The following is a 56,604-nucleotide window of genomic DNA, read 5'->3' on the forward strand; positions in this document are numbered from 1 at the left end:
CCCCCGTCCAGCGGTCGTCCGCCGCCGCGCCCGCGGCACCGGCCGTGGCGCCCGCGTACGCTGCTCCGTCCGCCTCCCAGGTGCCTGCGCAGCCCGCCGCCAGCGGGGGCTACCTCACGCCCGCGCAGGCCTATGGCGGGTATGCGGCGGCACCCCAGCCGCTGCAGCGCGGCGGTGCGCCTGCCGCGGCGGCTCCCTCGGCCTGGGCCACGGCCGGGATGGGCAACGTGCCGGACCCTGCGCGGCCCCGTACGGCCCGCGACGAGCTGCGGGAAGTCCAGCAAAGCCAGATATCCAGCTTCTCGGTCGGTGCCACGGCGCGTGCCCGGCAGGGCGAGGCGGGCATGAGCCAGCATTCCGAGATCGAAGCCCCCGTCCAGCTGAAGATGAGCGTGGGCGACGGGCACCTGCTCCTGGGCGTGACCCCCACGGGCGCCAGCGCGGGATCGCCCGGGTCTCCGTACGGCACCGTCAGCCGCTTTGGCGGCGGCCCGGTCACCGCGCTGGACATGCCCGAGCGCGCGGCGGGGTCGCAGAGCGACAGCGGCATCGGGCTGAGCGTGGGCTATGAAAACGGCGGCTTCCGGGCCGACATCGGCAGCACGCCGCTGGGCTTCGGCCAGTCGGACGTCACGGCCGGCGTGCGATACCGCACGGCCCTCACCGACAACCTCACCGTGGCGGGAGACCTGTCGCGCCGCCCGGTGACCGACAGCCTGCTGTCGTTCGCCGGTGCCCGCGATGCGCGCACGGGAGACCGCTGGGGGGGGGTGTCGGCCACGGGCGGGCGCCTGGACCTCACCTGGGACGATGGCGAACTGGGCGTGTACGGCTACGGCTCGCTGCACGGCCTGACCGGCACCCGTGTGCGCAGCAATGCGCGGGCCGAACTGGGCGGCGGCATGTACTGGCATGTGCACCGCACCTCCAACGAGGACCTCACGGCCGGCCTGAGTTTCACGGGCCTGTCGTACCAGCGCAACCTGCGCTACTTCACCGTGGGCCACGGCGGGTACTTCAGCCCGCAGCAATTCGTGTCCTTCGGCATTCCGGTCGAATGGGCGCAGCGCAATGGCCGCCTGTCCTACCAGCTCAAGGGCTCGGTGGGCGTGCAGTACTTCAAGGAAGACGCGGCACCGTACTTCCCCAACAGCCCGTCGCGGCAGGCCAGTGCCGTCCAGGCGGCCAGCGACGCGCTGGCCTTCGGCGAAACCGGCGCCACGGCCATCTACCCCGGCCAGTCCCGCACGGGCCTGGGCTACAACCTGGGCGCCGCCATGGAGTACCAGATGCACCCGCAGGTGTTCCTGGGCGGGCACCTGTCGCTCAACAACGCGCGCAACTACCGCGAATTCGCGGGGGGCCTGTATGTGCGGTACGCGTTCCAGCCCTACAGCGGCCTGCAGGCCTTCCCGGTCAACCCGCTGCGGTCGCCCTATAGCTACTGAGGCCACAGAACTTCCCAGAGGGCCCACCAGCTTTCTGCAGGCAACAAAAAGGCCCGCCGCACATGAAGTGCGGCGGGCCTTTTTTTGCTGGCGGCCACGCGTGGCCTGCTTGCCAGCCTACCTACCTGTGTGCCTCAGCCTGCCTGCACGCACGCAAGGCATCGCATGCACAAGCCGTCGAGGGGCCGGAGCCAGGCCATCGGCCGGGCTGCATGGCCATCCCGCGAGGGGCCGACGGGTGGCACCCCGCCTTGCTGCAGGGTGCCACCCCCTTGCCTTCAGGGCGTGGCCTGCTTGGCGCCCACAAACACCGTGTGGGCGCGCGATCCCGCGACGGACAGCCCGGCGGTCAGGATGCGCAGGCCGACCACGTTGCCGTTGGCGTCGAACTGCGCAGCCGCTGAACCGGACTGCGGCGGGCCGGACGACAGGCCGCAGGTGATGGGGGCATTCGGGCTGTTGAGGTAGCCGAACGCCTCCACGCGGTACAGGTTCAGGCCGCTGCCGAGTTCGCCCAGGAGCTTGCCCGCGACCTCGCAGCCGCTGGTGGTCAGGCCCGTGATCGCGCCATCGGCGAAGACCGTGAGCGTCGTGGTGTCACCGCCAAAGCCGGTGCCTGCCATCTTGTAGGTGCCGACGATCAGGGCCGTGGTGGGCACCTTGCCGGCGGGCAGCGCATACAGGGGGTCGGGCTGGACGCTGAAGCGGGTCGGGGCGCCGCCGGGCTGGGTGGGGTAGCTGAAGGTGCCGTTGAACAGGCTGGCGGTGCTGGAGCCCGTGGCGCTTTGCAGCGTGCCGTCGATCAGCACGGACTCGTTGTAGGCGCCCGTGTTGGCCAGCAGCCGGTTGAAGAACACCCCGTCGTTCGCGGTCACGAAGCGGTTGTTCGTCGCGTTGTTCGCGTAGCGGATGAGCCGGCCGTACAGCGCATTGTGGTCCAGGCTGCTGTTGGTGTAGAAGAACAGGCCGCCATCCGGGAGCACGCTGCCCCAGACGGACGTGTCGCCAATCACGCCTGTGGGCAGCGTGAAGGCGCCCTGCCAGTTGCCCGCCACGGACAGCGGCGTGGCCGAGGGCGGCGTCGTGGTGCGCGGGTCGGCGATGCCGTTGAGGGTGTAGGTGTTGTCGGGGCCCGTTGCGTTGCGCGTGAACGCCCAGATGCCGTTGGGTACGCCCGCCGCGTCGAAGCGCAGCACGGCGATGCCGGACTGCTGGGTGCCGCTGGCCCCGCAGGAGGTCGTGTCGCCGGAGAGGTTCAGCGTGAGCGAGTACAAGGGCGAGCCCGCGGCGCGGGGCGTTGCCGAGCCCGTGACCAGGCAGCCGCCAATGCGGCCCGAGAGCTGGCCCTGGGGAGTGACGGTGAGCACCCATCCGCCGCCAAACAGGCCCGTGCCCCGGTAGGTGCCCTCGATCAGCGTGGCGGTCGCGGTGTGGAAATTGAGGCTGCTGTACGAGAGCTTCAACGGCACCACGGCGCCGGAGGCGGCCGCCGTCTGCACCGGATCGCTGTAGTTGCCGCTGATGCCGTCGGTGCGGCCGATCTTGCCGCTGTTCGATGCCGTGCCGCGCAGCGTCAGGCCGGTGGCGAATTTGCCGTCCTGCACCGAGAAATACGTCACGCCGGTGGCCAGCACCGCGGTGACGTTGACATTCAGGCGCCCGTAGAGCGCATCGAAGCCCGCCGCGCCGGGAGCTTCGCGCGCCAGGTAGAACTCCCCGCCGGTGCCCATCGGGCCCGGATCGATGTAGCCCACGACCTGGCGCTGCGCCGCGCCCGTGCCCACCGTGCCTTCCCACACGCCGCCAGGGAACTGCTGAACCCCCGGGGCGGGGCCCACATCCGCTCCATCGGAGGAGCCGCCGCCGCAACTGGCGAGCAAGGCCGTACAGGACAAAGAAAGCCAAAGAGATTTGCGCATGATGGACAGAAAGAAAGATCAGTGGGTGGCAGGTGGGTGGCGCGGGTGCGCAAGCACGGCACCTGCCGCAGTGCTGGAGGCCTCCGCACCGGGGCGTGGCGCAAGGCGCACTCGGCGCGCCAGCCGGCGCGCATGCGCGGCATGCAGGCTGGCTGGCGGTGTCCAATTGTGCCAGCAGCAGGCCCAAAGGACGATGGGAAATGGGGCACCGCAAGGGGCTGCGGGCTTGCTGGGCGGGGCGCGGCGGCCCGGCGCATCCCGCGGCCGGCAGGGCGCACGGCGTGGCGTGTACTGGTTTGCTATTGTTTTTGTAGCTTCTGGCGCTTTGCCAGCAAGGGGTGAGGCGGTTTTCTTGCCTCCATCTGTGGCCACTCAACAAAAAAGGCCGGACTCCGGGCGGGAGTCCGGCCTTGCGGGCCGCGCGGGCGGCTCGGCTCAGTCGTCGTTGGTCGCCAGGCTGATCAGGATGCGCAGCACGTACCAGAGCATCAGCGCGATCGAGGCGAACAGGTGCAGCGCGGCGCCCGCAGGGCGGTCGGCGGGGTAGTCGTGGATGATGCGCGAGGTGTCGTACAGCACGCAGGCGCCCGCGAACAGCACCATGATCCCGGAGAACCAGATGCCCAGCTTGAAGCCGAAGATGGCGCCGGCAATGATGGTGCCCAGGGCCACCAGGCCCCCCACCTTCAGGATGCCGCCCAGGAACGAGAAGTCGGTCTTGGTGGTGAACGCCGTCCAGGTGAGCGCGCCCACCAGCAGCAGCGTGATGAAGGCCGCCGCCCCGATGGCGCCGGGGGCCACGATCTGCGCGATGCCGAACATCGGCGCGAAGATCAGGCCTTCGGCCAGCACGTACAGGCCCAGGCCCATCAGCTGTGTTTGCGGGTTTTCAGAGTTGTCGGCCATGTACGAGGCCAGCCAGCCCACGAGCATGAACGCGCCCATGACGCCCAGCCACAGGAACTTGTTGCCGCTGCCCAGCAGCATCTTGGCCGTTGCGCCGGAAAAGCCGGTCGCCATCAGCACGGCGGAAAGCACCACGAAGGCCAGCATGGCGGCGCCCAGGTGCTTGTAGGTGGAGACGATGAAGTCGCGCCGTTCAAACGGCGCGCCCTCGGGCGTCGAAGGGGTCAGTGCATTGGGGTTCATGGCGCATTCCTCCATTGGATCGTTGTGAAAACAGGGGAAGGGCATGGCCACAGCGCCCCTCCCTCCCTCTCTGTGAAAAATTCTCAGGCAGCGCTGAGCTGCTGCTCCTGGTCGGCGGCGCGCAGTTTGCGGTTGCACCACACGCCCAAGGCGCCCAGCAGGGTGAGCACAATCGCGAAGATCCAGGTGCCCGCGCCGCTGAAGGACCGTGCGGAGGAGGCCGCCTCGGCCTGCAGGCGCTGCCGGGTCGCCTCGTAGCTGATCACGGGCTTGCCATCGACCGCCACTTCGTACACCAGGTCGCTGTCGCTCTTGTCCACCAGGGCGGTGATCTTCTCGTCAATGAGGTTGCCAACCAGCTGCTGGGGCGTGCTGTAGTCGATGCGCAGCTTGCGCTCCTCGGCGCCCGCGGCATCGGGCTTCACGCTGATTTCGTAGTACTTCTTGGTGGAGCGGCGCTTGCGCTTGACCGTCACCTCGGACGCCTGCGTCACGGTGCCTGCCACGGACTGCAGGCTCTCGCGCGCCGCGTAGGCATGGTCGCCCTCGGCCTTCCAGCCGCTGTACAGCGACAGGCCGATCAGGCCCGGGCCGGCCAGCAGCAGCAGCCATGCGTAGCCGGTGATGAAAATCAGAATCTTGCGGACGAATCCTGGCATGACGTTCCCTCTCTCTCGTTCTTGCTTGAATGTTGTGGATACAGGCTGAAATTGCCGCCGCTGCTGGATGCAGCGGCCGGCAAGGACGAGATGATCTTCGAGTTGGGCGCGCCGGATGTAAAAAAGTGTTGGCCCCGTTGCGGCGGTGCCGCACTGGACAAAGTGGCGGGGTGGGCGGCGCCGCGGCCGGTGTAAAAGCGCCGCGCGGCGCCCGCCGGGGCAAAAAAAAAGGGCCCGCAGCGTCCGTGCTGCGGGCCCCTGGCCGGGTCATTGCAAGAGGGGTGGGTCCATCAGAACGGGATGTCGTCATCCATGTCGTCAAAGCCCGAGGCCGCGCGCGGTGCCTGGGCCGCGGGTGCGGGGGCGGGGGCGGGGCGCTGGGCGGGTGCCGCCATGGGGCGCGGCGCGGGCGCGGCGCGGCGGGGGGCCTGGTCATAGCCGCCGCCCTGGTCGCCGCCGCCGTAGCCGCCATCGTCATAGCCGCCGCCCTGCTGGCCACCACCACCCTGGCCGCCCATGCCCTGGCGGCTGCCCAGCATCTGCATCTGGTCGGCGCGGATTTCGGTGCTGTACTTTTCCACGCCGCTCTGGTCGGTCCACTTGCGCGTGCGCAGGGAGCCTTCGACGTACACCTGCGAGCCCTTGCGCAGGTACTGGCCGGCGATCTCGGCGAGGCGGCCGTTGAAGACCACGCGGTGCCATTCCGTGGCTTCCCGCATTTCGCCAGACTGCTTGTCTTTCCACTTGTCGGTGGTGGCGATCGTCACGTTGGCCACCTGGTCGCCACTGGGGAAAGTGCGCATTTCAGGGTCGCGGCCCAGGTTGCCGACGATGATGACTTTGTTTACGGATGCCATGGTGCTGTCTTTGCCTTAAGGAAGTAACAAAGCGCCGGATTTGGAGAGAGTTTCCGGGCGCCAAACGCGCCATTGTGCCGCAAGCGGGGGGCAATGGAAGCCCCCACCCGGCAGCGCCCGGCCGTGCCCAGGCCCGCCGCCGCTTGTTGTGCTCAATGGCCGCCGCGGCCCACGGGCCGCAGCGGCCAGGTCAGCGCCAGCCACAGGGCCGTGAGTGCGGCGGTCGCCGCGAACAGGCCCGGAGCCCCGGCCCATTTCACCAGCGCGCCGCCCAGCGCGCCGCCGGCGAACAGCCCCAGCGACTGCAGCGTGTTGTAGCTGCCCAGCGCGGCGCCACGCAGCTGGGGCGGCGCCATGCGCGAGACCAGGCTGGGCTGGCTGGCCTCCAGCGCGTTGAACCCGCAGAAGAAGACGAACAGCAGCGGCCCCAGCACCCACAGCGTCGGCGGCGCGGCGCTGGACGCCAGCGTGCCCAGGCCCACCTGCACGAGCAGCACCAGCGCGATGGCGCCCAGCAGCGCCGCGCGCAGCCTGCCGGCGCGTTCCAGCGCGAAGAGCCCGCCCATGGCCCCGAACGACAGCACCACGGCGGGCAGGTAGACCTGCCAGTGGTGGTCCTTGGCGAGGCCGGCCTGCACCAGCAGGGCCGGCACGGCCACCCACATCGATAGCTGCACGGTGTGCAGAACGAACACGCCCAGGTTCAGGCGCAGCAGATCCGGGTGGCTCCACACGTCGGCCAGGCGGCCCCGTGCGGCATCGCCGTGCCGCGCGGGCTCCGCAGGCACCCACCAGATCACCACCGCCACCCCGGCCAGTGCGAGGGCGCAGGTCAGGCCGAACAGGCCCGCCAGCCCGATGTGGGCCGCCAGCACGGGGGCCGCCACCAGCGCCACGGCGAACATCAGGCCGATGCTGCCGCCCACCAGCGCCATGGCCTTGGTGCGCACGGCGTCGCGCGTCTGGTCGGCCAGCAGGGCGGTCACGGCGGCCGACACGGCCCCCGCGCCCTGGAGCGCGCGGCCCGCGAGCAGGCCCGTGAGCGAATCGGCCAGCGCCGCCAGCAGGCTGCCGGCGGCGAACACCAAAAGCCCCAGCACGATCACGCGCTTGCGCCCGAACCGGTCGGAGGCCATGCCCAGCGGCAGCTGCAGCAGCGCCTGCGTGAGACCGTAGATGCCCATGGCCAGTCCCACCAGCGCCGGATCGTCCCCGCCGGGGTACTTGCGTGCCTCCAGCGCGAAAACCGGCAGGACCAGGAACAGGCCCAGCATGCGCAGCGCGAAGATCAGCGCCAGACTCACGCTGGAGCGGCGCTCCAGCGGTGTCATTGCGTTGTCGGAAGGCGGCGGGGACGGGGGCTGCGGGGCGGCGCCCAAAAAAGAAGGGGAAGAGGATTCCGGCACGGTGGTGCCCTATGGGGCGGGTAAAGCGGGGATTTTCGCCCATTGCGCGCAAGCGCCTGTCCGCGGGGGCGAGCGAAGGGGGCCGAAGGCCTCTGCGGGGGCGGCGCCTGGCGGCAGGCCCCTGCCGGTGCGCGGGCGGCGCGGTGCCGGTTCAGCGGACCATGGCGGTGCCCTGCCGGACGGCGGCGGCAGGCTCACAGCAGGCCGCAGATCCGCTGCACGCACTCGCGGGGCGTGAGCTCGGCGGTGGGCAGCACCAGCTCCGGGGCCAGCGGCGCCTCGTACGGGGAATCAATGCCGGTGAACTGGCGCAGCTCGCCCGTGCGGGCCTTCCGGTACAGGCCTTTGGGGTCCCGCTGCTCCGCGAGCGCGAGTGGAACGTCGACGAAGATCTCCACGAAATCCCCCGCCGCGAACAGGTCCCGGGCCGCCTGGCGTTCGGCGCGAAAGGGCGAGATGAAGGCCACCACGACGATCACCCCCGCATCCACGAACAGCCGGGCCACCTGCGCGATGCGGCGGATGTTCTCCGCCCGGTCCGCGTCGGAGAAGCCCAGGTCCCGGTTCAGGCCCTGCCGGATGTTGTCGCCATCCAGGATGTAGGTGCGTTTGCCCTGGCGATGGAGTTCGCCTTCCAGCGCGTTGGCGATGGTCGACTTGCCGGCCCCGGACAGGCCGGTGAGCCAGATGACCCGTCCGGGGTGGCCGCCGAGCTGTTCGCGCTCCTTGCGGGTGACGGTGAGCGCCTGGGCATGGATATGGGGGGTGGGATCGGACACTGGGGTGGAATGTGCGGATGAACTTGGCGCCATGTTAATGGCATGACGGCCGCCACCCACCGGCGCGGCGTGCCTGGCCTATCATGGTGGGTTTCCCTGCACAGAGCCGCGCCCACCGTGAACCCCCCTTCCGCCCCGCTCCCCGAGCCCGCTGCCCCGTCCGACGCTGGCCGTTACCTCGCCCATGCCCTGCGCGAGCAGCGCATCAGCATCCGCGGCGCGCGCACGCACAACCTCAAGAACATCGACCTGGACATCCCGCGCAACCAGCTCGTGGTGATCACGGGGCTGTCGGGCTCGGGCAAGTCGAGCCTGGCGTTCGACACGCTGTATGCAGAGGGCCAGCGGCGGTATGTGGAGAGCCTGTCGGCCTATGCGCGGCAGTTCCTCGGGCGGCTGGACAAGCCCGACGTGGACCTGATCGAGGGCCTGTCGCCCGCCATCAGCATCGAGCAGAAGGCCACCAGCCACAACCCGCGCTCCACCGTGGGCACGGTGACCGAGATCCACGACTACCTGCGCCTTCTGTACGCCCGCGCGGGCACGCCCTACTGCCCCGACCACGGCCTGCCGCTGGCCGCGCAGACCGTGAGCCAGATGGTGGACGCCGTGCTGGCGCTGCCCGAGGACACGCGCCTCATGCTGCTGGCCCCCGTGGCACGCGAGAAGAAGGGCGAGTTCACCGAGCTCTTCACGCAGATGCAGGCGCTGGGCTACATCCGCTTTCGCGTGGACGGCACCATCTACGAATACGAGAGCCTGCCCGCGCTCAAGAAGACCGAGAAGCACAGCATCGACGTGGTGATCGACCGCCTGAAGGTGCGCCCCGAGATGCAGCAGCGCCTGGCCGAGAGCATCGAGGCCGTGCTGCGCGTGGGCGGCAACGACGGCAACGGCCGCGTGCTCGCGCTGGAGATGGACACGGGCCGGGAGCACCTGTTCAGCAGCAAGTTCGCCTGCCCGGTGTGCAGCTACTCGCTGGCCGAGCTGGAGCCGCGCCTGTTCTCGTTCAACTCGCCCATGGGCGCCTGCCCGGCGTGCGACGGCATCGGCCAGCGCGAGGTGTTCGATGCGGCGCGCGTGGTGGCCTTCCCCGGCTTGAGCCTGGCCAGCGGCGCCATCAAGGGCTGGGACCGGCGCAACGGCTACTACTTCGCGATGCTGGAGAGCCTGGGGCGGCACTACGGTTTCGACGTGGAGGCGCCGTTCGAGTCGCTGCCCGCCGCCGTGCAGCATGCCGTGCTGCACGGCTCGGGCGAGGACGAGATCGCGTTCAGCTACATCCTGGACAGTGGCGCCAACAAGGGCAAGGTCTACACCAAGAAGCACCCGTTCGAAGGCATCCTGCCCAACATGGCGCGGCGCTACCGCGAGACCGATTCGGTCGTGGTGCGCGAGGACCTGGCCCGCTACCGCAGCAGCCAGCCCTGCCCCGAATGCCACGGCACCCGCCTGCGCCGCGAGGCGCGCCACGTGAAGGTGGGCGAGGGCGCGCAGGCCCGCGCGATCTTCGAGGTGAGCCACGCCACGCTCAGCGCCGCGCACGGCTGGTTCCAGGCGCTCACGCTCACGGGCGCCAAGGCCGAGATCGCCGACAAGGTGGTGCGCGAGATCACCACGCGGCTGCAGTTCCTCAACGACGTGGGCTTGAACTACCTGAGCCTGGACCGCAGCGCCGAGACGCTGTCGGGCGGCGAGGCGCAGCGCATCCGCCTCGCGTCGCAGATCGGCTCGGGCCTCACCGGCGTGATGTACGTGCTCGACGAGCCCAGCATCGGCCTGCACCAGCGCGACAACGACCGGCTCATCGCCACCTTGCAGCACCTGCGCGACATCGGCAACAGCGTGATCGTGGTCGAGCACGACGAGGACATGATGCGCGCGGCCGACCACGTGATCGACATGGGCCCGGGCGCCGGCGTGCACGGAGGCCGCGTGATGGCGCAGGGCACGTACGACGCGGTGCGCAGCCACCCTGAATCGCTGACCGGCAAGTACCTGTCGGGCACGTTGTCCATCGCCGTGCCGAAGCGGCGCACGCCCTGGCTGCCGGTGGTGGAGCAGGCGGCGCCGGTGGTGGAGGTCAAGGGCAAGTCGCGCTTTCCGCAGACCGAGGCCAGCAAGCGCCGCGCCGAGCGCATGGCCGAACACCACGCGCGCCAGGGCGCGGTGCAGGCGCTGCGCGTGGCGGGCGCCACGGGCAACAACCTCCAGAACGTGACCGTGGACTTCCCCGTGGGCCTGCTCACCTGCGTGACGGGCGTCTCGGGCTCGGGCAAGAGCACCCTGGTCAACGACACGCTGTACGCCGCCGTGGCGCGCCAGATCTACCGCGCCCACGAAGAGCCCGCCGCGCACGAAGAGATCGTGGGCATCGAGTACTTCGACAAGGTCATCAACGTCGACCAGAGCCCCATCGGCCGCACGCCGCGCAGCAACCCGGCCACCTACACTGGCCTGTTCACCCCCATCCGCGAGCTGATGGCCGAGGTGAACACCGCCAAGGAGCGCGGCTATGGCCCCGGGCGTTTCAGCTTCAACGTGGCCGGGGGCCGCTGCGAGGCCTGCCAGGGCGACGGCGTGGTGAAGGTGGAGATGCACTTCCTGCCCGACGTGTACGTGCCCTGCGACGTGTGCCACGGCCAGCGCTACAACCGCGAGACGCTGGAAGTTCTGTGGAAGGGCAAGAACATCGCGCAGATCCTGGAGCTCACCGTGGAGGACGCGCACGCGTTCTTCAAGGACGTGCCGGCCATCGCGCGCAAGCTGCAGACGCTGCTGGACGTGGGGCTCTCCTACATCCGCCTGGGCCAGGCCGCCACCACGCTCTCGGGCGGCGAGGCGCAGCGCGTGAAGCTGGCGCAGGAACTCTCCAAGCGCGACACCGGCCGCACGCTCTACATCCTGGACGAACCGACCACCGGCCTGCACTTCGCGGACATCGACCTGCTGCTCAAGGTGCTGCACCAGCTGCGCGACGCGGGCAACACCATCGTCATCATCGAGCACAACCTGGACGTCATCAAGACCGCCGACTGGCTCATCGACATGGGGCCTGAAGGTGGCGCCGGCGGCGGCACCGTGGTGGGGGTGGGCACGCCCGAGGACCTGGCGGCCAACCCGGCAAGCCATACGGGGCGGTACCTGGCGCCTTACCTGCGAACGAAATCTGAATGAAAATGGCTGCTAGCGCTTATCTATCAAGCGTTATAAGCTATTGATTTGGTAGCAAATTGCCGCTACATCACTGCAGGCGGCGGGCCACCTCGGCGTCCAGCGATCCCATGAAGGTCTCCACGGCCCGGGTGTAGTCGCTGTCCAGGCCCAGTTGGGCGTTGATTTCGCCATGGTCCAGGTCCTGCGGCAGCACCTCGGCGCGGCCGCCCTGGTGGCGCACATGGCGGGCCATGGCATCGGATTGCCGGCAGGGGTCGTCAGCCCGCTGGGCCGAGCACACCATCTGCATCGGCGGGGCGCCCGCCGTCCATTGGTGCAAGGGCGACATGGCCACCCAATACGCAGGGTCAGCGCCGAATGCGTCGTCATACAGCGGCAGGTGCGGGGCGCGCATGCGGGCGGGCACGTTCATCATGGCGCTGTCGAGTGACACCGTGCCCAGCCACGGCCAGGCGCCTTCGCGCAGTGCCTGCGGGGCGCGGGCATTGAGCAGGGCAACCAAGTGCGCCCCGGCCGAGTGGCCCATGAGGATGAAGCGGCTCGGGTCTCCGCCCCAGGTGCCCGCGCGCTGCTGCGCGGCCGTGAGGGCGGCCTGCACATCGCGCTCCTGCACGGCCACGGGGGCATCGGGCAGCATGCGGTAGTTGATGGAGATGAGGATGAAGCCCTTGGGCACCCAGCGGTTCACCTTCTCCTGCACCACGCGGCCCATGGCCTTGTCGCCATGCCGCCAGCCGCCGCCGTGCACCATGAAGATGACCGGCGCGCGCACCGCGCTGGCCACCAGGCTGTTGGTTCCTGTGGTGGGGCTGGTGGGTACATACACGTCCATGCGCTGCGCCGGGTCGGCGCCGTAGGGCACATCGGCGATGCGCTGCACGCCGGTGGCCAGCGTGGCCGGTGCGGCGGCGGCCTGCTTCTGCGCGATGAGGGCGCGCAGGCGGCCGCCGTTCTGCGCGGTGGTCTGGGCCTGCACGCTGGCGGTGGCCAGCGTGAGGGCAGCCAGGGCGGTCATGGTCAGAAGATGGCGCGGGGACATGGCAAGGCTCCTGAGGTCAGAGGGGGCAAGCGGTAGCTGGGTCCAGAGGGCGTCAAGGCCGCGTTGGACAAGCCAAGGCCGTGCCGCTCGCGTCGTAGCAGGTGGCGCTGCGGCTCCAGCCGTTGTCCTTGCTGTAGCTGCTTTGCGCCTGCACGCTGTTGCCGGTCGTCGCGTTGGTGGCGGTGGTGCTGCGGGCCTGCGTCACGGTGCCGTCGGCGTTGCGGCTCGCCCCGCCGCTGCTCTGCAGGCTGCCCTGGGCATTCTGGGCGGACACGGTGCCGCTGTGGCTGGCGCTGCTGTCTGCACTGCGGGTGGTGCTGCCCTGGCGCTCGGCCACTCCGCCCTGCGCACCCACAGCGGCGCCCCGGCCCGTCACGCTCGCGTTGCCCTGCCCATCGGTGGTGGCTGTGCGCCCGCGCAGCACCGCGCCATTCGGGCCGCTGCGGGCCACACCGGTGCGGGCGGTGGTGCTGCCATCGGCGTTGTGTTCCACGCTGCGGCGGGTGCGGGCCTGCGCTTCGGTGGGGGCGGCCAGCGCCAGCACGGCGCTCAGCCCCAGGGTGGCGAGGGTGGAGAACACCAACACACCCGCTGCCAGTGCGGGGCGTTGCAGCAGGTCGTTGTCAGCGGGGCGTGTCGGCAAAGGCATGGTGGTCAACTCCTTGGGGTTTGCCTGGGGGTGTGGCATGGCTGTACTGTGGGTCCCAGGTGTGAGCCATTGATGGCAGGAATCCGCCGATGTATGACAAACCATGACAAACGCCTGCGGCCCCGTCATCCCTTGTCATGGCTGGGGGTGCATGGCCCGCGCCAGCGCCTACCATTGCCACCACGCCGCCTTCACCTGCCACGTTGCTCCCTGCCCATGACCGACACCCTGGCCAAGATCCTGGTCGCCGATGACGAGCCCGACCTGCGCGCCCTGCTGCAGCGCTACCTGAGCGACCAGGGCTACGCCGTGCGCACGGTGGAGGGCGCGGGCCCGCTCGACGTGCTGCTGCAGCGCGAGAGGTTTGATGTGCTGGTGCTGGACGTGATGATGCCGGGCGAAGACGGCCTGGCCATCTGCCGCCGCCTGCGTGCGCAGGGCGAGACCATTCCCATCCTGATGCTCACCGCGCGTGGCGACCCGGTGGACCGCATCGTGGGCCTGGAAATGGGGGCGGACGACTACCTGCCCAAGCCCTTCAACCCGCGCGAGCTCCTGGCCCGCATCCAGGCCATGGTGCGACGCCAGCGCATGCTGGGCGCGCACACCGGGCCGCAGGGAATGCACGGACGCCTGACGTTCGGCGACTTCGTGTTGCTGCCGACTGAACGGCGGCTGGAGCGGGCGGGCGCGAGGGCCGGCGAGGACGTGCCCCTCACCACCGGTGAATTCGCCCTGCTGCTGGCCCTGGCCCAGAACCCTCAGCGCCCGCTGGGCCGCGACCGGCTCATGGCCCTGGCCTATGGCCCCGACCACACGGCCACCGACCGCAGCATTGACGTGCAGATCATGCGGCTGCGCAAACTCATCGAGGCCGACCCGGCCCAGCCGCGCCACATCCGCACCGTGTGGGGCGTGGGCTATGTGTTCGTGCCCGATGGCGCCGCGCCCGCCGGAGGGCGGCAGCCATGACGGCACCCGCAACCCCCGCCCGCCGCCACGGGGGGCTCTGGCCGCGCAGCCTGCTCGGGCGCAACCTGCTGCTGATGGCCGTGCTCATCGTGCTGGGCCAGCTGGTGGCGGCGGTGCTGGTGCGGCAGATGATCTTCCAGCCCCGCGTGGCGCAGGTGGCCGATGGCGTGGCGCGCAATGTGGCCGCGCTGCGGGCGGGGCTGCAGGCGCTGCCCCCGGCGCAGCGTGTGGCGTTTGTGGAGGCGTTCAACCGGCAGGCCGCATTGGCCACGCCGCCCGTTGCGCCGGAAAGCGCAGCGCGGCGCGCGCTGCTGTCGCCGTTGGAGCGGCAGTTTGTGCAGGCGGTGGCCCGCCGCCTGGGTGTGGGTGATGCGCCTGCGCAGAGCCCGCAGCCCCTGTGGCGCCGCGACAGCACCGGCGTGCTGGCCCTGCGCATGGTGCACGAGGGCGCTGACTACTGGCTCAACCTGCCCAGCGTGTTCCCCACGCGCGAGTTCACCGGGGCCTGGCTGGTGGCCACGCTGGCCAGCATGCTGCTGGCGCTGCTGGGCGCGTGGTGGCTGCAGCGCCACATCCACCAGCCGCTGGCCCAGGTGGTGGCGGCGGCGCGGCAGCTCGCGCGGGGCCAGACACCCGCGGTGCTGCCCGAGGCCGGGCCCGAAGAAATCGCCACCGTGGGCCGCAGTTTCAACCAGATGGCGCAGAGCCTGGCCGCCGCCGACCACGAGCGCGCGCTGATGCTGGCCGGTGTGTCGCACGACCTGCGCACGCCGCTGACCAAGCTGCGCCTGGGCGTGGAGATCGCCGGGGCACAGGTGGATGCGCCGCTGGCGGCCAGCATGGCGCGCAGCATCGACGAGATGGATGCGATCGTGGGCCAGTTCCTGGACTTTGCGCGGGTGGGCGCTGACGCGGGCGAGGCCGAGGCGCCCGCCACCGCATCGCTCAACGACCTGGCCCAGGCCGTGGCCGAAGCGCAGGCCGACCACGGCCGTGTGCTGGCGCTGGAACTGGGCGGCCTGCCCAACCTGCCCGTGCGCCCGCAGGCGCTGCGCCGTGCGCTGGACAACCTCGTGGAAAACGCCTGGCGCCACGGCGCCGCCCCGGTGGTGCTGCGCACGGGCGGCAGCGCGCAGCAGGCGTGGATCGAGGTGGCCGACCACGGCACCGGCATGGACGCCAAAGAGCTGGACCACATGCGCCAGCCTTTCGCGCGTGGCGGCGGCGCGGCGCGCGCGGGTGTTCCCGGGGCCGGGCTGGGCCTGGCGATTGCCGAGCGCGTGGCGCGCGCCCATGGGGGAGCGCTGGAGCTGCACAGCGCTCCCGGCCAGGGCCTGCGCGCGCGGCTGGTGCTGCCGCTGGCGGGGCCGGCCGCTGCGGCTCAGCCCCCAGGGGAATAGGGGCGCAGAATCTGAATGAAATTGGCCGCCAGCGATAGATGGATAAGCGCCAATAGCTACTGAATTTGTAGCGATTTTGCCGGGCGCAGCGCCCTGTGCTGGCCCTGGCCTTCGTCGCCCAGCCGGAACACCGACACCACGTGCACCAGGTCTTCGGCCTGCACCTTGAGGCTGCCGGCGGCGGCGGCCATTTCTTCCACCAGCGCGGCGTTCTGCTGCGTGACCTGGTCCATCTGCGTCACGGCCTCGCCCACCTGGGCCACGCCCAGCGACTGTTCATGGCTGGCAGTGCTGATTTCGCCCACGATGTCCGTCACGCGGCGGATGGCGGTCACCACCTCGTTCATCGTGGTGCCCGCGCGGTCCACCAGGGCCGTGCCCTGCTCCACGCGCTCCACGCTGGCGCTGATGAGGGCCTTGATCTCGCGCGCCGCCTCGGCGCTGCGCCCGGCCAGCGAGCGCACCTCCGACGCGACCACCGCGAAGCCCCGGCCCTGTTCGCCCGCGCGGGCCGCCTCGACGGCGGCGTTGAGCGCGAGGATATTGGTCTGGAACGCGATGGAGTCGATCACGCCGATGATGTCCGAGATCTTCTGCGACGAGGCGTTGATGCCCTGCATGGTGTCCACCACCTGGGCCACCACCTCGCCGCCCTGCACGGCCACGGTGCTCGCGCTGTGGGCCAGCGTGCTGGCCTGGCGCGCGCTGTCGGCGTTCTGGCGCACGGTGGAGCTGAGCTGCTCCATCGACGCGGCGGTTTCCTCCAGCGCGCTGGCCTGGCTTTCGGTGCGGGCCGACAGGTCGCTGTTGCCCTGCGCGATCTGCACGCTGGCCGTGGCCACGCTCTCCGATCCGTTGCGCACCTGGCGCACCACCTGCGTGAGCTGGGCGCGCATCTGCATCAGGGCCTCCAGCAGCTGGCCGACCTCGTTGGTGCCGTGGGCCAGCGCGCTGCCGCTCAGGTCGCCCTGGGCCACGGCGCGCGACAGCGCCACGGCCTGCGAAAGCGGCCCCGTCATGGAGCGCACGAACACCAGGGCCATGGCGCTGGTGGCCGAGAGCGTGACGGCGAGGGCGAGCGCCATCCACAGCAGCCGGCGCTGCAGGTCGGACACCCGGGCCTGCAGGGCCTGGTCCAGGCTGGCCATGGACAGGTTGTTGAGTGCGTTCAGCGCTTCGATGGTGCGGGTGAACGCGTCGAAATAGTCCTTGGAGGGCAGCTGGAGTTCGCTGGCGTTGATCACGTCGCGCTCGGCCATCTGCAGCGACTGCTGGATCTGGCCCTGCACCGCCTGCGCGTTGCTGCCCAGGGCGCGTTGCAGATCGGGGTTGCCCTGCAGGGCGCGGTCCAGTCCCCGGAAAGTGTCAGCCTGCAGCTCGGCCACACGCTGCTGCAGCACCAGCAGCTGGCCCTTGCCCTGGGGCGTCAGCTCGTGCTTGCCCAGTGCGCTGGCGCCTTGGGCGCGCAGCATGCCCAGCTTTTCGCCCAGCATGGGCGCCTGCACCAGCGAGGCCTGGATCAGCGCATGGGTGTCGGCGTCAGGGTCGATCTGCAGGCCATAGGCATGCAGCAAGGATTCGTTGAGCTGCAGCAGCGATGCGATGAGCTGCGTGTGCTGCGCCGTGCTCTGGGCCTGCTCGATGCTGCGTGCGGCAACGGCCTGCTCTAGCGTGCGCCAGGTCTGCTGGGCCTGGGTCCAGGTGGCCATCTGGGGGGCGGGCACCTTGGCAGCCGCAAAGCGGGCGGTGACATCGTCCAGGGCCGTGTTGACGGCATCGCGCGCGGCGGGGCGGCGCGCTGCCAGGGCTTCGTCGCCACCGAGCATGCCCACGGACAGGCCCCGGTGCACCTGCATCTGCTGCACCAGCCGGGTCAGCGCCTGTGCGGGGACCACGCCCTGCGCCTCGTGGCGCGCGTGGCCAATGGCGTGCAGCGAATCGCGCACCGTCAGGTAGGTGGGCAGCGCGCTCATCATGAGCCCGAGTGTTCCCAGGATGAGGAATTTTTCGAGCAGGTTTAACCGGTGCAGAAGTGACATGGCAGTAGGCGCACGTCAATGTGTGCGCAAAAAGATAGACCTCAGGGGCGGGGTGTCGGCACCCGCCGACTGGGATGCGGCCCTCCATCAGACCGCGCGGAATGTAACGCAATGTAGGGGTCTGTCTTCAGTAGGGTTTTGACTCAGGTCAATTTTTTGCGGCACGGCGTGTGTGCCCGCTGGGCGTCCCGCACCGCCCCTCGGTCGGCTGGAGCAGGGCCGCAGCAAATGGTGCGCTGGAGAATAATGAACTCCTCCCGTCCTTTGGAGCACCCCGGCATGCAATCCCTCACCCTGCGTTTCCTGGCGTCTCAAAGCACCTTGCCTCAGGCGGGGCGGGTGCCCGGCGGCACCGTGCTGCGCTGGGTGGACGAGGCGGGTTTTGCCTGTGCGAGCGCCTGGGCCAAGGGCCCCTGCATCACCGAGTTCGTGGGCGGCGCGCACTTCGTGCGCCCCATCCGGCCCGGAGACCTGGTGGAAGTGCATGCGCGCCTGGCCTTCACCACCGAGACCGGCATGCACCTGGCCGTGGAGGTGCGCAGCGGCGGCATCCATGGCGAGCCGCAGCACGAGGTGCTGCATTGCGTGGCGGTGTACACCGCCGTGGACGCCGATGAACAGCCCCGCGCCATCGACAGGTGGAGCCCCGAAACCCCGGGCGACATGGCCCTGGCGCAGCGGGTGAAGGCGCATGTGGAGGCCGCGCGCGCGGCGCAGTGACGGGGGCGGGCGGCGTTGTTCCGCCCGCCGGTGGCCTTCGGGCCCTGGCAACGCGCGGCAGGCCCCTGCCCCTGGAGGGCGGCGGGTGGGGACACGGCGTGCCTCACCTCACGCCGGGGCTGGGGCCTGGATCGTTGCCCGCAACGGCCCGCCCGCGCTGCCATGCCTGCGCGCGGTCGCGTGCGTCCACCTCCGCGGTCGCCTCGGTCAGCACCGTGAAGCTGGCCGCATCCGCCCGCGCCAGCGGCTCGCCCTGGTACCACACCCGCCGCGCATCGGCCGCGTAGCCCCGCCCCAGGGCGCGCAGCGTGGCCATGTCGGCGCCCTGCAAGGGGCGCAGCACCGGGTGCGGGCCCCGGTTCGGCTGGTTGACCTCGATGTGGCCGTGCCAGGCGTGCGCGCGGTCGCGGGCGTAGCCGGGATCGTCTTCGTCCATCAGCGCAAAGCTTGCGCCGTGGCTGCCGGGGATGTCGGCATGCTCGAAATAACCGCGCTGCGCATCGCGCGCGAAGCGGGGGCTGAGCGGCTCGAAGCTGGCCGCATCGCGCACCGCGAAGGGCTGGCCCCGGTCGTAGGCGCGGTGCCGGTCGCGGGCATGGCGGTGGGCCAGCACGCGGTAGCTGGCCGCGTCGGCGCCGGGAATGGTGGCGATGCGCAGGTGCTGGTAGGCCCAGTACTCCTGCGCCTTGCGGTAGGTGCTGCAGTAGTAGACCGCGCGGCCGTCGCGCGCCTCGTGCTCCGACAGCGCCTCGAACGTGGCGCCCTCGCTGCCCTCCACGGCACTGCCCCGGCAGTAGCCTTGCCGCGCGTCGCGCCCGAAGTGCGGCGAGAGCGGCTGGAACGTGGCCGGGTCGGCCGGGGCAAAGGCCGCGCCGCCGTAGGTCCAGGCGCCCGCCCAGCCGCGCTGGTAGCCCGTGGCACTGCCGTCGCAGCCGCACAGCGCGGCCAGCGCCCCGAGCGCCAGCGCGCAGGCGCGGGTGAGCCCGGTGGCAGCCGACCCTGTCAGCGCAGGCGTGCGGACCCGCATGGGGAACGTGGACAGGCACTCACGGCGCGGTGCGCGGCGGGCCTATGGCACCGGCACGACCCGCAGCGCGGGCGGGTACGGCTCCACGCGCAGGCTGTCGTGCGCCAGCACGCTGATCCTGGCGCGGGGGGCCAGCTCCAGCGCGCCGTCGGTGCCCTTGCGCGGGGCGTATTGCCAGAGGCTGAGCGCGCCCTTGGCGGCCAGGGCCTGGCCGATGGCGGCCGCCTCGGGGCGCGGAGCCCCGGCCTCGTCCGGCGGCACGGCGACAAGGATCTCGTCGCGCACCGTGACGATCTTGAACAGCAGGGGCGTTGCGGTCTGGGCCATGGCAGTGACGCAAGAGATGGCCAGTGCGGCCGCCAGGCAGGCGGCGGCGCGGGCGCGAAGGCGGGGCGTGGTGGGGGTCATGGGGCTTTCTGGCTAGTGCTGCAGTTGTGCCTGCGCCTGCATCGTACGCGCCACGTGGGCATACATGGCGCCCCAGGCCTCGCGCGTGGCGGGGGTGAAGGCACCGCCCAGCGCGTCGGACAGCGTCTCCAGCAGGGCGGCGCCCACCGTGTCGTAGTGCGCGGCCTGCACGCCGTAGCCCGTGTGGCGCTGGCCCAGGGCGCGCAGCGCGGCGTCCAGCCGCTCGGGGTGGTCAAGCAGGCGCACGGCATCGCCGATCATGTCCAGCAGCTTGCGTGCCTGCACGTGCATGTCGGACGACCCGAACAGCCCCTGGATGGCCGGGTCGCGCGCGAACAGCTTCGAGTAGAAAAGCGCGCCGGCCTGCGCGGCGACGGGCGCAACCTGCGCAAAGCTCTGGCGCACGAGGTGGATCTGTTCGGGGGACATGAAGATTTCCTTGAAACGGAAAGAGTAGAAAAGCAAGGCTTGCGAGGCCCGGGCGATATAGCGACCGATGGCGATCCATTGGTTGCGCATCGCGCCGATGTGAAGTGCTAGAGGCAGCCTTGTTCAAAGGCTGTGGCTCACCTTGCGTCGCATCACCAGGCCGGTGCCCGCCATAAAGGCGGCCAGCAGCAGCACGCCCCATTCGCCCAGAGTGGGCACTGGGTTGACACCGCCCGCTGGCACCACAGGCGGCAGACCGGTGACTAGCCAAGTGCCTGTAGTTGGGGGATTGCCATCGATGCGACTGCCGGAAGTGCTCAACGTACCTGAGCTGCACACGCCGTTATGGGGGTCGTTGACTTGCAGGCATTCATAGTTGTGCAGGACGAAGTTGCGCAAAACCATCATGTCATAGCGATCACCTACGGCATGGGGGGACGGTGTTGGCCAGTGGATGAAGATGAGCATGGCATCGGTGAATACGCCATTGGCATCGGTCATCGCGACGGCTTGGTACAGGGTGTCGCCCGCAGCACTGGAATAGCTGGTTAGTCCGTCCGAAAACGCGAAGCCCGTAATCAGTGCGGAAATGTCGCCATTGTTGAGACCTGCCGGCAGGGGCAGCGCCGTGGTAAACGAACCCGACTGGAACATCGCTGTGGTGAAGTTGCCGCAGTTGCCTACAGTGCAGTTGGTGTAGTTTTGCACGGTGGGCGCGGTATAGGGGTTGCCGGTATAGGTGTAGGTAGCGGCCCAGGCGCTCACCTGGACGCAGAGCACGGTCAACAGCAAAAGAGTTTTTTTCATGGCGAAGTAGGTTTGTAAAAAATGCCTTGAGGGAGCGTGTAGCAAGCGCAGCAGCTATTTTTTGAGAAGTAACTCTCGCCGTCCGCGCAGGGCGATGCCGAGCAGGCCCGTGGCTGTGAGCAACAAGGCAAACGGGTTGTCCACGGGCACGGACTGCACGCCGCCTGGCCCCGGGATGTCACTCGTCCAGCCGCCGTTGCCGTGGGCAAAGGCGTGGCTGGTGGCACCGTCGTCCGCGAAGGTATTGCAGATGTCGGGGCTGAACAGGGAAACGCAGGGTCGGTTGAAGTAGCTGGCAAAGTTGACCGACATGTAGCTCAACCGGTCGCCTGCGCCATGGCTGGCGGTTTGCCACCGCTGGAACACGAGGTCGGTATCGACAATCTGGCCCGCTGCGTCGGTGGAAACCATGGCCTTGGCCAGCAGGGTGTTGGTTCCGTTCATGCTGTAGCTGGTCACGCCGTCGTTGAAGTCGTACGAGGTGAGGTAGGGCGTGATGTCCAGGCTGCTCTGATTGGCTGGCAGCGGCTGGTTGGTGGTGAAGTGACCCGTCTGCCGCATGGCCGTGCTGAAGTTGGCGCAGGTGCCGGCGGAGCAAGGTGCTGTGTAGTCCAGCGGGCTGGCGTAGGTGGGGCCGGTGAAGGTGTAGGTAGCGGCACAGGCACCAGCGTGGACGAAGGTGGCCAGGGCCAGGAGGGCAAGGTGCTTTCGCATGGGGCGGCGGGGATGTTCAGGTCTGAAGCACGAAAAAATTGCCCTGGCGCTTGCCAGTCACGCACACAAAGCTATGCTTTCAGGAGCAATTTCGCGTCTGCCGTCCAGTCTATGGACTCCCCCGCCGCTGCGCCCCACCCCTGGGGGTGGGATTTGGACGGGCGGGCTTTGCGCGCCGGCACAACCATCCGCTGGCTTGCACCCCGGTTGATCCGGGATGCCAGATTGTTTGTGGATGCGCCTATCCCCAGGGGTGGGGCGCCGGGGGACTTGGCTTCCTAAACTGATTTCCAGTGAAACAGTCGGATTCAAGAGCCATGAAAACTCTCAAGATAGCAAGCAGATGGATAGAAAAGGCGAGACACGTTGCCGCCGGCATTGCAGCCGCCGCCGCGTTCTGCGCGGCAACGCTGCCCGCACAAGCGGCCGCTATCTATGGCCCGCCAGATTTGCAGGCCAATAGCGCCAGCAACGCCCCCAACGTTTCGACAGCGGCCGTGAGCGCGGACTTCAACAACGATGGCTACCCCGACCTGGCGGTTCTCAACAGCGAAACCGACCAGCTTCTCATTTACCTAGGCACCCCCATTGGCGGCCTGGCGTTGAAGCATGATTTCAACAATCTGGTGTTCGGTCTGCAAAAAGCCAACGGTATCTCCGCTGGCGACATCGATGGAGATGGAAAGATTGATTTGGTGATTACCGACAACCTGGGCGTATCCGTATTGAAGGGCTCAGGAAACAGCAATGGGGATTTCAGTGCTTTTGTTCCGCAGCGGCCAGGGCTTGCGGATGCGAGTGACTATGGCGCTTCAAACCCCATGCTCGCCGACTTGAACCATGACGGAAGATTGGACATCGTTGTCGCTGTGTACGATCCCGGAAGTTTCGGTGGGACCCATTATTTTGAGGTTTTGCAGAATATCGGCTTCGGTAATTTCCTTTTGGTGGGGCAGCATGAGGTGACCTACAGCGGCCTAGCCACTTATAAATCTACGCGCGACTCACAGTTGGCCGACATTGACGGCGATGGGCAGCTTGACCTGGTTTTTGTAGACGATGTCTTGGGCACGACGGTTTCATGGCTGAAAGGCGCAGGTAGCGGAGCATTCGCACCCCAGGCGCCACTTCTTGGTGTAGGCGCGGGCGTGGGCGTTATCAGCGATCTAGAAGTCGCTGATGTCGATGGCGATGGCAAGTTTGATCTGCTCATGCAGAACTATTACGGCGAGGGCGTATGGCTGGCCAAAGGCGTTGGCAACGGCATATTTCTACCGTCCGCCCAGCTTTTCGCCACGGGGATTTCCGGCGGAGGCGGCCGTGACATGGGGCGAGTCATCGTCGCCGATGTGAATGGCGATGGCCGGCTGGACGTGATCTCCGATGGCTATGTGGGATTGCAGCAGGCCAACCACAGCTTTGTATTGAATGAGCATATCGGCTATTCGGTCACGCGCATGCTCGCCGCCATTGATCTGAATCGCGATGGCCGCGCCGATCTCGTGGCGTCAGGCCCGGGGGCTGGAACAATTGCGGTTTTCAAGACCATTGCCCTTGCTGCTTCGTCCATCGTGACGACCGGCACGCCGCAGAGCACCGTTTTCAGTACCCCTTTTGCGCAACCCCTGTCGATCAAGGTGCTCGACAGCAATGGCGTGGGCGTGCCGGGCTTGGTGGTGAGCATGACCCCGGTGAACCCGGGGCCCAGCCTGCCCATCGCGTCCACGGGCTCGGGCACCACCAATGCGCAAGGTGTCTTCAGCTATACCCCGGTGGCCAATGGCGTGATGGGTTGTTATCAGATGAAGGGATTCATCACCGGCCTGGGCAATGTGCCGCTCTTCAATTTGTGCAATACCAACACGGACAGTCTGGCGGTCACGGCGGGCAACAACCAGACCACGCTGGTCAACACGGCCTTTGGCACGCCATTGCAGGTGCGGGTGACCGACGCCTCGAACAACCCGAAGGCCGGCGTCACGGTGACGTTCGGCGGCCCCAGCGTACCGTCGCGTGTGGTGCTGTCGTCGTCCACGGCCGTGACGGATGCGAACGGGTTCGCGGCGGTCACGGCCACCGCCACGGGCAAGTCTGGCGCCTACAGCGTCAGTGCCACGGCGCCTGGCACCACCGGTGCCTCTATCAAGCTGTCGAACTCCGCACCGGCCGGCGCCGCCGCCGCCATTGCCTTTGACGTGTCCACGCCGCAATGGACGTATGTCACCAAGCCGTTCTCGGCACCCGTCACGGCGCACGTGCAGGACTTTTTTGGCAACCCGGTGCAAGGCGCAACGGTTGTTTTTGCCATCACGACCGATCCGGTCTCGGGTGCCACGGCGAGTTTCTCGGCACTGACGGCGGTGACCGATGCCGCAGGCAACGCGCAGGTGAGCGGGACGGCCAACGGGCTTGTCGGCACCTACTCGGTGAAGGCCAGCGTGCAGGGCAGTGCGCTGGTCAGCCCCCAAACCCGTCTGCTGAGAAACGTGGCCGATCTGCCCAAGTTCATGACCACGGTGAGCGGCACGCCCCAAAGCACGCCGATCAATACCACCTTTGCCCAGAAACTGCGCGTGAAAGTCACTGGCTGGGACGGCAGCAACACGCCGCAGGTGCGTGTCTATTTCATCACCTCCGGCGGGGTGGTGCTGTCTGCGGAAAGCGCGCTGGCCGATGCCGGTGGGTTCGCGGAAGTCACGGCCACCGCTGATGCCACGGTGGGCCTGCACCAGGTCAGCGCCATTGTGTACGACACCGTGCTGGAGCAACCCATCACGCAGATGTTTACCTTGACGAACATCGCGGGATCCATCCCGCCCGGCGGTGGCGGCGGCCCTGTGTCGGTGCCCGCGAACAGTCCGCTGGCACTGATGGGACTGTCCCTGGCCATGCTGGCCCTGGTCCGGCGCCGCATGGGGCGGTAACGCGCCCACGGGGGCCGAGGGCCTGCTTTCCTCCTGCGGCAACGTTGGCAGGCATGCCATCCCGGCGGGCCGCAGGCGAACAGGGTGGCGTGCTCCTCGCTGGTCTTCCAGGCGGGCCGTCGCTCGCGCCCATGTGGACGCCGGTGGCCGGGGCCAGGAACGCGGGGAGTTTTTTCGTGGCGTGTCCGGGCCAGCCCCTGCCACTGACACGGCAGGAGTTCCCATCGCCCCCGGTCCCCCACCCCTGGGGGCGGGGCGCAGGGGCGGTGCGATGCGTTACGCTCCCGCCAGGTGCCGCATGGATGCGGCGCACCTGCCACGCGCCCTATGTCCATGTCCCTTTCCCGCACGCAGCAGCAGGCCCTGGCGCGCCTGCGGCAGATGGCCTGCCTGGATTTCAGCGGGCTGCAGCTCATCGAGCCTGTGCTGCACGAACTGCACCGCCTCATCGGCTTCGATAGCGGGGTTTTTTTCTATCCGGATGCCCAGGGGACGCTGGACGCCTACATCGAGCCCTCACCCGCGCGCGAGTGGATGCACCTGTACTTCGACCCGCGGATGAAGGCGCAGGAGCTGAAGCTGGTGCGCTACAGCCTGCACGACTTCGACGCGGCCGTGCGCCATGAGCATGGGGTGCTGTTGATGGAGCAGATCCTCCAGGTCACTCACCACGAATTCATCCGCAGCGATTTCTACAACGAGCTGGCGCGGCCGTCGGAGTGGCAGGATTTTCTGAGCCTGGTGCTGCGCACGCCGCAAGGCCGGGGCGTGGGCTCGCTCAAGTTGTGCCGCAGGCCTGGCGCGCCGCGCTTTGCGTCTGAAGACATCGCCCTGCTTGAACGGACCTCGCCCTGGCTGGCGCGTGCCCTGCAGCCCGGCGAGCTGGATGCGCAGGACAGTGTGGTGCATGACAGCGCCATGCTGGTCGCCACGCCGCAGGGCAGGCTGCTGTGGACATCGCCCCAGGCAGACCAGCTGATGGCGCTGGCCTTTGGCATGCGCTGGTACCGCCGCAACGAGCTGCCACCCGCGCTGTGCGTGCTGCTGGAGCGCCTGCGCTGGGTGGAGGAGGGCGGCACCGGCCGGGGCCGGGCGCCAGCGCTGCCGCAACTGGACCTGCACAACGCCAGCGGCTGGTTTTCGCTGCGCGCCACGCAGATGGCGGCCGCGGCGGGGGCCGGTGAAGGCGACTTCGACGGCGGCCGGGCGGTGGGCATCCACATCACGCAGCGGGTGGCGCGCGTGGCGCGGCTGCTGCCCACGCTGCGCGCGCTGGGCCTGCCGCAGCGCCAGCACGAGCTGGCGTACTGGCTGGCGCGCGGAGTGCCCGGGGAGCAGATCGCCACGCGCATGGGCATCAGCGCCAACACGGCCACGTACCACCGGCGGCAGATCTACACGCGGCTGGGGGTCCAGAGCCGCAAGGAGCTGCAGGCCTATCTGATGAAATAGCCGCCAATGGCCTGCTGGCGCTTGCTCATCAAGCGCAGAATGCTATCAAATTAGAAGCATCTTGATGATCTGGCCACCGCCTACAGCAGGTGCCGCCGCGCGTAGCGCACCACCGTCACGCCCGCCCGCGCCTGCCGCACCGAGGGCATCACCAGCACGCAGTCGTCGTAGGGCGTGGTCACGGGCACGCCGTCGTTGTCCCCAATCAGGGTGCCGGCTTTCTCGAACACCTCCAGCCCGGTGTAAGGCGCCACGAAGCGGAAGGCGCTGCTGGTGGCGACCACCGGGCCGGTCACCTCCAGCGCCCACTGGCGCGGGGCGTCGGGCAGGCGCCAGCCGGGCAGTTGCCGTGCGAGTGCCTCGTCGCCGAGCGCGCCGGACTGCGCGAGGAAACGCACGCACTGGTCCTGCGCCACGGCGCGGCTGGCGGGGTCGCCGTGGAAGCCGCATTCGATGAGCAGCGAACGGGTGCCGTTGTCCTCCAGCTCGCCAAAGCGGCCGTAGTCGCGCATGCGCACGCCGTCCTTGTGGCCCGCGTCCACCACGATGTGCTCGGGCGAGCGCATGGCGCGCGCCAAGTCCAGGTTGCGCGGCTGGATGCCGGTGAGCAGCAGCGGCGCCGAGGGCTCGTGCATGGAGTGGATGTCGAGCAGCCAGTCCGCGCGCGCCACGAAGGGCCGCAACGCGGCGGCGCGGCGGCGCTCGGCCGTGTCGGCCGCGTCGATGCGCTCGTCCAGCCACTGGCGGTTGAGGTCTTCATCGGTGAAGCGCGAGGCGTCGTGCTGGCGGGCGTCGAACCGGTCGAATGCATCGAGATTGCAGAACGCGAGTGTGAGGGTGCCGCGTTCGGGGCGCACGCCCGCTTCGAGCAGCCCCTTGAGGGCCCACGCGCCGCACAGCTCGTTGCCATGCACCAGGGCACTGACCATCACGTGGCGCCCGGGCTGCCCCGAGTCGAAATGCCACACGCCCTCGGTGCCGGTGTTGCCCGCGCGCCAGGCGCCGAGGTCGGGTGCGGGCAGTTCAAAACGCAGCGGCTGGGCCGCGTTGCTGTGGTCGTGTTGGGCGTTCATTCTTCGATCTTGGCGAATTCAACAATCTTCTTGTACTTGGCCACTTCGGCGGACAGGAACTGGTCGATGTTCACGTTGGTGGCGGCCACGGTGGAGCCGGTGGCTTCCATCTTCTTCTTGAAGTCGGGCGACTGCAGGCTGTCGTTCAGGGCCTTCTTCACCTTGTCGAACACCGGCTTGGGCAGGTTCGCGGGTGCCATGAGGGCAAACCACACGCCGATGTCCACGTTCTTGTACTGCGGTGTTTCGGCCAGCGCCGGGATCTCGGGCGTGGTGGCCGAACGCTTGGCCTCGGTGGTGCCCAGGGCGATCACCTTACCGCTTCGGATGTGCGGCAGGCCGCTGGAGAGCACGAACACGCCGTACTCCAGGTTGTTGCCCATGAGGTCGTTGGTCAGCGGCGCCACGCCGCGGTAGGGGATGTGCGTCATGAACAGCTTGCCCTGCTCCTTGACCATCTCGCCCGCCAGGTGCAGCGAGGTGCCCACGCCCGAGCTGCCGTAGCTGAACTTGCCGGGGTTCTTCGAGACCTTCTGCGTGAATTCGGCCAGGTTCTTCACGCCCGCGCCGGTGGACGCCACGAGCACCAGGGGCTGCGAGGCGATCAGGCCGATGGCGGTGAAGTCCTTCACGTCGTATTTCACCTTCTTGGTCACGAGCTTGTTGATGGCGATCTCGTTGCTCGCGCCCACCAGCAGGGTGTAGCCGTCCGGGGCCGCGCTGGCCACCTTCTGCGCGCCAATGGCGCCGCCCGCGCCGCCGACGTTCTCGATCACCACGGGCACGCCGAGCTTGTTGCCCAGCTCCGTGGCCACGGTGCGCGCCGTCAGGTCGGTGCTGCCGCCCGGCGGGTAGCCCACGACGATGGTGATGGGCTTGGAGGGGTAGGCGTCCTGCGCCAGCGCGGACGCGGCGGGCAAGCACAGGCCGCACAGCAGGGCGGTGGCGGCGGCCGTGGCACGGCGGCGGGAAAAGGTGTGGGGCATGGTTCGGGCTCCTGGGTCGTCGTGGGTACTGGGCACCGCGCGCCCCGGGCCGGCGGTGCATGCATGCATGCAGGCCGGCCCCGGCGGCACGCGCGGTGGGTGGCACGATTGTGAAAAGGCGCGCCCCCCAGCGTGGTGCCGAAACGGCACGGTCTGTTGCCAAATGGGTTGCAGGCCCTGGTGGAAACCCCTGGGCTTCAGCGCTGGGAGAGGGCTTTCCACAGCGCCTCGGCCAGGGGCCCCAGGCGGCGCTTGGGCCGGTACAGGCGCACGTCGAAGCGCACTTCCATGCGCGCGTCGCCCGCGGGCGCCAGGCGCCGGGCCTTGCAGTCGGCATGCACCATGGACCAGGGCAGCCAGGCCACGCCCAGGCCCTTTTGCACGTATTCGTAGTGGGCGTCGGCGGAGTCGCACTCCACCACGCGCTGCAGGCGCGGCGCGTGGGGGTTCTGCGTGAGGTGGTCTTCCACCAGCCGGCCCAGGGCCAGCTGGGGCGCGTAGGCCAGGTAGGGCACCAGTGCCGTGCCCTGCCCGAACCGGTGCAGCGCCTGGCCCTGCGCGGTGGCGCGCGACACGGGCACCAGCCGGTCGGAGGCCACGGTGACGTGCGTGAACTGGCGCGCGTCCAGCCGGATCGCCAGTGCCGGATGGTGGTAGACCAGCGAGAAGTCGGCCTCGTTGCGCTCGAGCATCGCCACGGTGTCGGCCAGGGCGCGGGTGCGGATGCACAGTTCGCCGTTCTGCAGGAGGGGCTGCAGCCGCACGAGCCAGTCGGCCACTACGGTGCGTGCCAGCGTGCGGCCCGTGGCGAGCGTCACGGTGCGGGCCTGCCGGCCGGCCAGGCTCTGCAGTTCCTCGTGCGATTGCGCCAGGCTGCGCGCCATGTGGCCTGCGGTCTCCAGAAAGCTCTGCCCCGCGGGCGTGAGCGAGACGGGGCCGCCACCCCGCTCCACCAGCGGCGTTCCCGCCCAGGCCTCCAGCGCGCGGATGCGCCGGCCAAATGCGGGGTGCGTCACATGCCGCAGTTCGGCCGCGCGCGTGAAGCTGCGCTCCTGCGCGAGAACGATGAAGTCTTCAAGCCACTTGAGCTGCATGGGCCGATCCGGGGTGCGGCGGCGGCGCGGGGCTGGGGGCCGTGCGCGGGCGGATCAGCGCGCGCGCGCCGCTTCGAGCACCGCGCGGGTGCGCTGGGCCTCGGTACGGGCGGCGGCCGCAAAGTCGCCGCCCTTGGATGCGTACAGGATCGAGCGCGACGAGTTCACGATGATCGGCCCTCCGTCGCGCAGCCCCGCCCGCACCGTGGCCACGGCATCGCCCCCCTGGGCTCCCACGCCGGGAATCAGCAGCGGCAGCGTGGGCGCGATGCCGCGCACGCGTTCGATCTCCTGCGGGTAGGTGGCGCCAACCACCAGCCCCAGCTGGCCGTTCTTGTTCCAGGGGCCCTGCGCCAGACGCGCCACGTGCTCGTACATCAGCGGCTGGCCTTCGACGCTGGCCAGGCGCTGGGTCTGCAGGTCGTCGCCGCCCGGGTTGGAGGTGCGGCACAGCAGGAAGGCCCCCTTGCCGTGGTAGGCCAGGTAGGGCTCGATGGAGTCGAACCCCATGAAGGGCGACAGCGTGACCGCATCGGCGCCATAGCGCTCGAAGGCTTCCTTGGCGTACTGCTCGGCCGTGGAGCCGATGTCGCCCCGCTTGGCGTCCAGGATCACCGGCACGTGCGGCGCGTTGGCGCGCATGTGCTGCATCAGGCGCTCAAGCTGGTCTTCGGCGCCATGCGCGGCGAAGTAGGCGATCTGGGGCTTGAACGCACAGACCAGGTCGGCCGTGGCGTCCACGATGGCCGCGCAGAAGTCGTAGATCCTGTGCGTTTCGCCCTGCATTCCCGCAGGAAACCGAGTGGGTTCCGGGTCCAGGCCCACGCACAGCAGGGAGTTGTTCTGCGCCGTGGCGTCGCGCAGCATGTCGGTGAAAGTCATGGGGCGTGATTTTAGGTGGGGGCATCCGCCGCGGCGGGGTTTTCTGGCGGCCGGGACGGCTGCCGTGGCACCGGCATGGCCTGGTGGCCGCCGGCGGGCAACAAAAAAGGCCGTCTCGACGGCCTTTTTTGTTGCTCTTGTGCGGGACCGGCTTGCGGGCGGCCGCTCAGCGCTGTACGGCCAGCAGGCGCTGCACGTCGCGATCGTTGGGCAGTGCGTAGTCGTAGCCGCGGATGATGCGGCTGTCTTCGGTGCGCACGAGTTTCAGGCTCACGTAGGTGTAGTTGGCCGCGGCCGAGTACGTACCGACGAGCACCAGCGACGCATTGTGGCTGCGCGCGATGTCCTTGATCTCGCGCGACAGCAGCAGCTCGCCGGCGCCTTCGCGCACGAACACGTCGCCACGCAGCTTGATTTCCTTGACGTTGAAGCCGCTGGACGCCATGTGCGAGGCGTACTGCTCGGACAGCGTGCGGCCCAGGGGGGCCGAGCGGCTCAGGTCGTTCACGTTCACGACGGTGGCCACCAGGACCGGGCCGCTGCCTGCAGCGCTCAGGTCAAAGCCCGCGGTGAGCTTGGCGACGGCATCGCGGCTGTTGGCCAGGAACTGGTTGTTGGCGGCTTCCTGGTACGTGGGCTCCGTGCGCACGGGCGTGCCGTTGTTGGCGCAACCTGCCAGCAGGGCTGCGGCGGCCAGCGCGGTCAGAAGTGCTGTGGATTTCATTGCGAGACCACCTTCATGTTGACGTTCTTGTAGTACGAGGGGCGCAGGAACAACGGCGTGTCCGCGTTTTCCAGGTAGTACACATCGGTCTTGCGTGCCACGTACTGGCCGCCCCGCGTCACGGTGGTGGTCAGGATCATTTCGGTGTTGGTGGGGCCGCCCGAGTTGATGCTGGCGCCGTAGTCGGCCAGCGAGGTCAGGCCCAGCGTGGCCAGCATCTGCGCGTCCAGGTGTTCGTGGCGCAGGCCATAGGCGGCCATCAGGCCCGCGGCGATCATGGTGAACTGGCCGGGAATGAAATGGGGGCGCGGGCTGTTGTGGCGAACGACCTGCGTGTTGTAGGTCACGTTGAGCGTCTGGCCGGGGTCTTGCAGCACGGGGGCGCCGCTCTGGACCAGCTTGGTGATCAGGAAGTCGCGGAACGCCAGGTCGAACGGGCTGGGGTTGGGCGGCAAGGCCACATGCAGCGGCGTGCCCGGAGCCATGCCAGACTTGTCGAGCGTGCTGAGCGTTTGCGCCACCACGTCGTTGGAAACCAGTTCCCAGTGACCGGCGGAGCGGACCTTGGGTTGTACCGTGAGCTCAAAGTTTTCCGCCAGGGGAATGGGCGAACGATAAGCACATCCCGCCAAAGTAGCCACAGCGCCGGCGAGCACCGCCAAGCTGACTGCCTTTGAAAATTTCATGATTCCCTCCTACGGACTTTGAGAGGCGGGGACATGAACAGATACATCCCACGCGATTGAAAAATAATTCTGGGCGCGATACTCAACAAAAACAAGAAAAAATTGAGGTAACTACGCCCAGACACACGCAATTCGTTGTTTTTGGTCACAGATTGGCGTGCTTGCTTACGCGCGGCTGCATTTGCTTGTGCGTCCGCGTGTAACAAATTTCAAACACTGGTAACGGCGCGTTTTTCGAGGATTTCAAACGCGGGCAGCGTCTTGCCTTCCAGCACTTCCAGGAAGGCCCCACCTCCCGTGGAGATGTAGCCCACCTGCTTGTCGATGCCGTATTTGGCGATGGCCGCCAGGGTGTCGCCACCACCGGCGATGCTGAACGCGGGCGAGTCGGCGATGGCCTTGGCGATCTCGCGCGTGCCGTTCTCAAAGGCGGCGAATTCGAAGACGCCCACGGGGCCGTTCCAGACGATGGTGCCCGCCGACTTGAGCTGGGCGGCCAGGCGGGCGGCGGTGTCGGGGCCGATGTCCAGGATCAGGTCGTCCTCTGCCACATCGGCCGCGGCCTTGACGGTGGCGGGGGCGTCGGCGGCAAAGCTCTTGGCGGTGACCACGTCGGTCGGGATCGGCACTTCCGCGCCCCGCGCCTTCATGGCGGCGATCACGGCGCGCGCTTCTTCCAGCAGGTCGGGCTCGGCCAGGCTCTTGCCGATGGGCAGGCCCGCCGCCAGCATGAAGGTGTTGGCAATGCCGCCCCCCACGATGAGCTGGTCCACCTTGTCGGCCAGGCTCTTGAGGATGGTGAGCTTGGTCGATACCTTGGAGCCCGCCACGATGGCCGCCAGCGGGCGCTGGGGATGGGCCAGGGCCTTGGTCAGGGCATCGATCTCGGCCGACAGCAGCGGGCCGGCGCAGGCGATCGGTGCGAACTGGGCGATGCCGTAGGTCGTGCCTTCGGCGCGGTGGGCGGTGCCAAAGGCATCGTTCACGAAGATGTCGCACAGCGCGGCCAGCTTGCGGGCCAGGTCTTCCTTGTTCTTCTTCTCGCCCACGTTCAGGCGGCAGTTCTCCAGCAGCACGACCTGGCCGGGGGCGACGGCGACGCCGTCCACCCAGTTCGAGACCAGGGGCACCTCGCGGCCCAGCAGCTCGGCCAGGCGCGCGGCCACGGGGGCCAGGGAATCCTCGGGTTTGAATTCGCCTTCGGTCGGACGGCCCAGGTGGCTGGTCACCATCACCGCGGCGCCGGCGTCCAGCGCCATGCGGATGCAGGGAATGGATGCGCGGATGCGGGTGTCTTCGGTGATGCGGCCGGCGTCGTCCTGTGGAACGTTCAGGTCGGCGCGGATGAAGACGCGCTGGCCTTGGGCCTTGCCCTGGGCACAGAGATCGGAAAAGCGGAGGATGTTCATGGGAGGGAGGCTTCCTGGTGGGGGCACGTGGATCAGGGCCGCCATTTTAGGCGGCCCCACCCGCAGCCCCATCCCGCGGCCCCGCCCCGCCACCGATCCCTACCAGCCCCATCCGATGTGCAGCGGCAGGTACACGGCCATGCCGACCACGATGGTCCCCAGGATGCCCCGCCGCCAGAAGTAGTACGCGCTCGCGCACAGGACGGCTGGGAGCCGGGCGTCCATGAGCGTATCGATGAGCTCGCCCCGGGTGATGAGGATCTCGGGCGCGATCACGGCCGTCAGGGCGGCCAGTGGCGCGTACTTGAGGCCGCGCTTGAGCCAGTCGGGCAGGGGCAGCTCGCGCTCGGGAATCATGAAGAAGGAGCGCGAGACCACCGTGATGACGGCCAGCCCCGCCACGGCGATGAAGGGTTCCAGCAGATCCCACCAGGACGACCAGGGCGCATTCATGGGTGGCGCTCCTCGCGCAGCGGCACGATGTCGCCCGCCTCGACGTGTTCGCGTTCCTCGGGCGGCATCACGCTGTCGGCGGGCACCAGCAGCAGTTCCGGCTTGTGGCGGCGGCGGTCCACGGCCTCCATGAGCAACCCCGCGGCCACGGCGGCGGCCAGGGCCACCAGGATGTTGAGCTTGAGCGGCAGCGCGAAGGCAGCGATCGCGGCCGTCGCGGCGACACCCGTGGCGAGCCAGGTGGCCCGGTCGAACAGCAGCGACAGCAGCACGCCCAGCAGCGCCAGCACGCCCGCGAACCCCAGGCCCCAGGACAGCGGCACGGCATTGGCCAGGAAGATGCCCGCGATGGACGGCACCTGCCAGGCCAGCCAGTTGGTGGCCGCCGCGCCCCAGAAGTACGGCAACTGCTCGGGCTGCGGACGCGGTTCGGGAAAGCGTTTCATGAAGGCCACATAGATCACGTCGCCGCTGAAATAGCCCACGGCCAGCCGCTGCCGCACGGGCAAGTGCGCGAAGTAGCTGCGCCACATGCTGCTGAAGATCACGAAGCGCAGGTTCACGCAACTGGCCGTGAGCCAGACCACCCACAGCGGCGCGCCCGCCGCCATCAGCGGGATGACCGCCAGCTGCGCGCTGCCGGCATACACCACCAGGGACATGAAGACGGCCATGCCGATGGGCAGGCCGCTCTTGACCATGACCACCCCGGTGACCAGGCCCCACGCGCCAATGCCCACGGCCGTGCCCACCATGTCGGTGGCGGCCATGCGAAAGGAGGGGTGGCGCAGCGTGCGGCCGATGAGGTCCCTGCGGCTCATGCCGGCGCCACCGCCGCGGCGGGCGCGGCGCCCAGCACCATGCCGGGCTGCAGGTCGAACCCCCGCAGGAAATCCGCTGCCGCCAGCCGCTTGCCGCCGGCGCGCTGCAAGGTGGTCAGGCGCAGCGCGCCTTCGCCGCAGGCCACCGCCACGCCCTGGCCGTCCACCGAGAGTATCTGGCCGTGGCGCTTGCCGTTAGCGGGTATATTGCTATCTATTTCATAGCTCCATACCTTGATCGTTTCTCCTGCGCATTCGGTGCTGGCGCCAGGAAAGGGATCGAAGGCCCGGATGCGCTGCCCGATCAGCGTGGCAGGCAAAGACCAGTCGATGGTGCTTTCGGTTTTTTCGATCTTGTGGGCATAGGTGATGCCTTCGGCTGGCTGGGGCTCTGCCCGCAGGCCCCCGCAGGCGGCCAGTTCGAGCGCTTCCACGATCATGCGGCCGCCCAGGGAGGCCAGCCGGCCGTGCAGGGAGGCGGTCGTGTCCGTCGGCGCGATGGCCAGCCGCTCCGTGAGCAGCATGGGCCCGGTATCGAGGCCAGCGTCCATCTGCATGATCGTGATGCCGGTTTCCGCGTCCCCGGCCTCGATGGCGCGGTGGATGGGCGCCGCGCCGCGCCAGCGCGGCAGAAGGCTGGCATGGATGTTCAGGCATCCCCGTGGCGGGAGGTCCAGCACCCACTGCGGCAGGATGAGCCCATAGGCGGCCACCACCATCACATCGGCCTGGGCGGCCAGCAGGGCGTCGCGCGCTGCTGCGGCATCGTCCGGGTATTTGCCTTCCAGGCGCAGGCTGCGCGGCTGGGCGACGGGAATGCGGTGGTCCAGCGCGCACTGCTTGACGGGAGACGCCTGGAGCTTCATGCCGCGGCCCGCGGGGCGATCGGGCTGGGTGAGGACCAGCGGGACGGTGAAGCCTGCGGCCAGAAGCTGTTCCAGCGCCGCGCGGGCGAATTCGGGCGTGCCGGCAAAAATGACTCTCATGGAAACCAATGGGGTGGTGCGCGGCAGGTCAGTCGCGCGTGTTGTCGAAGTTGGGCTGTTCGTCCGTGAACATCACGAGCCGCACCACGCCCTGGCGGTCCAGGTGGACATGGGCCAGGCGCGGGTCGGAATTCTGGCGGAAGCGGTAGGTCCAGATGTCGCCATCAAAACGCGCCACCCGTTCCACGCGCAAGGGGGCGCCGAAGGTGCGCTGCACATCGGCGAGGGTCCAGGCTCCGACGGGGATGTTCTCAAAGCGCGTCTGCGTCAGCACCTGTTCGTTGCGCACCAGCTTGCCGCTGGCGTCGAAATCCAGGTTGTAGGCCGCAAACCCCGCGGGAAGCTCGGAGTACAGCAGCCGCTCGCCGCCCGGTAGGGAGAAGGTGGCGGTGGGCGGTCCCAGCCTGGCGATGACATCGGCGCGCAGCGCGCCGGGCGTTTCACGGGCGGGTAGCGCGCAGCCCGCGAGCTGGACCACCAGCGCCGACAGCGCCAGCACTCCGCCACCCCTGAGGGTGCAGAGCGCCGGGCGGGTCACTCGCGCGCCCCCCGCTGCTGCTTGATCATCTTGGTCTTGATGCGGTTGCGCTTGAGCGGCGAGAGGTATTCCACGAACACCTTGCCCATCAGATGGTCCATCTCGTGCTGGATGCAGACTGCCAGCAGGCCATCGGCCTCGATGACGCGCGACTGTCCCTGCGCATCCAGTGCCCGCACATGCACGGCATCGAAGCGCTCCACGCCGTCATAGATACCGGGCACCGAGAGGCAGCCCTCGTCGTTGAGGTGTTTTTCCGCACTGGTCCAGACAAGTTCCGGATTGATCAGCACCAAGGGCGCGTCGCGCTCCTCGGACACGTCGATGACGACCAGCCGCTCATGCACGTCCACCTGGGTGGCGGCCAAGCCGATGCCGTGGGCGTCGTACATGGTGGCGAGCATGTCGGCCGCCAGCTTTTGGACGCGGTCATCCACCGCCTCGATGGGGCGGGCGACCTTGTGGAGCCGGGGGTCCGGGTAACAGAGAATGGGAAGGATTGCCATGGATGCTGCCGAGAGATGTCGCTATTTTCGCCACTTTTGAGGTTCGCCGCAGCGTTGCAGGCCAATAATCGTTGCCGAATCAAGGGCTTGAGCAGAGAATCTAAGAGGGTTTGTAACGTATTTGCCCGGTCGCCCGCATGCTGCTGGCACCGAGGCGCCAGTGAGGGGGCGTTTCACAATGCATGAGAAGAGGAACAACATGACGGCATTCACCAGCGTTCGGCGGACCGCCCTGGGCGCGCTCACCATGATCGCTGGCGCTTTGCTGATCGCCCCGGCCCAGGCGCAGAACCACCCCATCTCCAGCGGCCAGCGCGCGACCGCACAGCAGGTATCGGAGCGTGGCGTTCCCCTTTCGGAGCTGGCGCCCAACGCACCGGATACCTATACCGTCAAGCGCGGCGACACGCTGTGGGGCATTTCGGGCATGTACCTCAAGCGTCCCTGGCGCTGGCCCGAGCTGTGGGGCATGAACCTCCAGTCCATTCCGAACCCCCACCTGATCTACCCGGGCCAGACGCTGTATCTGGACAAGGATGGAGGCTACGCACGCCTGCGGACCACGCCCCCGGGCGTGGCGGAACCCGAGACGCAGACGGTGCGCGTGTCTCCGCGCACCCGCAGCGACAGCCTGGCCAGCACCGCGCTGCCCACCCTCAAGCCCCACCTGATCGAGCCTTTCCTCGTGGAGCCCCTGGTGGTGGATGCCCAGGTGCTGCAGCGCGCTCCCCGCATCATCGCTACCACCGAAGACCGGGTGCTGATGGCCAGTGGCGACCGGGCCTATGTGCGCGGGGATGCCTCCGCCCCCGTTCGAGCCGAGGCGGGCGAGCCCCGTTTCTTCCGTGTCTTTCGCGATGCCGTGGCCATGAAGGATCCCGTGACGGGTGAAATCCTGGGGTACGAAGCGCAGTATCTGGGCAAGGCCGAGCTGGTGCGGGGAGAGTCTTTCGAGGACATCCCCAACGGCAAGGGCGGCTATATTTCCGAGTATGTGCCTGCCACGGTGGATCTGTCGGGCACCAAGGAGGAGATCCGCGCGGGGGACCGCATCCTGCCCGCGCCCGCCCGGGTCTTCACCAGCTACACACCCCGTGCGCCCCATATCGACGTCGACGCGCGGGTCGTCTCCATCTACGGTAGCTTTTCGGCGGCCTACGCCGCCCAGAACCAGGTGGTTGCGATCAACCTGGGCTCACAGGACGGCATCGAGCCGGGCCATGTGCTGTCGTTGCTGACCAAGGGCGATCGCATCAAGGATGTGACCGGCGATGCGAAGACCATGGTCAAGCTGCCCAGCGAGAACAACGGGACCGCCATGGTGTTCCGGACCTTCGACCGGGTTTCGTATGCCCTGATCCTGGAGATTCGCAGTGGCGTGCGGGTTGGCGACCGCCTGGTGAATCCCCAGGAGTAACTGCGCGGACCTGCCGGGGCCGCGAAGCCGTCCAGGGGCGGCACGGGCCCTGGCCTGTTTTGCTGCTGTTTGACTTCTACAACCGCCATCATGGACCGCGACGAGCTGGGAGCATGGTTGCGCCTCACCCTCTCCGCGGGGGTGGGCAATGGCGCCGCACGGCGCCTGCTGGCGCGCTTTGGCCTGCCCCAGGCGGTCTTCCAGCAATCGGAGTCTGCGCTGCAGCAATGTGTGACCTTGGCCCAGGCCAAGGCGCTGTGCACCGTGCCCAGCGAATGGGAAGCGCTGCTCGATACCACCTGGCAATGGCTGGAGGGCGCCGATCCCCAGGGGCCTGCGCGCGCGGTGGTCACGCTGGGTGACCACCGGTATCCACAGTCTCTGCTGGATACCGAAGACCCGCCGCTGCTGATGTACCTGATGGGCCCTGCCCGGCTGGTCACGCAGGCCCCGTTTCCCGTTGGCCGGTGCCTCGCGGTGGTCGGAAGCCGCAATCCCACCGCCCAAGGCGCGGACAACGCGCGGCTTTTTTCCCGGACACTGCGCGGGGCGGGCCTCACCATTGTCTCGGGGCTTGCGCTGGGGGTGGATGCTGCGGCCCATGAAGGGGCGCTGGATGTTGTCACTGAAGCCGCGGCGCAGGTTGCACCTGCCACCATTGCCGTGGTGGGCACGGGGCTCGACCGTGTCTATCCGCGCAAGAACCTGGACCTCGCGCACCGCATCGCCACGCACGGGCTTCTGGTCAGCGAGTACCCCCTGGGCACGCCACCGCTGGCCGCCAATTTTCCCAAGCGCAACCGCATCATTTCCGGCCTCTCCCAGGGGACTCTGGTGGTCGAGGCGGCACTGGCCTCGGGGTCGCTGATCACTGCCCGAATGGCGGCCGAACAGGGCCGCGAAGTGTTTGCGATTCCCGGCTCCATCCACGCACCGCAATCACGGGGCTGCCATGCGCTGATACGCCAGGGGGCCAAGCTGGTGGAGTCCGCGCAGGACGTGCTGGAAGAGTTGCGCCTGCCTTCCGCCCCGGCGGTGGACAGGCAGCTCGTTGACTCCGGATCAGCATGCAGCAACACCGACCCGGGCATCCCCGGGGGGGCAGACAGCCCTGTGCTGAAGGCCCTGGGTTTTGACCCCATGGGCGTGGATGCCCTGGTGGCCCGCACCGGCATGGATGCGGCGTCGCTGCAGGTGGCGTTGCTGGAGCTGGAGCTCGAGGGCCGCGTTGCCCGTTTGCCGGGCGGCCTGTTCCAGCGGCTGGGGACCGCCTGAGGCGCCCCCTCTGGACGGTGGTGGTTCGGGCGCGCGCCGCTTCGTTCGGTGCGTCCGGACCTGGTCAGTCCAGAAGCCGCTCGGGGTTGGCGTCCAGCTTGGCCAGCGCATCGCGCGTGGCGCGCAAGGTCAGGCCCTCTTCTTCCTGGGCGACGAGCAAGCCGGCCTGCAGATAGGCTGCGAGCCTGCGCAACTGGATCAGGTAGCTGCTGCCGTCGACAGCGGCGAACAAATGCAGCTGCTTGCGCTGGCTTTGCCAGGCATATTGCACCTGGGCCGATGCCCCGTTGTGGTCCAGCGTGTACCAGGTGCCAGGCTGCAGTTCCTGGGCCCAGGCGACCATGTCGTCCTGAACGGGCGCGCCGTTGTCGGCGACCACATGGATGGAGGAGGCATCGATGCCCAGCATCATCTCGATGTTGTCGGCGTTGAGCGGCATGTCGCCCAGCGTCGCGTCGTTGATGAAATCCTCAAGGTTGGCCAGGCGCTTGGCCATGGCGTCGATGTGTGCCTGCGGAATGGATGCCGTCTTGGAGAGGAAGGCGTCGGCCAGCGTGTCGGTGAGGACCTTGATCTGCGCATCCTGCGCCGGGCCGTTCACCCCCATCAGGGCCAATCCCTGGCGCAGGCGTTGCAGCAGGCCCGGAAGATTCTGGATGACCTGCGCGCGGTCGCTGCGGTTGGGCTTGGCGCTGGCCGCCCAGACCAGGTCCGCGGCCGTGCGCTTGAGCGATACGGTGTCTGCGTGCTGCGGGCCGTCGCGCACGGCCGACAGGGCCAGCACCTCGGCCCAGGTCTTGAAGAGAAACTCGCGGATCTCGTCGCGCACCGGCATGTCGCGCAGCATCGTGCGCAGCTCGATGGTGTACTGGATCGCCAGGGTTTCTTTCTGCTCGACCTGCTGGGCCACCGTGACCAGGCGCGAGGTGGCCTGCTTTTCGGTGAGGAACTTGGACAGGAATTTCTCGAACTCGTCGTAGACCAGCTGGAACACACGCCGGCCGGTCTCGGGGTACTGCTCGATCACCTGGACCACGCGGCGGATTTCCGCCTCCAGCGCGCTGCCATTGATGCTGGTGGCATCAAAGCCCATCACGCAGGCCCCCATGCGGTCGATCAACTGGCGCGCGGGGTGGTTGAGGTTGCTGAAGAACTCTGGCTCGGCCAGCGCCACGCGCAGCACGGGCACCTGAAGCCGGGCAAACCAGACACGCACGGCCGGCGGGATGCGGTCCTCGGCCAGGATGCTCTGGAACATCAGGGCCACCACTTCGATGATGGCTTTTTCCCCGGCGGTGGAGGCCTTCTTCTTGAGCTCGGTCGAGCGTTCGCGCACCGCGCCCGCCAACTGCACCACGGCCGCGGGACTGTAGTCTTCCATCAGGGTGGCAACGCCACTGTAGTAGGTGTCGGCGTGCACGCGGTGGGCGGTGAGGGCATGGGCGAGCGCGGCCGAAGCCGGCGGGGCATTGACCATGTCGAACCCGGTCGCCGGTTGCGTCAGCAGCCTGCGCAGTTGCCCCATCACGCCCTGCGCCCGCTGGCGGGCCCGCGCCAGCGGGGTCATGCCCGTGGCAAACCCCGTGGGCAGGCCATGCCGCGGATAGCCCGCCGGCGGCCTGCCGCCGGGCAGGTGATGCTGGGGCATGGGGTGGCCGCCGCCCGGCTGGGGGATGCCGCCGCCGCGCGCCGCAGCCATGGCTTCCCGCGTCTGGGCCAGCGCCTGGGACGCCAGGCCCCCGGCACCGGAGTTGCTGGCGCCGCCGGCAACCGTGCCGCCCGAAGTGCGCCGCACGCGCGACTTGAGGTCGGCCTGGGGCGTGACGCCCTGCTCCACATAGAACACATTGACGGCCTGGTACTGCTTCTGGAGCAGGTTGGCCAGTTCCCGCTGCAACGGGTCCACCACGGTCTGCAGGTCGGTGCGGGGCAGGCCGGCCTCGACCCACTGCTCGACCAGCAGCAGGCACACGGCATCGGGCCGGAGGATGTCGCTGCTGTCGAGCTCCTGCCCTTCCAGCGACTGGGTGCGCTGGCGCAAGGTGTCGAACTGGTGGCTGACCTGTTCGCTGACCGTGAGGGCCATGCGGGAAGCCAGGATCTTGTTTTCCACCACGTCGTCGCTCAGCAGCTCGAACTGGGGGCTCGCGCCGCCGGTGGCGAGGGTGCCGCGGGTGGTGCTGCTGTGCGGCGCCAGCGCATCGCGCCAGGCCTTGCCGGTGCGTTCGGTCCAGGCAGCATGGTGCTGCTGATATTGCATCCAGGCATCGCGGTGCGCCTGCATTTCGCGCGCTGTGCCCGTCTGGGACATCAGCGTTGTCAGGAAGTCCAGGACCGTCTTGTCCAGGTCCGGGAGTCCGCCGCACAGCCCCTCTACGAACCGCTGGCGCGCCTGGCGGGCCAGGCGGCGCTGTGGAACGGAAGGGGGCGTGGCTTGCATGGACCGATATTAGCGGTTCAGACGGTGGCCCCGGCATGGGGATCGTTCGGATCCCCATCCTTCTTCACGGGCTTGACAAGGTCTTCGCGCTTCACACCGAGCCACATGGCGATGGCCGCGGCCACGAACACGGAGGAGTAGATGCCGAACAGGATGCCGATGGTGAGCGCCAGGGCAAAGTAGTGCAGGCTCGGGCCGCCAAAGAAGAACATCGACAGCACCATGGCCTCGGTGGACGCGTGGGTGATGATCGTGCGGCTCATCGTGCTCGTGATGGCGTGGTCGATCACCTCGTGCGTCGTCATCTTGCGGTACTTGCGGAAGGCCTCGCGGATCCGGTCGAAGATCACGACCGATTCGTTGACCGAATACCCCAGCACGGCCAGCACGGCCGCCAGCACCGACAGCGAGAACTCCCACTGGAAGAACGCGAAGAAGCCCAGGATGATCACCACGTCGTGCAGGTTGGCGATGATGGCCGCCACGCCGAACTTCCACTCGAAGCGGAAGGCCAGGTAGATCACGATGCCCACCACGACCATGGCCAGCGCCATCAAGCCGCCGTGCACCAGTTCCTCGCCCACCTGCGGGCCCACGAACTCGGTGCGCCGCAGCGTGACCTCGGGGTTGGCTGCCTTGAGCGCGCCCAGTACCTGTTCGCTTTGCTGCGCCGACGTCACGCCCTTTTGCACGGGCAGCCGGATCATCACGTCGCGGGCCGTGCCGAAGTTCTGCACCTGCACGTCGGGATAGCCCAGGCCGGAGACCGTCTCGCGGACCTTGGCCAGCTCGGCCGGCTGGCTGTAGGCCACTTCCATGACCGTGCCGCCCGTGAACTCCACCGACAGGTGCAGCCCGCGCGTGAGCAGGAAGAACACGGCCAGCGCGAACGTGATGAAGGAGATCGCGTTGAAGATCAACGCGTGCTTCATGAACGGGATGTCTTTTCGAATGCGGAAAAACTCCATGATCTTTGTTCCTTGCTTGGAGTTTCTTAGTTCGTCTTGGCCACGGCGGCATCGGCGTCCGGCTTCCAGACCTGGCCGATCGACACGCTCTTGAGCTTCTTCTGGCGGCCATACCACAGGTTCACCAGGCCGCGCGAGAAGAACACGGCCGAGAACATGCTGGTCAGGATGCCGATGCAGTGCACCACGGCAAAGCCGCGCACCGGGCCGGAGCCGAAGGCCAGCAGCGCCAGGCCCGCGATCAGCGTCGTCACGTTCGAGTCCAGGATGGTGGCCCAGGCGCGCTCGTAGCCCGCATGGATGGCCGCCTGCGGCGACATGCCGGAGCGCAGTTCCTCGCGGATGCGTTCGTTGATCAGCACGTTCGAGTCGATGGCCACGCCGATGGCCAGCGCCATGGCGGCAATGCCCGGCAAGGTCAGGGTGGCCTGGAGCATCGACAGGATGGCCACCAGCAGCAGCACGTTCACGGCCAGCGCGATGCTGGAGAACACGCCGAACAGCGTGTAGTAGAAGCACATGAAGACCGCGATGGCCGCCAGGCCCCAGACCACGCTGTGGATGCCGCGTTCGATGTTGTCTGCGCCCAGCGTCGGGCCGATGGTGAATTCCTCGATGATTTCCATCGGTGCGGCCAGCGAGCCCGCGCGCAGCAGCAGCGCGGTGTCGTTGGCTTCCGCCGTGGTCATGCGGCCGGAGATCTGCACCCGGCCGCCGCCGATTTCGCTGCGGATCACGGGGGCCGTCACCACCTCGCCCTTGCCCTTTTCAAACAGCACGATGGCCATGCGCTTGCCCACGTTCTCGCGCGTGATGTCGCGGAAGATGCGCGAGCCCTTGGCGTCCAGCGTGAGGTTGACGGTCGGCTCCTGCGTCTGGCCGTCGAAGCCGGGCTGCGCGTCGGTCAGGTTCTCGCCGGTCAGGATGACCTGCTTCTTGACGATCACGGGCTGGCCGCTGCGCTCCAGGTAGCGTTCGGAGCCGAACGGCACGGGGCCGCGGCCGGTCTCGGCGGTGCGGGCCTCGGTGCCCTCGTCCACCATGCGCACTTCCAGCGTGGCCGTGCGGCCCAGGATGTCCTTGGCCTTGGCGGTGTCCTGCACGCCGGGCAGCTGCACCACGATGCGGTCCAGGCCCTGCTGCTGGATCACGGGCTCGGCCACGCCCAGCTCATTGATCCGGTTGTGCAGCGTGACGATGTTCTGCTTGAGGGCCTGCTCCTGCACGCGGCGCGTGGCTTCGGGCTTGATGGAGGCGCGCAGCTTGAATTCGCTGCCTTCGGGCGTGCTGGCGACCTGCAGGTCGGTGAACTGGTCCGCGATCAGGTTGCGGGCCGCCGTCAGCATGGCCTCGTCGCGCACCTTGATGTCGATGTTCTGGCCTTCGCGGCTGATGCCGCCGTGGCGGATGCTCTTGTCGCGCAGCGCGGTGCGGATGTCGCCCGCATAGGACTCGGCCTTCTTGGTCAGGGCCGCCTGCATGTCCACCTGCAGCATGAAGTGCACGCCACCGCGCAAGTCCAGGCCCAGGTACATGGGGTTGGCATGCAGGGATTTGAGCCAGACGGGCGAGCGGGACACGAGGTTCAGCGCCACGATGTACGACGGATCGCTGGCATCGGGCACCAGGGCCTTCTGGATCGCGTCCTTGGCTTTGAGCTGGGTGTCGGGCGTGTCAAAGCGCGCGCGCACCGAGTTGCCCTCCAGCGCCACGAAGTCGGGCGTGACGCCCGCGGCCTTGAGCGCTTCTTCCACCCGCTGCTGCACGGCGGTGTCCACCTTGACGGTGGCCTTGGCCGACGAAACCTGCACCGCAGGCGCTTCGCCAAAGAAATTGGGCAGGGTGTACAGGACCCCCACCAGCAGCACGATCACCAGGATCGCGTACTTCCAGACCGGATAACGGTTCATGATCGCGCTCTTATCTCAGTTGTGCATGGCGCCATGCGCCGACCCCTGCCAGGGACGCCGTGGATCTGGCTCTGCCAGTCCGGGGGCGTCGTCCCCCTCCCGCGCGGCGCGGGGGCAAGGGGAAGGCGCGCAGCGCCTCAGGGGAATGTTCATTGATTACTTGACCGAACCCTTGGGCAGGACCTGAACCACGGCGCTGCGCTGCAGCTGCACTTCGACGCCGTTGGCGATCTCGATGTGCAGGAAACCTTCGGACAGGCGCGTGACCTTGCCGACGATGCCGCCGGAGGTGGCCACTTCATCACCCTTGGCGATGGCGTCGATCATGGCGCGGTGTTCCTTCTGGCGCTTCATCTGGGGGCGGATCATGACGAAGTAGAGCACCACAAACATGAGCACCAGGGGCAGCATGCCGGTCAGCGAGGACATGATGTCGGTACCACCAGCGGCGGCGGCGGGTGCGGTTTGGGCAAAAGCGGAAGAAATAAACACGGACTGGACTCCACAACGGATGGTCAAAATTCACAAAACCCGCCAGGGGCCGGCGCGAGGGCGCCTTCCAGGGCGGAACAGGGCATTGTATGCGGCCCCCTGTGCGCGGCCCAAGGGGGAAGACCCAAGCCGCTGGCGGGTGTTTGCCGCGGGCGGGCGGTGCGCCGCGATGGCGGGAAAAAATCAGATCAAAATGGCCATTGACGCCGGCCTGTCAATCATTTGATGCTCCTGACTTGATAGTAAAAAGCCCGCGCGGTGCGCGGGCTCTTCACGGCAGGGCTGCCACGGCAGCCGGCTTCACGCCGCCTGGCGCTGCGGCTGGGCGGTGGTGCCGCCGGCGCGCCATTGCGCCATCAGGCCGTCCCACTTGGGGCGTGCGGCCGACAGGTGGCGCTCCTTCACGTGGCCATAGCCCCGGATTTCCTCGGGGATGCGGGCGATCTCCACGGCCAGGGCCAGGTTGTCCGCGTTCAGGCGGGCCAGCAGCTCCTCGATGCAGGCGCGGTATTCCACGATCAGCGCGCGCTCCATGCGGCGCTCCTCGGTCTTGCCGAACACATCCAGTGCCGTGCCACGCAACCCCTTCATCTTGGCCAGCAGACCAAAGGCGCTGCGCATCCAGGGGCCGAACGGCTGCTTGACGAGTTCGCCCTTGTCGTTCTTCTTGGCCGTCATCGGAGGGGCCAGGTGGTGCACCAGCTTGTAGTCGCCTTCGAACATGTTCGCGATCTTGTCCGTGAAGGCCTTGTCGGTGTGCAGGCGTGCCACCTCGTACTCGTCCTTGTAGGCCATCAGCTTGAACAGGTAGCGGGCCACGGCCTCCGACAGGCGGGTGGTGGTGCCCAGCTTGCTTTCGGCGGCGCGCACCTTCTCGACGAAGGCCGTGTACTCGGACGCGTAGGCGGCATTCTGGTAGCCCGTGAGGAATTCCACGCGCTTGGCGATCATTTCGGCCAGCGAAGGCTTCTTGACGAACTGGATCACCTGCGCGGCGGCAAACAGCGCCTGCACCGAGGCCAGGTCATGCGCGCAGCGGCGGCCCCATTCGAAGGCCGCCTTGTTGTTGTCCACCTGCACGCCGTTCAATTCCATGGCGCGCATCAGCGACGCGTAGGTCAAAGGCACGCGGCCCTTTTGCCAGGCGTAGCCCAGCATCAGCGGGTTGGTGTAGATGCTGTCGCCCAGCAGCTGGGTGGCCACCTGTTCGGCATCGAAGCTCCCAACGCCACCCGCGCCGACCGCCGCCGCGATGACGCTGTCGCAATTGGCGCCCGGGAACTGCCAGTCCGGGTTGGTCACGAAGGCCGCCGTGGGCGTGCCATGCGTGTTCAGCGCCACGAAGGTGCGGCCCGGCTGCATCACGGCCAGCGTGTACTTGTGCGCGGCGACGATGGAGTCGCAGCCGATCACCAGGTCGGCCTTGGCGGTGTCGACCTTGGTGGTGTAGATAGCCTCGGGGCGGTTGGCGATCTGAATGTGGCTCCAGGTGGCGCCGCCCTTCTGGGCCAGACCACCGGCGTCCTGGGTGATGACGCCCTTGCCGTCCAGGTGCGCGGCCATGCCCAGCAGCGAGCCGATGGTGATCACGCCCGTGCCGCCCACGCCGCCGACCACGATGCCCCAGGCCGCTTCGGCCACGGGCAGCACTGGCTCAGGGATGGCCGGCAGGCTGGTCAGGTCGCCCTTCTTTTCCTTCTTGGGCTTCTTGAGCTTGCCGCCTTCCACGGTCACGAAGCTTGGGCAGAAGCCGTTCACGCACGAGTAGTCCTTGTTGCAGGTACTCTGGTTGATGCGGCGCTTGCGGCCGAACTCCGTCTCTACCGGCTCCACGCTCAGGCAATTGGACTTGGTGGAGCAGTCGCCGCAGCCCTCGCACACCAGCTCGTTGATGACGACGGTCTTGTCGGGCGTGGCCAGGGTGCCGCGCTTTCTGCGGCGGCGCTTTTCGGTGGCGCAGGTCTGGTCGTAGATGATGACCGTGCAGCCCTTGATCTCGCGGAACTGGCGCTGCAGCGTGTCGAGCTCGTCGCGGTGGTGCACCGTCACGCCCTCGGCCAGCGCCACGCCGTCGTACTTCTGCGGCTCGTCGGTCACGATGATGAGCTTGACCACGCCCTCGGACTTCAGGCTGTTCATGATCTGCAGCACCGAATGGCCTTCGGGCCGTTCGCCCACCTGCTGGCCGCCGGTCATGGCCACGGCGTCGTTGTAGAGCACCTTGTAGGTGATGCTGGTGCCCGCCGCGATGCTCTGGCGGATGGCCAGCAGCCCGCTGTGGAAGTAGGTGCCATCGCCCAGGTTGGCGAACACGTGCTGGTCGGTGGTGAACGGCGCCTGGCCCACCCAGGTCACGCCCTCGCCACCCATCTGCGTGAAGGTGGACGTGTTGCGGTCGGGCATCCAGTTGGCCATGTAGTGGCAGCCGATGCCGGCCACGGCGCGCGAGCCCTCGGGCACGCGGGTGCTGGTGTTGTGCGGGCAGCCGCTGCAGAACCAGGGGGCGCGCTCGCCCGTGTCCACCTTGAGCTCGGCCATGCCGCGCTCGCTCGCCTCGATGATGGCGATGCGCGAATCCATGCGCGCGATGATGTCGCTGGAGACGCCCAGCTTCTTCAGGCGCTTGGCGATCGCCTTGGCGATGATGGCCGGCGTCAGGTCGGCCTTGGCGCGCAGCAGCCAGTTCTGGCTGGGGTTGGGCATGGACCATTCGCCGCCCGTGGCATCGCCCTCGGGCTCGTCGAACTTGCCCAGCACGTTGGGGCGCACGTCGGCGCGCCAGTTGTAGAGCTCTTCCTTGAGCTGGTATTCGATGACCTGGCGCTTTTCCTCCACCACCAGGATCTCCTGCAGGCCCTGGGCGAAGTCGCGCGTGATGGTGGCTTCGAGCGGCCACACCACGTTGACCTTGTGCACGCGGATGCCCAGCTGACGGCAGGTGTCATCGTCCAGGCCCAGGTCCACCAGGGCCTGGCGCGTGTCGTTGTAGGCCTTGCCGCTGGCGATGATGCCGAAGCGGTCGTTTTGGCCTTCGATCACGTTGTAGTTGAGCTTGTTGGCACGCACATAGGCCAGGGCCGCGTACCACTTGTAGTCCATGAGGCGCGCTTCCTGTTCCAGCGGCGCATCGGGCCAGCGGATGTGCAGGCCCCCGGGCGGCATCACGAAGTCCTCGGGCATCACGATCTTCACGCGGTCCGGGTCCACCGAGATGCTGCTCGAAGACTCGACCACTTCCTGGATGGTCTTCATGCCCGACCACACGCCCGAGAAGCGGCTCATGGCGAAGGCGTGCAGGCCCATGTCCAGGATTTCCTGCACGCTGCTGGGGAAGAACACTGGCGTGCCGCAGGCCTTGAAGATGTGGTCGCTCTGGTGAGCGGCCGTGCTGCTCTTGCTGATGTGGTCGTCCCCGGCAATCGCGATCACGCCGCCGTGCTTGGCGGTGCCCGCCATGTTGGCGTGCTTGAACACGTCGGAGCAGCGGTCCACGCCCGGGCCCTTGCCGTACCAGATGCCGAAGACGCCGTCGAACTTCTTGGATTGGGGATACAGGTCGAGCTGCTGCGTGCCCCAGACGGCCGTCGCGCCGAGTTCCTCGTTCACGCCGGGCTGGAAGACGATGTTGTTGGCCGCCAGATGCTTCTTGGCCGCCCACAGCGCCTGGTCGTACGTGCCCAGGGGCGAGCCCCGGTAGCCGCTGATGAAGCCGGCGGTGTTCAGGCCGGCCACGGCGTCGCGCTGGCGCTGCAGCATGGGCAGGCGGACCAGGGCCTGCACCCCGCTCATGAACGCCCGGCCGTGGTCCAAAGAGTATTTGTCGTCGAGGGTGACGGTTTCGAGGGCCTTGCGGATGTGCTCGGGCAGTGGGGCGTTCATGGCTATGTCTCCAATGGCTTTTTTGTGGGGCCGGGCCTTGTGGGCCCGGTCGGGGCGCAGTCCTTCCGCCCGTTTAGGGCAGCGACTCCAGTGTGCAGAGAAGTGTATGTCTGCATTGCTGATATGTCTTTGCGTTCTGTGCCGTGTTTGGGCTATTCTGAGAAAGGATCTTTCTCGGCACGGCCATTTTGTGAACACTCTCGACAAATTCGACATCGCCATCCTCAATGAGCTGCAGGCTGACGCACGCCTGACGAACGCCGAACTGGCCCAGCGCGTGGGCCTTTCGGCCGCGCCCTGCTGGCGGCGGGTGCGGGCGCTGGAGGAGCAGGGCTTCATCAAGGGCTACCGCGCCGAGATCGACCGGCACAAGATCGGCCTGGGGGTGCTGGCGTTCGTGCGGCTGGATGCCGACCGCAGCACCGGCGACCTCACGCGCGAGATGGAGGCGGCGATCGCGCGCATCCCCGAGGTGGTGGCCTGCCACTACATCAGCGGCACGGGCACCTTCGAGCTGCAGGTGGTGGCGCGCGACCTGGACAGCTTTTCGCAGTTCGCGCGCGACGTGCTGCTCAACCTGCCCAACGTGAAAGACATGCACACCAGCTTTTCGCTGGGCGAGGTCAAGGCCAGCAGCGCGCTGCCGCTCACGCACCTGGCGCGCGCCAAATCCTGATTGCTATCATTTCAATAGCTTTTGGTGCTTGCTGGGAAAGCGCCAGGTGCCCAAAAGGCATCGGGCCGCTGGCCCGGGCCATGCCCCTGCACCGGCGTCGGACGCGCCGCCGGGCGCAGCGCGGCGGCAGAACCCGTCGCACAATGCGCGGACATGCCACCTTTGCCGTCCCACGAAAGCACGCGCAGCGTTGCGCCCCCGCCCCCTCCTGAACTGAGCCCGGCCCCCGAAGCGCCCGCCGACCTCGCGGCGCGTGAAGCGGCCGCGGACCGCGCGGCCCTCGCCCAGGGCACGGAAGAATCCGTGGCGGCGCGGCTCGACCACTCCGCCTCGCTCTCGCCCCTGGCGCCGCTGTCGGTGCCCGTGTTCCGCATGCTCTGGCTCACCTGGGTGGCGGCCAACACCTGCATGTGGATGAACGACGTGGCGGCCGCCTGGCTCATGACCACGCTCACCACCTCGCCCATCCTGGTGGCCCTGGTGCAGTCGGCCTCGACGCTGCCCGTGTTCCTGCTGGGCCTGCCCAGCGGTGCGCTGGCCGACATCCTGGACCGGCGGCGCTACTTCATCGCCACGCAGTTCTGGGTGGCCGCCGTGGCGCTGGTGCTGTGCGTGGCCATCATGGCGGGCGGCATGACGGCGCCGCTGCTGCTCGCGCTCACGTTCGCCAACGGCATCGGCCTGGCCATGCGCTGGCCGGTGTTCGCGGCCATCGTGCCCGAGCTGGTCAGCCGCCCGCAGCTGCCCGCGGCGCTGGCGCTCAACGGCGTGGCCATGAACGCCTCGCGCATCATCGGCCCGCTGCTGGCCGGTGCCATCATCGCCAGCGCGGGCAGCGCCTGGGTGTTCGTGCTCAACGCCGTGCTGTCCGTCATCTCGGGCCTGGTCATCATGCGCTGGAAGCGCACCCACGTGCCCAGCCCGCTCGGCCGCGAGAAGCTGCCCAGCGCCATGCGCGTGGGCCTGCAGTTCGTGCGGCAGTCGCCCAGCATGCGGGCCGTGCTGTGGCGCATTTCCATCTTCTTCCTGCACGCCACCGCGCTGCTGGCCCTGCTGCCGCTGCTGGCCCGGGGTCTGGAAGGCGGCGGCGCGGGCACCTTCACCCTGCTGCTCGCGTCCATGGGCGCGGGGGCCATCACCGCCGCCATGTTCCTGCCGCGCCTGCGCCAGGCCATGGCGCGCGACGTGCTGGTGATCCGGGGCACGCTGCTGCAGGCGGCGGCCACCGGCGTGATGGCCGTGGCCCCCAACGTGTATGTGGCCGTGCCCGCGATGTTCGTAGCCGGCATGGCGTGGATCACCACGGCCAATTCACTGAGCGTGTCGGCCCAGCTGGCGCTGCCCAACTGGGTGCGCGCGCGCGGCATGTCGATCTACCAGATGGCCATCATGGGTTCCACGGCCCTGGGTGCCGCCGTGTGGGGCCAGGTGGCCACGGTGAGCGACGTGCACGCGAGCCTGGGAATCGCCGCAGGCACCGGCGTGGTGGCCATGCTGCTGGTGCAGCGCCTGGTGGCCGACCGCAGCATGGAGGAGGACCTGAGCCCCTCGCGCGCCTTCCAGGCGCCCGTGGCCGACGTGCCGCCGGGGGCGGGGCACCTCGTGGTCACGATCGAGTATTTCATCGACCCGGCCCGCGCGGCCGAATTCCGCGCCGCCATGCAGGAAAGCCGCCGCAGCCGCCTGCGCCAGGGTGCCCTGGGCTGGCAGCTGCTGCACGACATCAGCCAGCCCGCGCGGTATGTGGAGCGCATCGAGGACGAGTCGTGGACCGAGCACCTGCGGCGCTTCGACCGGGTGACGGCCTCGGACGTGGCCCTGCGCGACCGCAAGCTGGCCTTCCACGTGGGCGATGCGCCGCCGCGGGTGACGCGGTGGACGTTGGAGCCGTAGGGCGCCAGGGCCCCGGGGGGCGGGCAGCCCTGCAGCGCGGGGCGCCAGGGACGATGCCTCTACCATCGCGGGATGCCCTGCAAAGGCCCGCCCCAGCCCCTGACCTTGCACGTTGACCTCCCTATGAAGTGCTTCACGCGTTCCAGCTTCCTCTCCCTTGCCCTCGCGGCCTCCTGGGCCTGCGCGGCGGCCCCCGACCCCTCCCTGCTCGGCTGCTGGCGCGCCGCCAGGATCGTGCTGACCGCCCCGGATGGCGAAAAGGCCGAAGACACCTCCGGCCGCTGCACCCTGCAATTCAAGGCGGACCAGTTCGAATCCACCTGCAAGACCACCAGCGGGACGGCCACCACCACGTACCGGTATCAGGTCGTCCGCCCCCGGGTGTATGCGGCCACCATGGCGGGCAGCACCTTCAGGACGGAGATGGTGGGCTCGACGCGCGAGTACGAGTACCGCATCGAAGGCGATCAACTGCACACCGTGACCGTGCCGCCGGCCATGGCGTTCGCGGCGGCCGCTGCGGCCCAGCGGGTGGAAACCGATGCGGCGCGGGTGCCGTGCCCGTGAACGGGGCTGCCCGTCGCGGGGCGTTGGGGCACAGGGACACTTGAAGAAAATGCTCCTGATTCAATAGCTTTCAGCGCTTGTCCAATAAGGGCTGGAAGCCAAAATGACCTAAAAAAATCACCGGGGCCACAGCGCCCACAGCCGCAGGTTCTGCTTCAGGCGCCCGGCGATGTCGCCCGCCTCCGGTCCCCAGCCCGTGAAGAAGTCCGCGCGCACCGCGCCCAGGATGGCGCTGCCGGTGTCCTGGGCCATCACCATGCGGTTGAGCTGCACCTGCGGCCCGCTGGACGCGAGCCACACGGGCGTGCCGTAGGGAATGCTCTGGCGGTCCACGGCGATGGAGCGGCCGGGGGTGAGCGGCACGCCCTGCGCGCCGCGCGGGCCAAAGCCCGCGTCCAGCGGGCTCAGCGGCTCCTCGCGGAAGAACACGTAGCGCGGGTTGGTCCACATCAGCTCATTCGTGCGCTGGGGGTTGGCGGCCAGCCAGGCGCGGATGCCGGGCCAGGTGGCGTCGCGGGTGTAGCCCTGGTCCAGCAGCCAGCGGCCGATGCTCTGGTAGGGCTGGTCGTTGGTGCCCGCGTAGGCCACGCGCACCAGCGACACCGTGCCGTCCGCCTCGGCGATGCGCAGGCGGCCCGAGCCCTGGATGTGCAGCACCATCGATTCGACCGGGTCGCGCAGCCAGGCGATGGCCCGGCCGGCCAGCGCGGCCTGGGCCTCGGGCAGTGTCTCGATCTGCTGGCGCGTGTACCAGGGCTTGCGCGTCCCGAGCCCGGCGGGCACGCGGTAGACCGGCACGTTGAAACCGTTGCCGGGCTGGCGGGAGCCCTCCATCATCGGCTCGTAGTAGGCCGTTAGCAGGCCGTCGGGGTTGCCGTCGGTCGCCTCCACGCGGTAGGGCTGCAGCCGCGCGATGAGCCAGGCGCGTTGCTCCTCACCTGTGGCGATGCTCAGCTGGCGCACGTCGCTGCACAGCGCGGTGAAGGGCGGCGCGGGCCGCTCGCAGCTCTTGATCCAGGCGTTCCAGGCCTCGTGCAGCGCGTCTTCGGTGAAGCCGGGCAGCTCGGCCCAGCGCACGGGCACCCAGCGGCTCTTAGGCTGGGACATCGGCGGGGGCAGCGGGCCGGTGTCGCCCGGCAGAACCACCGCGCCGGGCGGCAGGGGCGCCGGGATGGCCGGGGGGCGGGAGGGGCTTGCGGGCGGTGGGCTCGAGCAGGCGGCCAGCGTTCCTACAATCAGTGCCGTCAATACAAGGCCTAGAAGGTGTTTGCGATCATGCCGTGGCCGTGTTGGAGTGCCTTCGGGATGAGTGGATGGCTCGGATGCGCCGCAGGGGCTCGCGCTTGTGCAAGCAGCCGGGGCGTCCCATCGCCCGTTTTCACTCCAGCCCGAAGGGCCGAGGGCTTTGCGGTCGGTCTGCTGCGTTGCGGCGCTTGCCAATAGCGGGGCCATGGGCCGCACACCGCGCCTTGTATCCCATCCCGCAAAGGCCTCTGCGCGGCCACGGGGTGACCGTAAATACGTTCTTGGGAGTGTCAATTTCATGGGGCTGATTTTGCTTGAAGCGCTGCTCGCGCTGGTGCTGCTGGTCGCCATCGTCTGGTGGACCATGTTCTCAGGCCGCAAGGGTGGTGAGCTGCAGCAGCCCCCGAAGGATTCCCCGCCGCCGCCCCCCGCCCCTCCACCGCCCCCGGCGCAGTGACTTGGCATGCGCGCGGGGCGCGGGCGCCAGGCGGTGCCGTCCTACAGCCAGGGTGCCGCTGTGCCGATGGCGCCCGTGTCCGCCCGCGGCCACGATGGCGTTGAGCTGGGCGCACCCGAGGCCGGGGCCAAGGACAGGCCACACGGCACGCGAACGGAACTCCCGAAGCGCCCAGCTCCAACGAATCTTTCAAGGAGCACCACCATGCGCAAACACATTCTTCTCGGCGCCACCGCCGTCATCGTCCTGGCCACAGGCTGCGCCAGCATGGACGACACCCAGCGCCGTACCGCCACAGGGGCCGGCGTGGGCGCGCTGGCCGGCGCCGTCATCGGCTCCGCCACCGGCGGCAGCGCCGGCACGGGGGCGGTCGTGGGCGCGGGCGTGGGGGCGCTGGGCACCTACATCTGGTCGCAGAACATGGAGCGGCAAAAGCGCGAGATGGAGCGTGCGACCCAGGGCACAGGCATCGCCGTGACGCAGACGGCCGACAACCAGCTCATGCTCAACATCCCGAGCGACATCTCGTTCGCCGTGGGCCGCTCGGACATCCAGCCCAACTTCGCGCCGGTGCTCGACCAGTTCGCTGCCGGCCTGCGCAACAACCCCAACACCGATGTGCGCATCGTGGGCCACACGGACAACACCGGCAGCGACGCCATCAACAACCCGCTCTCGGTGGACCGCGCCGCCAGCACGCGCAGCTACCTCACGGCACGGGGCGTGGACGGGCGCCGCATCGCCATCGATGGCATGGGCGAGCGCTACCCGATCGCCACCAACGACTCGGCCGATGGCCGCGCCCGCAACCGGCGGGTGGAAATCTTCGTGGGTGAGCGCCCGCGCGGCTAGCGGCTAGCCGCCGCACCCCGGCGCGCGGGCGCGGGGGCCGGCCTACTGCCCCGTGCGCAGCAGGTTGGCCAGCTCCACCGCCGACTTGACCTGCATCTTGTCGAACACCCGCGAGCGGTGCACTTCCACCGTGCGCACGCTGATGTCCAGCTGGTCGGCGATCAGTTTGTTGGGCAGGCCCGCCACCACCAGGTCCATCACATCGCGCTCGCGCTCCGTCAGGTCCGCGAGCCGCACCTGCAGGTCGCTGCGCTCGCGCAGCTGCGCCAGCCGCTCCGCCGACTGCGCCAGCGCCTGCTCGATCCGGTCCACCAGGGCATTGTCGGAAAAGGGCTTCTCGCAAAAATCGAAGGCGCCCCGCTTGACCGTGTCCACGGCCGTGGGCACGTCGGCGTGGCCCGTGAGGAAGATCACCGGCATGGTGGCCAGGTCGCCACGCACGGCGAGCAGGTCGAACAGCGCCAGGCCGCTCATGCCGGGCATGCGCACGTCCAGCAGCAGGCAGCAGGGCTGGCGCTGCGCCGGGCGGCTTTGCAGCATGGCATCAAAGGCCTCGGCGCTGTCGAACGATTCGCTCGGGAGCCGGCGCGAGCGCAGCAGCCAGGCCAGCGCCTCGCGCACGCTGGCGTCGTCGTCCACGATGTACACGGTGGCGTTGGATACGGGTTCCATCAGGTGTCAGGCGAAGGTTGGGGAACGGGCAGCGTGAAGGTAAAGACCGTACCACGCGGCTCGTGGGGGGCAAATCCGAGAAAACCACCGTGCTGCTCGATCACCGTGCGGCACATCGAGAGGCCCAGGCCCATGCCTTCGGCGCGGGTGGTGAAGAAGGGCGTGAAGAGTTTTTTCGCCACGTCCGCCGCGATGCCGGTTCCGAGGTCCGTCACCGCGAACTCGATCCATCCGCTGTGCTGGTTCGACGCGGCGCGCCGCACGCGGATGTCGAGCACGCGCGTGGGAATGGCGGGGTCGTCCATGGCCTGCATGGCGTTGCGCGCCAGGTTGAGCAGCACCTGCTCGACCATGGTGCGGTCGCACAGGACGGGGGGCAGGTTCGGCTCCACCGTGGTGTTCACCCGCACGGCCAGCTTGCGCGCCTGCAGGCTCACCAGCGGGAGGATGGCGTCGAGCAGCTGGCGCGCCTGCACGGCCTCCCGCGCCTGGTCGCGCCGGCGCACGAAGTCGTGCACGCTCTTGATCACCTTGCCCGCGCGCTCGGCCTGCCGCGCGATGTGCTGCATGGCCATGCGCACGTCCTGCAGCTGCTCCGCGTTGGGAGCGGCGCCCGCCGGGCTTCCCGCCTGGGGCGCCGGCGCCTCCAGCAGGTTGATGGAGCCCGTGGCGTAGCTGGAGATGGCGGCCAGGGGCTGGTTGAGTTCGTGGCTCAGCAGCGAGGCCATCTCGCCCACGGTGGCCAGCCGGGCGGTGGCCTGCAGCCGCTCTTGCGAGGCACGCGAAAGCTCCTCCACCCGCCGCTGCTCGCTGATGTCGAGGAACGCGCTCATCCATCCCGTGTGCAGGCCCTGGGCGTTGATGAGCGGGGCCTCGATGATGAGCACCGGAAAGCGCGTGCCGTCCTTGCGCATGAATTCGGACTCGAACCCCTCGCGCGGCGGCATGGTGCCCGCGAAGCGGATGGCCTGGCGCTGGCGGTACTCCTCCACGCGCTCGGGCGGCCAGTAGGGTGCGGTCACGCTCTGGCCCAGCAGTTCCGGGGCGCTGAACCCCACCATGGCGCAGAACGCCGGGTTCACATAGGTGATGCGGCCTTCCAGGTCGCGGGCGCGCAGGCCCGTGACCAGCGAGTCCTCCATCGCCTTGCGGAATGCCAGCGCGTCGGCCAGGTCGCGCTCGGCGCGCAGGCGCCGGCGGTTGTCGCGCACCAGCACCACCATCACGGTGACCAGCGCGATCGACATGGCGGTGACCAGCGCGGTCAATACATTGGGGAACAGGCTGGGCGCGCTGTGCCAAGTGTCCATGCGCAGCACCAGCGTGCTGCCGGGCAGATCCAGCAGGTGCGTGGCCGTGAACATGCGCGAGCCCCGGCGCGCGGCGCCCAGCACGGCCAGCCGCGTGCCGTCGGCCTCGGTGAAGGAGGCCTCCTGGCTGCGCGTGAGGTTGTGCGCCACCAGGTTGATCAGCACGTCCTGCAGGGCGTAGGTGGCCACGAGGAAGCCCGTGCTGCGCCCCCCCGAGCTCAGGGGCAGGCACAGCTCCATCATTTCCGAGCCCAGCCCGTCGCCGTGCGGCTGGAAGTAGCTGCTGGAATAGGCGGGGCTGCTCAGGCGGCGCGCGTTGGCGCAGGCAATGGCGGCGTCGGACTGGTTGCCTTCGCGCAGCCGTGCGTCCCAGGCCACGGGGCGGTAGGGCGACTGGGCATGCGTGCGCACCCGCAGGC

The 56,604-nt window shown here is 68.5% G+C and carries 48 protein-coding genes (1 of these 48 only partly in view); 14 read left to right on the plus strand and 34 right to left on the minus strand.

Features of this window, described 5'->3' with window-relative positions; translation table 11 throughout:
• On the plus strand, window positions 1–1,448 hold a 1,448-nt coding region (locus tag AC07PV_RS22115), incomplete at its 5' end, for a cellulose synthase subunit BcsC-related outer membrane protein (RefSeq protein WP_494631334.1).
• Window positions 1,449–1,726: 278 nt separating this feature from the next.
• Here the strand turns inward: AC07PV_RS22115 and AC07PV_RS22120 are convergent.
• From AC07PV_RS22120 to cysC, 6 genes are all read right to left on the minus strand, one after another.
• Complete coding sequence (locus AC07PV_RS22120; RefSeq protein ID WP_494631336.1) at window positions 1,727–3,367, minus strand: hypothetical protein; 1,641 nt, start codon at window positions 3,365–3,367, stop codon at window positions 1,727–1,729.
• 435 nt (window positions 3,368–3,802) lie between these two features.
• Window positions 3,803–4,516: a Bax inhibitor-1/YccA family protein gene (locus AC07PV_RS22125; RefSeq protein WP_218339407.1), complete on the minus strand. Its 714-nt coding sequence runs from the start codon at window positions 4,514–4,516 to the stop codon at window positions 3,803–3,805.
• Window positions 4,517–4,599: 83 nt separating this feature from the next.
• Entirely contained in the window at window positions 4,600–5,175 is a 576-nt protein-coding gene (locus AC07PV_RS22130) for a hypothetical protein (protein WP_218297092.1), read from the minus strand.
• A 290-nt stretch (window positions 5,176–5,465) separates the two neighbouring features.
• Window positions 5,466–6,032, minus strand: a complete 567-nt coding sequence (ssb, locus tag AC07PV_RS22135; RefSeq protein WP_218339408.1) for a single-stranded DNA-binding protein — start codon at window positions 6,030–6,032, stop codon at window positions 5,466–5,468.
• Window positions 6,033–6,184: 152 nt separating this feature from the next.
• A complete protein-coding gene (locus AC07PV_RS22140; protein ID WP_218339409.1) occupies window positions 6,185–7,363 on the minus strand; it encodes an MFS transporter in 1,179 nt (392 codons plus the stop codon).
• Between the two features lie 269 nt (window positions 7,364–7,632).
• Window positions 7,633–8,217 carry an adenylyl-sulfate kinase gene (gene cysC, locus AC07PV_RS22145; RefSeq protein WP_369643755.1) on the minus strand — a complete coding sequence of 195 codons (585 nt, stop codon included), beginning with the start codon at window positions 8,215–8,217 and terminating at the stop codon, window positions 7,633–7,635.
• A 117-nt stretch (window positions 8,218–8,334) separates the two neighbouring features.
• Here cysC and uvrA point away from each other — a divergent pair, with 117 nt between their 5' ends.
• The gene (uvrA, locus tag AC07PV_RS22150) at window positions 8,335–11,394 is read left to right on the plus strand and encodes an excinuclease ABC subunit UvrA (RefSeq protein ID WP_494631337.1); all 3,060 of its coding nucleotides are present in this window, start codon (window positions 8,335–8,337) and stop codon (window positions 11,392–11,394) included.
• A gap of 67 nt (window positions 11,395–11,461) precedes the next feature.
• On the opposite strand, the gene AC07PV_RS22155 is transcribed toward uvrA, so the two are convergent.
• Both AC07PV_RS22155 and AC07PV_RS22160 read right to left on the minus strand, forming a co-directional pair.
• Window positions 11,462–12,433, minus strand: coding sequence for an alpha/beta hydrolase (locus AC07PV_RS22155; protein WP_494631338.1), 972 nt, complete (start codon window positions 12,431–12,433; stop codon window positions 11,462–11,464).
• A gap of 52 nt (window positions 12,434–12,485) precedes the next feature.
• Window positions 12,486–13,082 (minus strand): hypothetical protein, encoded by a 597-nt coding sequence (locus tag AC07PV_RS22160; RefSeq protein ID WP_494596963.1) that lies wholly within the window; start codon window positions 13,080–13,082, stop codon window positions 12,486–12,488.
• Between the two features lie 216 nt (window positions 13,083–13,298).
• On the opposite strand from AC07PV_RS22160, the gene ompR reads away from it, so the two are divergent.
• Both ompR and AC07PV_RS22170 read left to right on the plus strand, forming a co-directional pair.
• Window positions 13,299–14,054: an osmolarity response regulator transcription factor OmpR gene (gene ompR / locus AC07PV_RS22165; RefSeq protein ID WP_218297098.1), complete on the plus strand. Its 756-nt coding sequence runs from the start codon at window positions 13,299–13,301 to the stop codon at window positions 14,052–14,054.
• Entirely contained in the window at window positions 14,051–15,454 is a 1,404-nt protein-coding gene (locus AC07PV_RS22170) for an ATP-binding protein (protein WP_218297099.1), read from the plus strand. Before ompR ends, AC07PV_RS22170 begins: the two co-directional genes overlap by 4 nt.
• 56 nt (window positions 15,455–15,510) lie before the next feature.
• Here AC07PV_RS22170 and AC07PV_RS22175 read toward each other — a convergent pair whose 3' ends face one another.
• Window positions 15,511–17,493 (minus strand): methyl-accepting chemotaxis protein, encoded by a 1,983-nt coding sequence (locus AC07PV_RS22175; RefSeq protein ID WP_218297100.1) that lies wholly within the window; start codon window positions 17,491–17,493, stop codon window positions 15,511–15,513.
• A gap of 279 nt (window positions 17,494–17,772) precedes the next feature.
• Here AC07PV_RS22175 and AC07PV_RS22180 point away from each other — a divergent pair, with 279 nt between their 5' ends.
• Window positions 17,773–18,213 carry an acyl-CoA thioesterase gene (locus AC07PV_RS22180; protein WP_218297101.1) on the plus strand — a complete coding sequence of 147 codons (441 nt, stop codon included), beginning with the start codon at window positions 17,773–17,775 and terminating at the stop codon, window positions 18,211–18,213.
• A gap of 103 nt (window positions 18,214–18,316) precedes the next feature.
• On the opposite strand, the gene AC07PV_RS22185 is transcribed toward AC07PV_RS22180, so the two are convergent.
• The 5 genes from AC07PV_RS22185 to AC07PV_RS22205 form a co-directional block, all read right to left on the minus strand.
• Complete coding sequence (locus AC07PV_RS22185; RefSeq protein WP_218297102.1) at window positions 18,317–19,240, minus strand: DKNYY domain-containing protein; 924 nt, start codon at window positions 19,238–19,240, stop codon at window positions 18,317–18,319.
• A gap of 42 nt (window positions 19,241–19,282) precedes the next feature.
• On the minus strand, window positions 19,283–19,648 hold the full coding sequence (locus tag AC07PV_RS22190; RefSeq protein ID WP_218297103.1) for a hypothetical protein: 366 nt from the start codon (window positions 19,646–19,648) through the stop codon (window positions 19,283–19,285).
• A 12-nt stretch (window positions 19,649–19,660) separates the two neighbouring features.
• Window positions 19,661–20,077, minus strand: a complete 417-nt coding sequence (locus tag AC07PV_RS22195) for a globin domain-containing protein (protein ID WP_218297104.1) — start codon at window positions 20,075–20,077, stop codon at window positions 19,661–19,663.
• Between the two features lie 123 nt (window positions 20,078–20,200).
• A complete protein-coding gene (locus tag AC07PV_RS22200) occupies window positions 20,201–20,884 on the minus strand; it encodes an IPTL-CTERM sorting domain-containing protein (RefSeq protein ID WP_369643746.1) in 684 nt (227 codons plus the stop codon).
• Window positions 20,885–20,938: 54 nt separating this feature from the next.
• The gene (locus AC07PV_RS22205; protein WP_494631340.1) at window positions 20,939–21,598 is read right to left on the minus strand and encodes a hypothetical protein; all 660 of its coding nucleotides are present in this window, start codon (window positions 21,596–21,598) and stop codon (window positions 20,939–20,941) included.
• 317 nt (window positions 21,599–21,915) lie between these two features.
• On the opposite strand from AC07PV_RS22205, the gene AC07PV_RS22210 reads away from it, so the two are divergent.
• Complete coding sequence (locus AC07PV_RS22210) at window positions 21,916–24,522, plus strand: FG-GAP-like repeat-containing protein (RefSeq protein ID WP_494631342.1); 2,607 nt, start codon at window positions 21,916–21,918, stop codon at window positions 24,520–24,522.
• 333 nt (window positions 24,523–24,855) lie between these two features.
• Complete coding sequence (locus AC07PV_RS22215) at window positions 24,856–25,974, plus strand: helix-turn-helix transcriptional regulator (RefSeq protein WP_255590976.1); 1,119 nt, start codon at window positions 24,856–24,858, stop codon at window positions 25,972–25,974.
• 80 nt (window positions 25,975–26,054) lie between these two features.
• Here AC07PV_RS22215 and AC07PV_RS22220 read toward each other — a convergent pair whose 3' ends face one another.
• From AC07PV_RS22220 to def, 12 genes are all read right to left on the minus strand, one after another.
• A complete protein-coding gene (locus AC07PV_RS22220; protein ID WP_218339417.1) occupies window positions 26,055–27,047 on the minus strand; it encodes a M14 family metallopeptidase in 993 nt (330 codons plus the stop codon).
• Window positions 27,044–28,033: a Bug family tripartite tricarboxylate transporter substrate binding protein gene (locus AC07PV_RS22225; protein ID WP_218339418.1), complete on the minus strand. Its 990-nt coding sequence runs from the start codon at window positions 28,031–28,033 to the stop codon at window positions 27,044–27,046. The genes AC07PV_RS22220 and AC07PV_RS22225 overlap by 4 nt, the downstream gene beginning before the upstream one ends.
• A 197-nt stretch (window positions 28,034–28,230) precedes the next feature.
• Entirely contained in the window at window positions 28,231–29,127 is an 897-nt protein-coding gene (locus tag AC07PV_RS22230) for a LysR family transcriptional regulator (protein ID WP_218339419.1), read from the minus strand.
• 54 nt (window positions 29,128–29,181) lie between these two features.
• Window positions 29,182–30,009 carry an orotidine-5'-phosphate decarboxylase gene (gene pyrF / locus AC07PV_RS22235; RefSeq protein WP_218339420.1) on the minus strand — a complete coding sequence of 276 codons (828 nt, stop codon included), beginning with the start codon at window positions 30,007–30,009 and terminating at the stop codon, window positions 29,182–29,184.
• Window positions 30,010–30,175: 166 nt separating this feature from the next.
• Window positions 30,176–30,733, minus strand: coding sequence for a FlgO family outer membrane protein (locus AC07PV_RS22240; protein ID WP_218297113.1), 558 nt, complete (start codon window positions 30,731–30,733; stop codon window positions 30,176–30,178).
• On the minus strand, window positions 30,730–31,419 hold the full coding sequence (locus AC07PV_RS22245) for a hypothetical protein (protein WP_218297114.1): 690 nt from the start codon (window positions 31,417–31,419) through the stop codon (window positions 30,730–30,732). The genes AC07PV_RS22240 and AC07PV_RS22245 overlap by 4 nt, the downstream gene beginning before the upstream one ends.
• A gap of 209 nt (window positions 31,420–31,628) precedes the next feature.
• Window positions 31,629–32,828, minus strand: coding sequence for a phosphoglycerate kinase (locus tag AC07PV_RS22250; protein WP_218297115.1), 1,200 nt, complete (start codon window positions 32,826–32,828; stop codon window positions 31,629–31,631).
• 99 nt (window positions 32,829–32,927) lie between these two features.
• Window positions 32,928–33,281 (minus strand): AzlD domain-containing protein, encoded by a 354-nt coding sequence (locus AC07PV_RS22255; protein ID WP_218297116.1) that lies wholly within the window; start codon window positions 33,279–33,281, stop codon window positions 32,928–32,930.
• Window positions 33,278–34,051 (minus strand): AzlC family ABC transporter permease, encoded by a 774-nt coding sequence (locus AC07PV_RS22260; RefSeq protein ID WP_255594857.1) that lies wholly within the window; start codon window positions 34,049–34,051, stop codon window positions 33,278–33,280. The genes AC07PV_RS22255 and AC07PV_RS22260 overlap by 4 nt, the downstream gene beginning before the upstream one ends.
• A gap of 47 nt (window positions 34,052–34,098) precedes the next feature.
• The gene (gene fmt, locus AC07PV_RS22265) at window positions 34,099–35,088 is read right to left on the minus strand and encodes a methionyl-tRNA formyltransferase (protein ID WP_218339422.1); all 990 of its coding nucleotides are present in this window, start codon (window positions 35,086–35,088) and stop codon (window positions 34,099–34,101) included.
• A 28-nt stretch (window positions 35,089–35,116) separates the two neighbouring features.
• Window positions 35,117–35,587 (minus strand): hypothetical protein, encoded by a 471-nt coding sequence (locus AC07PV_RS22270; RefSeq protein ID WP_370627759.1) that lies wholly within the window; start codon window positions 35,585–35,587, stop codon window positions 35,117–35,119.
• Window positions 35,588–35,622: 35 nt separating this feature from the next.
• Window positions 35,623–36,132 carry a peptide deformylase gene (gene def, locus AC07PV_RS22275; RefSeq protein WP_218297120.1) on the minus strand — a complete coding sequence of 170 codons (510 nt, stop codon included), beginning with the start codon at window positions 36,130–36,132 and terminating at the stop codon, window positions 35,623–35,625.
• A gap of 199 nt (window positions 36,133–36,331) precedes the next feature.
• Here def and AC07PV_RS22280 point away from each other — a divergent pair, with 199 nt between their 5' ends.
• Window positions 36,332–37,549 carry a LysM peptidoglycan-binding domain-containing protein gene (locus AC07PV_RS22280; protein ID WP_218297121.1) on the plus strand — a complete coding sequence of 406 codons (1,218 nt, stop codon included), beginning with the start codon at window positions 36,332–36,334 and terminating at the stop codon, window positions 37,547–37,549.
• A 90-nt stretch (window positions 37,550–37,639) separates the two neighbouring features.
• On the plus strand, window positions 37,640–38,824 hold the full coding sequence (dprA, locus tag AC07PV_RS22285; protein ID WP_494631382.1) for a DNA-processing protein DprA: 1,185 nt from the start codon (window positions 37,640–37,642) through the stop codon (window positions 38,822–38,824).
• A gap of 64 nt (window positions 38,825–38,888) precedes the next feature.
• Here the strand turns inward: dprA and AC07PV_RS22290 are convergent, their stop codons facing one another.
• The 5 genes from AC07PV_RS22290 to AC07PV_RS22310 all read right to left on the minus strand — a co-directional run bounded on the left by AC07PV_RS22290 (window position 38,889) and on the right by AC07PV_RS22310 (window position 48,513).
• Entirely contained in the window at window positions 38,889–41,264 is a 2,376-nt protein-coding gene (locus AC07PV_RS22290; RefSeq protein ID WP_492245166.1) for a DUF1631 domain-containing protein, read from the minus strand.
• 17 nt (window positions 41,265–41,281) lie between these two features.
• Complete coding sequence (gene secF, locus AC07PV_RS22295) at window positions 41,282–42,232, minus strand: protein translocase subunit SecF (RefSeq protein WP_218297124.1); 951 nt, start codon at window positions 42,230–42,232, stop codon at window positions 41,282–41,284.
• A gap of 26 nt (window positions 42,233–42,258) precedes the next feature.
• The gene (gene secD / locus AC07PV_RS22300) at window positions 42,259–44,142 is read right to left on the minus strand and encodes a protein translocase subunit SecD (protein WP_218297125.1); all 1,884 of its coding nucleotides are present in this window, start codon (window positions 44,140–44,142) and stop codon (window positions 42,259–42,261) included.
• A gap of 156 nt (window positions 44,143–44,298) precedes the next feature.
• Window positions 44,299–44,634: a preprotein translocase subunit YajC gene (gene yajC, locus AC07PV_RS22305; protein WP_218297126.1), complete on the minus strand. Its 336-nt coding sequence runs from the start codon at window positions 44,632–44,634 to the stop codon at window positions 44,299–44,301.
• Window positions 44,635–44,934: 300 nt separating this feature from the next.
• Window positions 44,935–48,513, minus strand: coding sequence for an indolepyruvate ferredoxin oxidoreductase family protein (locus tag AC07PV_RS22310; RefSeq protein ID WP_494631344.1), 3,579 nt, complete (start codon window positions 48,511–48,513; stop codon window positions 44,935–44,937).
• A gap of 190 nt (window positions 48,514–48,703) precedes the next feature.
• Here AC07PV_RS22310 and AC07PV_RS22315 point away from each other — a divergent pair, with 190 nt between their 5' ends.
• The 3 genes from AC07PV_RS22315 (at window position 48,704) to AC07PV_RS22325 (ending at window position 51,649) form a co-directional block, all read left to right on the plus strand.
• Window positions 48,704–49,189, plus strand: a complete 486-nt coding sequence (locus tag AC07PV_RS22315) for an Lrp/AsnC family transcriptional regulator (RefSeq protein ID WP_218297128.1) — start codon at window positions 48,704–48,706, stop codon at window positions 49,187–49,189.
• Window positions 49,190–49,342: 153 nt separating this feature from the next.
• Complete coding sequence (locus tag AC07PV_RS22320) at window positions 49,343–51,082, plus strand: MFS transporter (RefSeq protein ID WP_494631346.1); 1,740 nt, start codon at window positions 49,343–49,345, stop codon at window positions 51,080–51,082.
• Window positions 51,083–51,205: 123 nt separating this feature from the next.
• Window positions 51,206–51,649, plus strand: coding sequence for a hypothetical protein (locus AC07PV_RS22325; RefSeq protein ID WP_255594852.1), 444 nt, complete (start codon window positions 51,206–51,208; stop codon window positions 51,647–51,649).
• Between the two features lie 117 nt (window positions 51,650–51,766).
• On the opposite strand, the gene mltA is transcribed toward AC07PV_RS22325, so the two are convergent.
• A complete protein-coding gene (gene mltA / locus AC07PV_RS22330) occupies window positions 51,767–52,897 on the minus strand; it encodes a murein transglycosylase A (protein ID WP_218297130.1) in 1,131 nt (376 codons plus the stop codon).
• A gap of 295 nt (window positions 52,898–53,192) precedes the next feature.
• Between mltA and AC07PV_RS22335 the strand changes: the two genes are divergently transcribed.
• Window positions 53,193–53,351 (plus strand): hypothetical protein, encoded by a 159-nt coding sequence (locus AC07PV_RS22335; RefSeq protein WP_218297131.1) that lies wholly within the window; start codon window positions 53,193–53,195, stop codon window positions 53,349–53,351.
• A gap of 204 nt (window positions 53,352–53,555) precedes the next feature.
• The gene (locus AC07PV_RS22340; RefSeq protein WP_218297132.1) at window positions 53,556–54,203 is read left to right on the plus strand and encodes a YiaD family glycine zipper/OmpA-like lipoprotein; all 648 of its coding nucleotides are present in this window, start codon (window positions 53,556–53,558) and stop codon (window positions 54,201–54,203) included.
• 42 nt (window positions 54,204–54,245) lie between these two features.
• Here the strand turns inward: AC07PV_RS22340 and AC07PV_RS22345 are convergent, their stop codons facing one another.
• Both AC07PV_RS22345 and AC07PV_RS22350 read right to left on the minus strand, forming a co-directional pair.
• Window positions 54,246–54,875 (minus strand): response regulator transcription factor, encoded by a 630-nt coding sequence (locus tag AC07PV_RS22345; RefSeq protein WP_218297133.1) that lies wholly within the window; start codon window positions 54,873–54,875, stop codon window positions 54,246–54,248.
• Window positions 54,875–56,604: the 3' portion of a two-component system sensor histidine kinase NtrB gene (locus tag AC07PV_RS22350; RefSeq protein WP_370627760.1), read on the minus strand. The gene runs 331 nt beyond the window's last position; 1,730 of the gene's 2,061 nt are visible here — the last part of the coding sequence; the start codon falls outside the window, past its right edge — the gene reads right to left on this strand; its stop codon occupies window positions 54,875–54,877. The genes AC07PV_RS22345 and AC07PV_RS22350 overlap by 1 nt, the downstream gene beginning before the upstream one ends.

The organism is Acidovorax sp. GW821-FHT09A11 (assembly GCF_059418365.1).

What these genes read in the sequence shown, in the direction of transcription:
- ompR (WP_218297098.1), top strand. Translation starts at nt 13,299, where the DNA reads ATGACCGACACCCTGGCCAAGATCCTGGTCGCCGATGACGAGCCCGAC.
- AC07PV_RS22320 (WP_494631346.1), top strand. Translation starts at nt 49,343, where the DNA reads ATGCCACCTTTGCCGTCCCACGAAAGCACGCGCAGCGTTGCGCCCCCG.
- fmt (WP_218339422.1), bottom strand. Translation starts at nt 35,088, where the DNA reads ATGAGAGTCATTTTTGCCGGCACGCCCGAATTCGCCCGCGCGGCGCTG.
- AC07PV_RS22140 (WP_218339409.1), bottom strand. Translation starts at nt 7,363, where the DNA reads ATGACACCGCTGGAGCGCCGCTCCAGCGTGAGTCTGGCGCTGATCTTC.
- AC07PV_RS22155 (WP_494631338.1), bottom strand. Translation starts at nt 12,433, where the DNA reads ATGTCCCCGCGCCATCTTCTGACCATGACCGCCCTGGCTGCCCTCACG.
- AC07PV_RS22335 (WP_218297131.1), top strand. Translation starts at nt 53,193, where the DNA reads ATGGGGCTGATTTTGCTTGAAGCGCTGCTCGCGCTGGTGCTGCTGGTC.
- AC07PV_RS22225 (WP_218339418.1), bottom strand. Translation starts at nt 28,033, where the DNA reads ATGCCCCACACCTTTTCCCGCCGCCGTGCCACGGCCGCCGCCACCGCC.
- AC07PV_RS22220 (WP_218339417.1), bottom strand. Translation starts at nt 27,047, where the DNA reads ATGAACGCCCAACACGACCACAGCAACGCGGCCCAGCCGCTGCGTTTT.
- AC07PV_RS22310 (WP_494631344.1), bottom strand. Translation starts at nt 48,513, where the DNA reads ATGAACGCCCCACTGCCCGAGCACATCCGCAAGGCCCTCGAAACCGTC.
- AC07PV_RS22255 (WP_218297116.1), bottom strand. Translation starts at nt 33,281, where the DNA reads ATGAATGCGCCCTGGTCGTCCTGGTGGGATCTGCTGGAACCCTTCATC.
- AC07PV_RS22190 (WP_218297103.1), bottom strand. Translation starts at nt 19,648, where the DNA reads ATGACCCCCACCACGCCCCGCCTTCGCGCCCGCGCCGCCGCCTGCCTG.
- AC07PV_RS22210 (WP_494631342.1), top strand. Translation starts at nt 21,916, where the DNA reads ATGAAAACTCTCAAGATAGCAAGCAGATGGATAGAAAAGGCGAGACAC.
- AC07PV_RS22325 (WP_255594852.1), top strand. Translation starts at nt 51,206, where the DNA reads ATGAAGTGCTTCACGCGTTCCAGCTTCCTCTCCCTTGCCCTCGCGGCC.
- AC07PV_RS22250 (WP_218297115.1), bottom strand. Translation starts at nt 32,828, where the DNA reads ATGAACATCCTCCGCTTTTCCGATCTCTGTGCCCAGGGCAAGGCCCAA.
- AC07PV_RS22280 (WP_218297121.1), top strand. Translation starts at nt 36,332, where the DNA reads ATGACGGCATTCACCAGCGTTCGGCGGACCGCCCTGGGCGCGCTCACC.
- AC07PV_RS22205 (WP_494631340.1), bottom strand. Translation starts at nt 21,598, where the DNA reads ATGCGAAAGCACCTTGCCCTCCTGGCCCTGGCCACCTTCGTCCACGCT.
- AC07PV_RS22160 (WP_494596963.1), bottom strand. Translation starts at nt 13,082, where the DNA reads ATGCCTTTGCCGACACGCCCCGCTGACAACGACCTGCTGCAACGCCCC.
- AC07PV_RS22215 (WP_255590976.1), top strand. Translation starts at nt 24,856, where the DNA reads ATGTCCCTTTCCCGCACGCAGCAGCAGGCCCTGGCGCGCCTGCGGCAG.
- AC07PV_RS22345 (WP_218297133.1), bottom strand. Translation starts at nt 54,875, where the DNA reads ATGGAACCCGTATCCAACGCCACCGTGTACATCGTGGACGACGACGCC.
- secD (WP_218297125.1), bottom strand. Translation starts at nt 44,142, where the DNA reads ATGAACCGTTATCCGGTCTGGAAGTACGCGATCCTGGTGATCGTGCTG.
- pyrF (WP_218339420.1), bottom strand. Translation starts at nt 30,009, where the DNA reads ATGACTTTCACCGACATGCTGCGCGACGCCACGGCGCAGAACAACTCC.
- AC07PV_RS22170 (WP_218297099.1), top strand. Translation starts at nt 14,051, where the DNA reads ATGACGGCACCCGCAACCCCCGCCCGCCGCCACGGGGGGCTCTGGCCG.
- AC07PV_RS22120 (WP_494631336.1), bottom strand. Translation starts at nt 3,367, where the DNA reads ATGCGCAAATCTCTTTGGCTTTCTTTGTCCTGTACGGCCTTGCTCGCC.
- AC07PV_RS22260 (WP_255594857.1), bottom strand. Translation starts at nt 34,051, where the DNA reads ATGGCCGCCACCGACATGGTGGGCACGGCCGTGGGCATTGGCGCGTGG.
- AC07PV_RS22200 (WP_369643746.1), bottom strand. Translation starts at nt 20,884, where the DNA reads ATGAAAAAAACTCTTTTGCTGTTGACCGTGCTCTGCGTCCAGGTGAGC.
- def (WP_218297120.1), bottom strand. Translation starts at nt 36,132, where the DNA reads ATGGCAATCCTTCCCATTCTCTGTTACCCGGACCCCCGGCTCCACAAG.
- AC07PV_RS22180 (WP_218297101.1), top strand. Translation starts at nt 17,773, where the DNA reads ATGCAATCCCTCACCCTGCGTTTCCTGGCGTCTCAAAGCACCTTGCCT.
- AC07PV_RS22230 (WP_218339419.1), bottom strand. Translation starts at nt 29,127, where the DNA reads ATGCAGCTCAAGTGGCTTGAAGACTTCATCGTTCTCGCGCAGGAGCGC.
- AC07PV_RS22290 (WP_492245166.1), bottom strand. Translation starts at nt 41,264, where the DNA reads ATGCAAGCCACGCCCCCTTCCGTTCCACAGCGCCGCCTGGCCCGCCAG.
- ssb (WP_218339408.1), bottom strand. Translation starts at nt 6,032, where the DNA reads ATGGCATCCGTAAACAAAGTCATCATCGTCGGCAACCTGGGCCGCGAC.
- AC07PV_RS22340 (WP_218297132.1), top strand. Translation starts at nt 53,556, where the DNA reads ATGCGCAAACACATTCTTCTCGGCGCCACCGCCGTCATCGTCCTGGCC.
- AC07PV_RS22175 (WP_218297100.1), bottom strand. Translation starts at nt 17,493, where the DNA reads ATGTCACTTCTGCACCGGTTAAACCTGCTCGAAAAATTCCTCATCCTG.
- AC07PV_RS22245 (WP_218297114.1), bottom strand. Translation starts at nt 31,419, where the DNA reads ATGAAATTTTCAAAGGCAGTCAGCTTGGCGGTGCTCGCCGGCGCTGTG.
- AC07PV_RS22125 (WP_218339407.1), bottom strand. Translation starts at nt 4,516, where the DNA reads ATGAACCCCAATGCACTGACCCCTTCGACGCCCGAGGGCGCGCCGTTT.
- AC07PV_RS22185 (WP_218297102.1), bottom strand. Translation starts at nt 19,240, where the DNA reads ATGCGGGTCCGCACGCCTGCGCTGACAGGGTCGGCTGCCACCGGGCTC.
- secF (WP_218297124.1), bottom strand. Translation starts at nt 42,232, where the DNA reads ATGGAGTTTTTCCGCATTCGAAAAGACATCCCGTTCATGAAGCACGCG.
- AC07PV_RS22195 (WP_218297104.1), bottom strand. Translation starts at nt 20,077, where the DNA reads ATGTCCCCCGAACAGATCCACCTCGTGCGCCAGAGCTTTGCGCAGGTT.
- AC07PV_RS22240 (WP_218297113.1), bottom strand. Translation starts at nt 30,733, where the DNA reads ATGAAATCCACAGCACTTCTGACCGCGCTGGCCGCCGCAGCCCTGCTG.
- dprA (WP_494631382.1), top strand. Translation starts at nt 37,640, where the DNA reads ATGGACCGCGACGAGCTGGGAGCATGGTTGCGCCTCACCCTCTCCGCG.
- AC07PV_RS22130 (WP_218297092.1), bottom strand. Translation starts at nt 5,175, where the DNA reads ATGCCAGGATTCGTCCGCAAGATTCTGATTTTCATCACCGGCTACGCA.